Origin of the sequence: Phytobacter palmae, from assembly GCF_039409775.1 — a bacterium.
GTDB classification, from domain to species: Bacteria; Pseudomonadota; Gammaproteobacteria; order Enterobacterales; family Enterobacteriaceae; genus Phytobacter; species Phytobacter palmae.
This window is the reverse complement of sequence record NZ_JBCIVJ010000023.1, coordinates 1-51882: the sequence shown is the minus strand read 5'-3', so window position 1 is coordinate 51882 and position 51882 is coordinate 1. Positions and strand designations below refer to the sequence as shown.

The following is a 51882-nucleotide window of genomic DNA, read 5'->3' as shown; positions in this document are numbered from 1 at the left end:
TGCTCCGTATTCAGATTGCATATATCTCGTTGAGTTCAGGGATGTTGGCAATATTGACATACCCTCTGTGGAAAAACGTAGCATGAGAGTAGCAACGTCACCTTTATGAATTAAGGCAAAAAGTCGCGTGGCGTCGAATCCAGTATGGAGCGAAAAGCCGCCGTAAATGCAGCCGGGCATGAGAAGCCAAGCTGATATGCGACCTGTTTGATTGAGATGCCATTTGCGAGAAGATCTAACGAAGCGCAAATCCTGGCTCTCTGCTTCCAGGTTCTGAAACTAAATCCAGTATCCTTAATAAACAATCGCGAAAATGTACGCTCAGACATGGTGGCGATAAAAGCCAGATCGCTCAGCGATGCTTCCCAGCGATGATTAACCAACAGTTCTCTGGCTGCACAGGCTAGTCGTTCATCATGCGGCATTGGAAGCTCCGCAGCTAAAGGGGGAGCCTCGCTGAGAATTTCCAGAAGCAACAGGGCCATTTTTCGTTGGCTCGGTCTGTTGTAGTCATTACTGAATAGCCCGGCGATCAGCTCTTTCACCAGTGCTGTAGCAGTAATCACATGCACCTGGTTACTCTTCGTAAAATTCGCACATTCAGCGATAAGGTTGCGGCTGAAATAGACGGCCCGCAGGTCTGTATGTGAAAGCAGGTTGTAACTATGGATCTGAAGAGGCGGTAGCCATAATGCGCGCTGAGGCGGTATGACCCAACGATTACTCTCTGTTTCAACCAGCATAACCCCTCTGGTGGCAAAGAGCAGTTGCCCCTCAAGGTGGTGATGAGGAGGGTCTGCCTCTCCGCGTTGATAGCTTATCGCGGTGCCTGACCAGCCTGTAGCTTCATCATGTCTTGGCGCTTTATCTATACTACCTGGCATTTCAGATTTAGCCCCTGCAATTATGATATCGAAACCGGAACCATCCGCAGTAAGGCCTTAATGGATGGGGGAGGTATTTCTGATGCAGATTATCACAGGTATTACAGGAACATAGCCTAATGCGAGTACACTTTATCGTACATGAAAGTTTTGAAGCGCCGGGCGCCTATGAAACATGGGCCAGAAGCCACGGCCATGATGTGACCTTTTCACGCGTATATGCAGGGGATGTGCTGCCGTCTGACGCTAAAGGCATCGATTTTCTGATCGTTATGGGTGGCCCGCAAGATCCCGCCACTACTCTGGAGGAGTGCCCGCACTTCGATTCCAAAGGCGAGCAGGCGCTCATTCATTGTGCTGTTAACACCGGTAAGGTCGTGATTGGCATCTGTCTCGGATCACAGCTGATCGGTGAAGCCCTGGGGGCGTCGTTCGCTCACAGCCCTGAAAAAGAGATTGGTAAATTCCCGATCACGCTGACAGAAGAGGGCAGCAAAGATGAGTTGTTTTCTCACTTTGCGAAGTCGCTTAAAGTCGGTCACTGGCATAACGATATGCCGGGTCTGACGGCGGATGCAAAAATCATCGCCTATAGCGAGGGATGCCCGCGCCAGATCGTTTCATACTCGGATCGTGTCATTGGTTTTCAGTGCCATATGGAACTGACACCGGAAATTGTGGAATTGCTGATTGAGCATTCAGAGAAAGATCTGAACCGCGCCGCGGACTATCGCTTCGTTAATACCCGAGAAGAGCTTCGTGCGCATGATTACAGCGAAATGAACCAGGCGCTATTTGGCTTTCTGGATAAACTGGAAGCACGTTACAAATCAGCGTAACCCCGGAATATAGCCCGGTGATGCGTTTATCCGGGCATTTTTCAAGGTTTGCTACGCGTAAATGGACGTACCCTGCAATCAGCACCAACTTTGCGTAGCCAGAATATCCACTCTCAAGGCTCACATCAGGATCATAAAAGCTCACCAGCGAGCCTGCTTGCTTATCAGCGTATGACGCTAACGTTTTCCAGTTTTACCGGGGTTTCAGGTTTATCACCCACTTGCATAGATACCGGGACAAAGATGTTAAATTCTTGCAGCCAGGCAAGTTTAGTACTGCTTTCCCGCTGTCCTTCGGTCGTATCATGACACTCAACTAACAGATACTTCCCGGTAAACTCTGGTGTAATGCTGCTTGCGTCACCTTCTTTCGTTACGTCGCAGCGTAACGTTGAAGCCGTAACTTTCTTGTCGGCATCAATACTGTCCCATTGCGCCTGATAGTGCTGGCCTTTCGCTAACGGGAAATGCAGATCCGTCTGCAATTTGTTAAGCACTGACGCCCCATGACTGATGGACATTGCGAACTTAAGTTGTAGCTGATTAGCCAGCGTTAAACGTTGTACGGTCCAGATACCATATTCCTCTAACTTGCGGATATAACCATCTGGTTGCACATCCAATTGTACTTTGACCTTCCCGAACGCGCTGGCTTCGGTATAACGAATCTGTTTAAAACGTGCCTGCGCCCAGGGTTTGATAATGGATTGTGCCTGCTGCTCAATTCCGGCAGGGAGGGGATATTTATTCAGCCATTGCGGATTGTTATTACTCAGATCGGGCATTGTTGGCCCCATCAGCGTTGATGCTTTTTTGTTAGCGGCAGGTACGAAATGTCCTTCGGCGGAGAATATTTTGCCGGCTGGTAATTGGCAGAGCTGCGCGAAACGTTGTGCCTTTTCAGGGCTAATAGTGAAGCTACTCTTGCGGCGAATAATATCAGCAGTGATGAGTGAGTCCGTAACGCGTCCATCGCTATCGAAGTTCATTGCAGCGACAGCGTCGCCCTGATGGGTTTTACAGTTGTAAATGTAATGTTCAATTTTTAATACCAGCGGCGCATCGTAAGGTGGTTCCCAAATGATATCTGCAAAGTCATATCCCATGCGTACCGATAAAATATCACCCTTGCGCTGAATGCTATTAACATCGACAAGTTCGGTAATGCCCGTTGCAGAGGTGGCTGATAATTTTTCCCATCGCGCCTCCTTTATCGGTAGCTCGCAAACCTTGCGGATATCCTCTGCCGTCATTTGCTTATCATCCTGTGCCGGCCCATAGCGGAGGTAGCTGTTGCCGTAAAAGCGGGCTTTGGTTAACCCCTCCTCGTTAAGTAAGTCCCTGTACAGAACTTGTGCCTGGCCCTGCCGGCAATCAACGGAACGCCATTGCTGCGCTGTTTTGCCGTTATTAAAGTTTAAGGACAACATGTAATTCACACGATCATGAATTCTGGTGACAGATAAGGGGTTCATACTCACATCTGTCACCGCAACGTTATCTGCAGCCTGAACGAAAGACATCGGCAAGAGAGTGAGAAAAAAAAGCGGGCGCATTAAAGAGGGTATTCTGTACATACATGTTCCTTCATATATCAATTAAGAAATAACACTATCGGCCTCAAGGCGTAAATTATTAGTCTGACTTAAATGTGTACCTGAGAAAACAAGCCAGCTCAGCGATGAAGATAAAACGCGTTACGCTTATCATCAGGCTGAACATCTGACACAGCTGCGGCGTTATGGGCTGGTTCTGGCGCGTAACCGAGAGGTTGTCGAAGAACTCGTTCAGTCTGTCTGTTTCCGTGTGCCTGAAAAAAGCGCGCAGTTCACCCTGGCAGCCGCATTGACAGTTGGTTATTCATCATCCTCCACGCCATCTGGATTTCAGAAATACGTGCCCGCCGTGTTTTTTATTCGTTTCCAGCTACACATTGATTAACACTGGCAAAAATTAACAGTGCCTGCTTCGGGCGCTTTACAGACGAACCCAGTGACCTGGCCGCCGCGCTCTGCTGTCCGGGCCAGAAATCGCCCCCCAGAGTGCTTCGTGCAAATGCGCCTGGTGCGGAGACATTGTTTAAACATCAGAAAAGGGTCCTGGGTCTGACAGTTTTTTTAAGCAAAATACCAGCCATCGATGTTAATTTTTGCTGTAAGGTAAAGGTTGTGTTGTCGTTGAGTCTCTCTTCTCAATCGTGATGTCAGGTCTTATGGAGTTTGTACTGTGAATGCGAAATTAATTGAGCCTTTGATGTCAGATTTATATTTGCTGGAGCCTTTGGATAAATCGCATGCGCCCGGTATGTATGCCGGCTTGTCTATTGAATCGGATTATAAATATATTCCATCCAACCCGCCGGCAAGCCTGGCTGAGTTGATAGCGCGTTATGAGAGAGTTTCACAGCGGCATTCGCCAGATAAACGCGAAATATGGCTAAATTGGGTCATTATAAATCGTAAATCGGGCGCATATCTGGGATACGTTCAGTCGACCATTATGACTGATGAGTGCTGGGCATATATTGCTTACCATGTGTTTGGGGCATATCAAAGAAAAGGGGTGGCAAAACAGTGTGTGCGCATGTTGATAGATTATTTATTTAATCATTATAACTTGTCTCATGTCGATGCATTGATCGACTCCCGGAATCTGGCCTCTGTCCGTTTAATGGAATGTTTGCAACTCAAAAAAATTAATGAGTTAAAAGATGCGGATTTTTTCAAAGGATCTACAAGCGATGAATTTCATTACAGAATTTTTAACAGTGAATGGGCGATGAAGACGTGTAGTTATGACTCTGAGTAACAGAATGAAGAGAATATATTGCCATGGGGTAGGGCGATAAATAAAGTGTGATTTTTACATCCTCATCCGTTCAGCTAATTTTTTTGAGACTCAGAAATTCCCTGTAGCTATTTTACTTTTAAACCAGGCTTTCCATTGCCTGTATTACTAAACCAGTACTTTCAGATAACAGAAATCGATACCGCTTCGACTGGCGCGACATAACATCACGCTGATAAAACAGGCATCCAGCAAGGACAGTAACCGGATGCCCGGACAGGCAGGGAACGTTACAGGCCCAGCTCAGATAAACCTGGATGGTCATCCGGACGGCGTCCCAGAGGCCAGTGGAACTTGCGCTCACTCTCTTTGATAGGCATGTCATTGATACAGGCGTAGCGATGATGCATCAGCCCGTCTTCACCAAATTCCCAGTTTTCGTTCCCGTAAGAACGGAACCAGTTACCGGAGTCATCGCGCCACTCATAAGCGTAGCGGACCGCAATGCGGTTACCGTCAAATGCCCAGAGTTCTTTGATGAGACGGTACTCCAGCTCTTTTTTCCACTTACGCGCGAGGAATTCCCTGGCTTCTTCACGATCATTGGCAAACTCTGCGCGGTTGCGCCATTTGGTATCCAGAGAGTAGGCAAGGGATACTTTTTCGGCATCGCGGCTGTTCCAGCCGTCCTCAGCAAGCCTTACTTTTTCAATTGCTGATTCGCGGGTGAACGGCGGAAGGGGCGGACGGACTTGTGAAGCGGACATGGTGGTGCCTCCGGAATAATTGGATATTTCAGTGAGTATTTCATCTTTAGAAAAGAGGTCTCTGCTATGAGACCTGTTTCAGTAACAGCTGAGCGACAGCTTTTGCATCATCGGCGGCGCTGTAATCACCCATTACGCGTGACATGGTGATGGCGCCTTCAATCAGTATCAGTAACTGCCGGGCCAGAGGTAACGACTGCGCTGTATTCAGTTGTCCGGTCAGTTCAAGCACGTAATCGAGTAGTTTCTGTTTGTGAAGCCTGGCGATTTGACGAATTGGATCCGCAGGATCTCCCACTTCGCCTGCCGTGTTGATAAACGCGCATCCGCGATAACCCTCCGATTCGAACCAGCCTTTAAGCACGGTGAACATGTTCAGGATGCGCTCCTGCGGCGTATCCGCCTTGTTACATTCCGTTCTGAACCATTCCATCCAGCGTACATCGCGCGCATTCAGCGCCGCCGCTGCCACTTCGTCCTTGTTCGTGAAATGGTGATAAATACTTTTCCGGGCCACGCCTGAGCTCTTCACCAGGAGATCCATACCGGTGGCATGAATACCGTTCTGGTAGATGAGTTCTTCAGCGGTCGCGAGAATTCTCTCCCGCGTGTTTGTCGTGTTTTTGTTCATAGGATGATGGTAGAACGATCGTTCTCCCTCGGTCAAGAGTTAGTTGATAATCTTTTTGCCTGGTGACGGAAGGCATGCGAAAAATGGTTTTAAATCAATAAGAAATTACAGTTCGGGCATAAAAATCAATACAAAGTGTACTTCACCGGAACGGAAAACCGATATCCGGCAGGGCAATCTGTACGCTCTGAGCGTGAAGGGGGAATGTAGCGCCTGGGGAGGAGATTAAAAAGCCCAGTAAAAATAAGGCTGTTTTTTGTTTCTGGTGTTAATGAATCAGTTGCGCAGGGCCGCTTTGTTTGAAGGGCGGCCCGATAACGCCAGACTTTCTTTAACTGCGCGTTCCATCTGGGGTCTGTTGAGAATGAGAGAGGTGCGCTCACCGGGCACAGTCAATCTGAATTCATCAGTGAGTGGCATAAGGGATATCAGATACCATTGCCCTTTTAATAAAAGCCAGTTCATTTTATACCTCGATCACTATACGGTGAGTTTGACCGACCCACAGATCCCGATGATTACTGCTTTTCCTGCTAACGCAAATTACAGGTGCGGTTAAACTCTGGCACTCTTCATAAGAGGCCAGAATCATTATGCATTCTTCCTGTTCCGGAAGGCTGCCACTTTCATCCGATTGCCGCAGGTTGCCATACTGCACCAGCGGCGGCGATGAGATTTGCTCAAATCGTGAAAGAGCAAAATACAGTTATGGGCTTCGCACTGACGCACATATTCGAATTTGTCATCAGTGACCAGCTTCACCAGGCTGTCGGCAACAGGCCAGAGAAGAGTGGCAGGGCTATTCATCGCTGAACGAACCTCAATACGGTATTGCTGTGTAGCGTTATCCCATTGCAGCCTTGTCTCAGGATGCCCTTTATCAAGGATCCTGTTAATCACCGTCAGATCCGATGCAACGGATTCCATAGCGGCATGCACAACAGCTCTGGCCGCGCCGCGCAGCTGGCGAGCCTCAACCAGCAACCCGGCAGGAGCTTGAGTGCCTTTCGGCACCAGACCCGCCGTTTCCAGCCAGTCTATGACGCTGAGATCGCTCCCAAAACAATCATGTCGTTCATCACCTGTTCCGTATTCGCTGTTGATGAAATCCAGCGCGAGGTTATCGGCCAGGAAGAGAGGTTGAGAAGAAAGCGGTTTGATTTCCATACATGTCCGTAACTCATAAAATCATTTTGACAGGTTACCAGATTCCCATGTAACCTTCAATTTCACACTTTAAAGGTTACATGAGGTTATCATGGCTGCTTCCACTTCCGGATCATCTGCGGCAGAGAGTGCATCTGCCCCGTCGACTAAGCAGGTTCATTACCGCTATAAACAGGCCGGCAACGTTAACGTTTTCTACCGTGAAGCCGGTGATGACACGGCGCCGGTATTACTTATGCTTCATGGTTTCGCAGGTTCATCGTTTATGTTTCGTGACCTTTTTAGCCAACTGGCCGATCGCTATCATCTGATCGCGCCAGATCTACCGGCCTTTGGTTTTACCGAGGCTCCGGGGCAGGGCGCCTGGGCATACACCTTTGACCAGCTTGCAGAGACAATCGATCGGTTTACAGAGGAGCTCGGCCTGCATCGCTATGCGCTTATGGTTCATGACTATGGCGCGCCAGTCGGGTGGCGACTGGCAGCCGCGCATCCGGAGCGGGTGACGGCGATCATTTCTCAGAATGGCAACGCCTATGAAGAGGGGCTGGGAGAGGCCTGGGCACCTGTGCAGCGATACTGGCGCGAACCCACGCCGGAAAACCGCAGTGCGTTGCAGGAATTCCCCACTCCTGCTTCTATCAAATGGCAGTATCTGGAAGGTGTTAGCGATCCGTCTCTGGTTTCGCCTGATGGTTATACTCTTGAAGGGATGCAGGTATCGAGGCCGGGCAATGCGGAGATCCAACTGGATCTGTTGCTGGATTACGCCTCGAATGTGAAAAAGTATCCCTCCTTCCAGCGCTATTTCCGCGAGTACCAGCCACCTTTGCTGGCCGTCTGGGGAAAAAATGACCCGTTTTTCCTCGCGGCGGGTGCTCAGGCATGGAAACGTGATCTGCCAGACGCAGAGATAAACTTTTATGACACTGGCCACTTCGCACTGGAAACGCATGCAAAAGAGATAGGTATGGCCATTCGTGATTTTCTGGACCGGCATCTCTGCCAGCCAGATTAGCGACGCGCCTGGCACAGTGGCCCGAACCGGGAATAGGTCTTGAGCTCTACCGGGCCAGTAAAGTGGCGCTGAATATGTTGGCTCGTTGTATATATATGGATATGAAGCCGGGGGAACATACTGTCCTGTCAATCCATCCGGGCTGGGCGGCGACAGCAATGGGTACACTCGATGGTGCAGTTGAAGCAGAGATTGATGTGAAAACCAGCGTCAATGGAATGGTTGATGTGATTGAACTGCATCGCAATGATAAAGAACATCTGTTCCTCGACTATGAGAATAACATCTGGCCGTGGTGAAAAGTCCAGAAACGCGCCAGTAATCTCACCGGTTATTATATTTGTTTTGAAATAACAGAAGAGGTTATCAGAAGAGTAATCAGCAGAGGAAAATATTGCTTAATGTAAGTTTCATCCTCGTGCGCGCCGGGCTTTTAAACCATGACAAGTAACGCTGGTAACGTAGCAATGTCTAAACGTCCGCTCCTGTTCGGAGCGGACATTCCTGATCTCTCCTTCGGGATATGCTGCCATCTTATTTCCTGGCCGTGTTAAGCCCAATTGTGTCACTTACTCAGCCAGGTATGGCCCTGCAGATATAATCGGCTGGTGGGTTTAATACTCTGCAATACAATAACACGTTTTTAACAGCCAGTAATTTATTGATTAGAAACAATAAAATTAATATTATCGCAGCCTGTTAATAAGGAAATTCTTAAAAAGAATTATAAATTGTAAAATTTATACATGGCTGAAAAAGGGCTTGATATGCTGTGCTTCTCCGGGAAAAGGTGGACAGGAAAACATCATGCTTTTAAACGAAAAAGCTGCACCTTATGAAAAAGAATATAGGGTTAAGCGGCATGGCAATAAGAGCATTAAAAGTATTTTTCTTAAAGATGATCATCGCTTTAAGAATTATATGGGGTTAAATTTTAGAAACGCTGACTTAACAGGTGAAGATCTTTCATTCAGTGATCTGAGGAATACCGATTTTTCATACGCATGCTTGCGAGGCGCAAACCTTAGCTATTGTGCTTTGAAAGGGGCAATCTTTGATTATGCCAATTGTTATGGCGTGAATTTTACTGAAAGCGATCCTGAAAATGCGAGTTTTTACAAAACGGTTTCAGAGTCAGATGCGTTATCTGATTCCGTGGTAAAACCCGATCTGCTGGTTTCAATCTATATGCCTACGTGGAACCGGGAGGAGTTAGCAAAGCGCGCCGTTGAATCAATATTAAAACAGGAATATACGAACTGGGAGTTAATTATTGTTGATGATTGCTCTCCAAATTACCTTAATCTTCAGGGATTTATTGAAGGGCTGGCGGACTCACGTATAAAATATATCAGAAATGATTATAATTCCGGTGCGTGTGCTGTCAGGAATCAGGCAATTAAGCTGGCTAATGGTTATTTCATTACTGGCATTGATGATGACGATGAGTGGTTGCCAAATCGGTTGACATCCTTCCTGAAGGAGCAACATAAACTTAATCAGCATGCGTTTTTATATGCCGATGATTATATTTGTGATTCATCAGGCTATCTTTCGCTGGAGAGTTTGAGGATTTATCCAAAACCAGATTATAGCCAGCAATTATTCAATAAAAAGAACATCGTCGGCAATCAAGTCTTCACTTTAACGTCGCGTTTGCAGGCTGTCCTTTTTGATACACAGCTTGCAGCAGCGCAAGATTATGATGCTTTTTATCGGCTTGCGGAACACTATGGTGGACCCTTTAAAATAAAAACTGCCACTCAGATTCTTTACGTAAACCATGGTGAAGTAAGAATCACCGCGTCCAGGAAAAAATTTTCTGGGTATTTCTCTTTTTATAAAAAACACAGCAGTAAGTTCGATAAGACAAGCAAGAAATACCAGCTTTTCACGCTTTATTATATTCGAAAGAAACCAATGTCCTTCCGGGTTTTCAGAAGCTTAATGTGCTTGCGTAATGTTAAGCGCTACATGATGCTGCATACCGTGTTCAAGGATAAGAAATTTTAAAAATTACAAGCTTAAATTGCCCGGTATATTTGGGGCGGGTAATGCTACGTAATTATCTCGCAGGAGTGATGCTGCGCAGCGTTACGCCCATATCCCGACACTTTGCATAGCTTAAGTCAGGCAAAGGGGAGAGTGAAAACGTCCGGGGCAACTCGTTGCCCACGCTTACGTGCCTGTTTCCCGGTTCATACTGATTTGCGCCATTCAGGATGAACCGGGAGCATCGTCACTCTCTCTGCTACAGCCACTTTGTCCGCGACGCCCGGTGATACTGAAACTCGCCGCTTTTAGCCGCTAATGACACCCACGGCTTGTCACATTCCTCTGCGTATGGCGCCGACAGCGTCAACGTCAAAAATTCTCATCTCTGCTTTACATTTCATTCATGATATTGATAATCATTATCAAAATATTTCTTATTGTTGTTATTTGTTTCTCTTACGGAATGATCCCCAAACGATGGGGAATAATTATTGAGGGTTGTTTGCATGAGATTTTCCCCTTTATACGGCGCGATGGCTCTGGTCTTCACGTCTGCGCTTTATGCGCAGGAGGCGACAAGTAGTGATGATGAACTGATTGTTAGCGCGACGCGTACGGAGGGGTCGCGTAATGATTCCCCTCAGGTCATTAAGGTCATAAGTGAAAAAGAAATTGCCCAACAACGGCAAATCACCTCAGACACTTCACAGATTCTCAGCAATTTGCTGCCGTCATTCTCGCCGCCACGGCAAAAGATGTCCGGCAGTGGAGAAACGCTTCGCGGGCGTACGCCGCTGGTAATGATTGACGGTATTCCACAGTCAAACCCGCTGCGTCCGACCGGACGCGAAATGCATACCATTGACTCGTCGATGATTGAGCGCATCGAGGTAATTAAAGGGGCAAACGCCAGCAACGGCGTCGGCGCAACAGGTGGCGTGATAAATATCATCACGAAACGGGCACAGCCTGGCACCGTAAACCAGCATTTCAGCGTGGAAACCACTACCCCTACGGCAGAGTTTGACCGGGACACGCTGGCGTATAAAACCAATTACAGCATCAATGGCAGCGAAGAGTATATCGACTATCTCTTTTCGCTGAGCTATGAAGACCAGGGGCTATTTAAGGATGCGGATAATCACGCCATTGGCGTTGATAATACGCAGGGCGACCTGATGGACTCCCGCGCGTGGGACATGCTGGCTAAGGTGGGGTACTGGCTGGATAACGATCAGCGCATCCAATTGAGTCTCAACCGCTACCGTCTGAAAAACAAAGATAACTACGTTAGCGTGAGGGGCGACCGCGACGCTGGCGTGCTTACCACTTCGGTTAAGGGCAACCCGCAAGGCAGTGCGCCCCATAATGATGTCTGGACTGTAGGTACAACCTACGATAATTACAATCTCGCGGGCATGAAGCTGACGGCACTTGCTTATTATCAGCGCTATGAAGCCTTGTTTGGCGCAACCAACTCATCCTCTTTCCAGGACCCTGCCATTGCGCCCATTGGCACCCTCTACGATCAGAGCCGGGCCTACACCGACAAATACGGCAGCAAAATTGCGCTGACGAAGGATGACATCTGGGATGACCGCATCAAAGCGACGCTGGGGTTTGATACCCTGTTTGATAGCTCGAAGCAGGACTTGTGGTCAACCGGGCGCACCTATGTGCCGGAAATTAATTACACCGACCTGTCTCCTTTCCTGCAACTGGAATTTGCCCCCGTCGAATCGGTGAAATTAAGCGGCGGCGTGCGCTATGAGTACGCGCGTCTGAACATCGACAGTTATCAGACGGTGTGGGCGAATGACCGGGTAAAAGTGGAGGGCGGAACACCCTCTTTCGACCAGACGCTTTATAACGCAGGTGTGGTGTGGACCCCCGTTGAGCCGCTCAGCCTGTTTGCCAGTTACAGCGAAGGCTTTACCGTGCCGGATGTCGGGCGCGTGCTGCGCGGCATCGATACGCCGGGGATTAAACTCAATGAATATAGTGGCCTGCAGCCCATCGTCACGAAAAACAGCGAGGTCGGGTTCCGGGTGCAACAAGCCCCGTTTGATTTTGAGGCCAGTTATTACAAATCCACCTCGAAACTGGGTAGTCGTGTGGAACTGGTCAATGATGCGTTTGTCGCCCGCCGCGAAAAAACAGAAATTGATGGCGTGGAGGTTAGCGCGGGTTACAGCCCCAATGCGGACCACAAACTGACCCTCGCCTGGTCGCACATGCGCGGTCGTTATGACAGCGATGACAACGGCAGCCTGGATGCAAAACTCGATGTCCTCAATATCTCCCCGGATCGCATCATCGCCAGCTGGTCGGCCAACTGGAATGCTCAACTGAGCACATTCCTGCAGGCTAACTGGGCCTTAAGTAAAGAATTTGACGACGCGGAGAAAGATTTTTCCGGCTATGCGCTGGTGGATGCTGCCGTGGCTTACAAACTGCCTTACGGCAAGTTGAACCTCGGGATCTCTAACCTGCTGAATAAGCAGTACGTCACTTACTATTCCCAGAGTGCGTCTGTCGACCCGGACCGTTATTTCGCGGGTCGCGGGCGCACGGCAACGCTCGGCTACAGTATTGATTTTTGACGCAGACCGCCCCTTTGCGGGGCGGTATCAATGATGATGAAAAACACATTCTCATTTTCTCTGACGCGTCGACGCCTACTCCAGTCACTGCTACTGGGAGTTGTCTCACCGGCGTTATATGCCCGCCAACCGGCCATCCCGCGCGCCGTGTCTCTTTTCCAGGGGGCGACCGACAGCCTGGCTGCGCTGGGTGTCACCCCTGCCGGCATTGTTGAGTCCTGGGCGGAGAAACCGGTTTACCGCTATCTGCGCCCACAGCTTTCCGGCGTACCACAGCTCGGGCTGGAAACGCAGCCTGCGCTGGAAAAAATCGTGTTACTCAAGCCGGATATTATTTTTGCATCCCGTTTCCGTCATCAGGATGTCGCGCCGCTGATGCGAAAAATTGCCCCTGTTGCGCTGCTGGATGATGTGTTTGAGTTCAGGAAAACGCTGACGGTAGTGGCAGAAAACCTGGCGATGAAAAGTGCCGCAGACCGTCTGCTTGAACGCTGGGATGCGCGAGTTGCCTCCCTGCGTAGCCTTATCCCGGCGCGATTTAATGCGACGAACGGGCCGCAGGTCTCGGTAATTGAGGTGCGTCCCGATCACATTCGCAGCTACGTTGCGCGAAGCTTTCCAGGCTCGGTGATGTCCGAACTGGGTTTTACCTGGAATGAACAGGCAATGCAGGCGCAAAGCGCATCGTTGCGTTTCTCAGGTATGGAGAATATTCCCTTGCTGGACGCCGATATCTTTTTCATTTTGCTGCGGGCAAACAGCCCGGCGATCGCCCGGCAGTACCAAACACTATCGGCACATCCGCTATGGCAGCAGATGCGTGCGGTGAAAGCGGGGCAGTTATGGCTCGTGGACAGCGTGCCCTGGAGTTTGTCCGGGGGCATTCTGGGGGCGAATCAAATCCTCAATGATGTGGAATACGCACTACTCAGGGGGCGGCCATGAGAGGAAAATTTCTGTTCTGTGGTCTGCTGCTGGCGGTGATGGCAGTGGTCAGTATGATGACGGGCACCCGCTTTTATACCGTCGCGCAGTTAACAAAAGCGCTGTACGATGCGGACCCGACCAGTGCGGTGGATACCATTATTCGTACTTCACGTTTACCGCGAACTCTGCTGGCGATGGGCGTGGGCGCTTTTCTGGCGGTGGCGGGCGGGTTGATGCAGGCACTGACCCATAACCCGCTAGCCTCACCGGGGCTGTTTGGCGTTAATGCGGGGGCGGCGTTAATGATTGTGCTGGTGGGCAGCTTTTTTGCCATTGGCTCCCCCTGGCTAACATTGTGGCTGGCATTCACCGGCGCGTGTGTCACCGGCACGCTGGTCTGGTTTAGCAGCCGGATCAGTAAAGGCCAGCTCAACCCATTGCGTCTGGTGCTGGCGGGCGTCGCCATTACCGCGCTGTGTAACGCCTTTACTCAGGCGATACTGGTCATCGATCAGGAAACGCTCGATACCATGCTGTTCTGGCTGGCGGGCAGCCTTGCGGGTAATGATCTTGCGCATCTGTACCCGGTGCTGCTTCCCGGTGTGTTGCTGGTGGTCGCTGCCTGCCTGTTTGCCAGGCAAATGAATGTGCTCAATGCCGGTGAAGAGATCGCGCGTGGGCTCGGGCTCAATATCGCCCTGGTGCGGTTGCTGGCAAGCGTCCTGGTGGTTGGGCTGGCGGGCTGCGCTGTGGCGCTGGCGGGCAATATTGGCTTTGTCGGGCTTATCGTCCCGCACATTGCGCGTCAGTTGTTTGGCAGTGACCTGCGCCAGTCGCTCCCGGCCAGTGCCTTGCTTGGCGCTCTGCTGTTACTGGTTGCCGACATTGCCGCCCGGGTGGTGATTTTGCCGCAGGAAGTCCCGGTTGGGGTGATGACGGCACTCATGGGCGCGCCGTTTTTTATTTTGCTGGCGCAGCGCAGGGGGAATCATGCCGGATAGCCAACTCCTGCGTCTGGGGCCATTTTCACGCCAGTTCTCCCCGCGTTTACTGCCGGTATTACTGGGGTGCTTACTCCTCACCTTGCTCGTTACCCTCGTGGCACTGAGTATCGGCGATGTGGCGATTTCGCTGCCGCAAACTTTTTGGCTCCTGTTCCGGCCCGACGCCCAACCTCAGAGTTTTATCCTGCATGAGTTACGTTTACCGCGCGTGGCGCTGGCGCTGCTGGCCGGAGGCGGGTTAGGAATGTCCGGGCTTATCATGCAAACACTGGTGCGAAACCCGCTGGCTTCGCCGGATACCCTGGGCGTAACGACCGGGGCGAGCGCCGGCGCGCTGATATGGCTCTCCTTTTTCAGTCTGCAATACGGCAGCGCATTGATGCCCTGGGCGGCGATGGCGGGAGCGGCCTGCGCTGTTGGGCTGATTTTCCTGCTTTCATGGCGTAAAGGACTTACGCCGCTGCGCCTGATCCTGACGGGTGTCGGTGTTTCGGCGCTGGCGGGGGCGCTCGTTACCTTAGTTCTGGTCCTGAGCCCTCTTACCACCACCTTTTCCGCCTGGGTGTGGCTAAGCGGCAGCGTATATGCCGCGACATGGGATAAAGTGCTGAAACTGCTGACGATTTATCTCTGCGTGCTCCCGTTGCTGCTTTTTTTGCTGCGCTACCTGAAAACATTGCAGCTGCATGATGAGCTGGCGAGCGGGCTTGGCGTGCGAGTTCATCCTCTGCGGGTGCTGCTGTTACTCGGCTGCGTAGTGCTCTCCGGTGGGGCGATTGCGCTGGTGGGGGCAATGGCTTTTGTCGGGCTGATAGCACCGCACATTGCCAGACTGGTGGTGCGTAACGGCTTTTTTAGTCAGGCATTTGTCACCGTTTGCGGTGGGGGCTGCATGGTGGTCACGGCTGATCTGTTGGCGCGAACTCTGTTTCGGCCCGCCGATCTTCCGGCCGGTATTTTTGTGGCGCTGGCCGGCGCACCCTTCTTTTTATGGCTGCTTATCCGGCAGCGAACGTAACTGATGAGGAAAACGTGTCTCTCACAACGCAAAAGCTGAGCATCAGCTACCAGCAGCAGCAGGTGATCGATTCGCTGGATTTAGCCCTGCCAGCGGCAAAAGTGACGGTGCTGATTGGCAGCAACGGCTGCGGTAAAAGCACGCTGCTAAAAGCTATGGCGCGATTGCTGACGCCGCAGTCAGGTACGGTCATTCTTGATGGCGCGGACATTCACGCCAGCCATACGGCGCAGATTGCCCGCAAACTGGCCATCCTGCCGCAAACACCCGTCGCACCGGAGGGCATCACCGTGCGACAACTGGTGAGCCTCGGGCGTTTTCCTTACCAGAACTGGTTGCGTCAGTGGTCACAGGAAGATGAACAGCAGGTGGAGGAGGCGTTACGCCTGACCGGAACCGCAGCCCTGCAGCATCGTCCGGTGGATGCGTTATCCGGCGGGCAGCGTCAGCGGGTGTGGATTGCCATGACGCTGGCGCAGGCGACGAACACCGTATTGCTGGACGAGCCTACAACCTACCTTGACCTGGCGCATCAGATAGAGATTCTGGAATTATTGCGCGGGCTGAATCAGTCACAGGGCAAAACCATTGTGATGGTTTTGCACGATCTGAACCTGGCCTGTCGGTATGCCGATCATCTGGTGGCCGTGCATAAAGGCCGGGTATATGCACAGGGGACGCCAGCGCAGATCATGACAGAAACCCTCGTGAGCGAGGTATTTAATCTGCGCTGCCGGATTATTGACGATCCCTTCTTCCATACGCCATTGTGCATCCCTTTTCCTGGAGAATCGCATGCTGACGATTGAGGAACATGCGTACCTGCAAGCCATGTTTCGCCTGCGCTCGCTCGGGCAGGCAGACAGGCGCAGCGTGACGGGCGAGGCAATGCGGGATGCGCAAACCTGCCGGGCGATACTCGAGCGTGTGATGCCGCTGATCGGCGCGCCGGACATGGCGGTTGCGGCGTCACTTTTCGCCAAAAGGGTGGCATTTCTCGCCTCCGGGAATGTGCTCTATGCGATGAGTGTATTTGATAAAGGCCTGCCGTTATCACTCAATAGCTGTCGGCTGGAATATGCGCATGACGACGGTTTATGGAGCTCGTCGCTGCCGGTCGAGGTGACTGCAACGGGTTACGCCCCAGGGGCGCGTGACGCGTGGCGTGAAGCTATTGTCACTACCTTATTCAGAAATTTCTTCGCACCGCTGTGGCAAAGTCTCTCGCAGGTGAGCGGTCTGCCACAGCATATTCTCTGGGAAAACACGGCGGTACGGGTCTATTCCTTATATCAGGGACGGATGGAAGGGCTTACCCTGGAGCAGGATAAACGCCAACGGGAGGATTTTGCCTGGCTGCTGGACGGGGCAGATTCGTCGCTGTTTGGTCTGCCATGGAACCCGCTCAAACGCTTTCGCCGCCCGCTACAAAGGAGCGCGGCGGGAAACATGGTGCGCTTTCGCCGCACCTGCTGTTTTTATTATAAAACGGTGCAGCCAGTGGAGTATTGCCACAATTGCCCGCTGTGCAAGGCAACCTGATTACGGGGCCGGACATGGTACTGGCTTCCGGTGGGAGACAATGAGTCGCAGGAAAGCACCATCGCGGGTGAGACTTTTAAGCTTCAAGAACGGTACGTAGTTCGCTTAAAGGTACAGCTTTTGTGAAATACCACCCCTGTGCACAGCACTCCGGTATGTTTTCTTTCAGAAAGTGATACTGCATGTCAGTCTCCACCCCTTCAAAGACCACAATTTTTGGCATGTTTTTAAACATCTCTATCAGCCCGGGAAGAATGTGATTATTGATGGATTCCGTCCCTATTGAGTCAGTGATTGATTTATCAATTTTGATTTCGCCCACATCAAGCAATGAAAGCCAGTTCAGGTTGGAATAACCGGTACCAAAGTCATCCAGAGCGAACATGATCCCGGTGCCTTTAAACAGATCCATGGAGCGCTTAATATCTTCTGTGCCGGAACTTTGCCTTTCTGTAATTTCAAGAATAATCGATTCGCCGGGTACGTTTTCCTGTTTTAACGTGCTCAGCAATTTTTCACGAAACGCCTCAGAACAGATGTCTGCGCAACTGACGTTAATGCTGAGGGTGATATCACTGCTCAGCAGTACTGGCGCACACTCTCTGATGGCATGCTCAACCACATACAAGCTAATCTTATTTATTAAGCCATTTTTTTCCGCAAGCGGAATAAATATATCCGGGCCGATATGTCCAATTTGTGGGTCCGTCCAGCGTAACAGCACCTCAATGCCGGTTATTTTTCGATCTTTGATTTTATATATGGGTTGATAGACAAAATGTAATTCGCGATTTTCAAGCGCGTTTTTCAGTCGGGCAAGCAGAGATTGATTATGCGCAACATTATTAACGAAAAGGGCGCCAATCAACAGGCCAATAATAATGGATGCGCTAAACAGAGAGATCAAAAAATAAAGGTTGTTTTTGAAAAATAAAGGGAGTGATGTCCCGACAATAACGCAAATGTTATTCACACTATTGCAGGCATGTTCAGTAATTCGAACTTGATGCCTCAAAAGGCGGTGGCCGGGCAGACTCCTGGCATACCGATGTCACTTTTGTGGACGCCTTCCCGAAAATATCCATTCTGCGTGGTGTCACTATTCCTGAATATGGCGGTGATACCGTCTGGGCGAATACCGCATTAGCCTATGAATTATTACCAGAATCCTTAAAACAATTTGTCGGCACGCTGCGCGCTATTCACAGTAATAATTACGACTATGGCGCAGAACGTATTGTCACCGAAGAACATCGCCTCAATCACCATAAAAATGTCTTCGTCTCTTCTGTATGGGAAGCGGAACATCCGGTGGTGCATGTGCATCCGGTAACCGGCGAGCGCGCCTTATTACTTGGCCATTTTGTGAAAAAACTGGTCGGTTTTAACAGTCGTGAATCGGCGCAGATTTTTGAATTGCTGCAAAACCGTATTACCCGCCTGGAAAATACTGTGCGCTGGCAATGGCAGCAGGACGATGTGGTTATCTGGGATAACCGCAGCACCCAGCATTACGCCGTCAATGATTATGGCAACCAGCCACGCCTGGTTCGTCGCGTCACCATTGAAGGTGAACCCGCTGTTGCCATAGACGGTAGCCGAAGCCGCACTATTACTCGTCCGCAGGATGCCGTAAACGATACCCCAGACAGGGAAGTGAACTATGCAGCGTCGTGATTTACTCAAAGCCATGGCGGCGTTTGGGGTCTACAGCATGATCCCGGCTATCGCTCGCGGGGCAAATGTAGCGCGCAAATATGATGGTGTGACGCTCAATGTCTCCACTTTCAGTACCGCCTGGCCGCAGTTGATCCGCCAGTGGTTGCAGGAGTTTGAAGCCCTGACCGGGGCAAAAGTGCAGCTTGATACGCCAGCCTTCCCGGTCTACAACCAGCGTGCCGACCTGGAACTGTCGACGCGCGGGTCGGCCTATGATGTGGTCAACGTCACCTTTATTTATACCAGCCGCTGGATCAACGCGGGTTGGCTCACTCCGCTTGATGAGTTTATCGCTAATCCCAACCTCACTCCGGCAGACTGGGGATTGCAGGATTTTCTGCCAGCCACCCTGGCGGCAGAAACCGGGCGCGACGGCAAGCTGTATGGCATTCCTTATGTGGTGGAAGCGATGCTGGCGGGAGCCTCGCGTTACGACCTGATTCAACAGGCCGGGCTCTCATTTCCAAAAACCACCGATGACCTGGTGAAAGTTCTGCAGGCCGTGAACAAAAAAGAGCGCGTCGCCGGGTATGTTACCGACAACCATTACGGCTGGACCTTTATTCCGTATCTGCAGGCCTTTGGCGGCAACGTATTCCGCGCGCCGCCGGACGACCTGTTCCCGACGCTCGATACTCCGGAAGCGGTGCAGGCGGCTGACTATTTCGCCCGTCTTGTTCGCGAATTCGGCCCAAATGGCGGCATTACCTATACCGCCGACCAGTCCTTACAGGCGCTGAAACAGGGAAGAGTGAACTTCTCCGACGCCAGCCAGACCTACCTGGCGCAACTGGGCAACGCCGAAAGCTCGCGCACCCTGAAAACGGCCCATTTTGGTCCGATGGTCAGCGGGCCAAAAGGGTGGTTCCCCGGCATGGCGACCCATGCGCTGGGGATTCCGGTGGGCTCGAAAAACAAAGAGGCAGCGTGGGCGTTTATCCAGTGGGCGCTTTCGAAACAGAACACGGCCCGCACGCTGGCCGCCGGATACGGTTCGCCGACCCGTCGTAGTGATATCGACTCGCAGGTGTTTCGTTCTAAGCAGGTGATCAATGGTGTGGACCTGGCGCAGCTCTCCATTGATGCCATCGACCAGGCGGGCAAGGGCGGTTACATGAAATACCGTACCGTGGAGTTCTATCCGCAGGTTGACCAGCAACTGAACAAAGCCATCGCGCTGATTGCCTCCGGGCAGCTTTCGGCGAAAGAGGCGATGACCCAGGCGCAGGCCGGTACTCTCGCCGATCTAAAACGCGCCGGTGCGAAAATCTAAGTGAGGATAAGCATGGGGATAGCACAACCAATAAGCTGGCGGCAACGCCAGCGTTACGCCTGGCTACTGGGGTTATCGCCGTCGCTTGTGGTGCTGACGTTACTGACGCTGGTTCCTGCGGCGGCACTGCTGGTCACCAGCCTCACGCCGTTTAGCCTGACTAACCCGGAAGCGACCTTCAACTTTAGCCATCCACTGGTGAACTATCAGCAGCTGCTGCATGACGACCGCTTTCTCAACTCGCTGGTCACGCAACTTAAGCTGTCGGTGGTGAGCGTCTTCTTCCAGGTGCTGATCGGGCTGCTGCTGGCATTACTACTTAATGGCCCGTCGCGGCTGCTTAACGGAGTGCGCACCTTATTGCTCATTCCCATGGTACTGCCGCCGATTATCGTGGCGCTGATCTGGAAAATTATCTACACCCCGGATATCAGCCCCCTGCACCAGATTCTGGAGCGCATGAATCTGCCCCTTAACTCGCTTATCGCTAACCCGGACACCGCGCTGTGGGCGATTGTAGTGGCGGATGTCTGGCAGTGGTTTCCGTTCACCATGCTGATGGTGCTGGCGGCACTGCAAATGGTGCCCAACGAACCGCGCGAAGCGGCAAGCCTGGACGGTGCCTCGTCATTCAACATCTTTCGCTACATCGTGTTGCCGCACCTCAAACCGGTGCTGGCAGTGTGTATTCTGTTTCGCCTGATTGATAGCTTTAAAGCCTTTCCACTGATTTACATCCTCACGGACGGTGGGCCGGGCTCGGTGACGGAAGTTACCAACTACTACGGCTTTATTCAGGCTTTTAACTTTTCCTGGTGGGGACACGGCAGCGCTATTGCGGTGGTGATCCTGGTCGGGGTGTTTATTTTAAGCTGGCTCATTGGCCGCGCGGGGTGGAACGATGACAGTACAACAAACGGATGAACGTCGTCCGCTCGCGCTCACCGTCACGCGACGCAGAAAGTGGCATTTTAAAGGCCAGCGCACGCTGGCGGCGTTACTGCTGCTGGTGTTGTTCCTTGCGCCGTTCCTGTGGATGGTAGTGATGTCACTGCGCCCGTCAATGGACGCGTTCGAACTGACGTTGTTCTTCACGCCGACGCTGGAAGCCTATCGCCAGTTGATCGCCGGGAATTTTCTGCAACCCTTTGGCAACAGCCTGTTGGTCAGCGTGATTTCCACAATTTTCTCGCTGCTGTTAGGTGTGCCTGCCGCCTGGGTGCTGACGCGCTGGCGTTTTCGTGCCCGTCGCTATGTGGCGCTGTGGATCCTGGTAACGCGCATGGCGCCGCCCATCGCCTTTACCATTCCGTTCTTTCTCGCCTTTCGCTGGCTTGGGCTGCAGGACACGATAGTCGGGCTGGCGATTGTCTATCTCACCTTTAATCTGGCTATCGTTATCTGGCTGATGCAAACCTTCTTTGCCGCGATTCCGGTCACCCTGGAAGAGGCGGCGTGGATGGACGGCTGCTCGTTATGGGGCAGCTTCTGGCGGGTATCGCTACCCCTGGTAAAACCGGGCCTCGCGGCGACCGCCATTCTCTGTTTCATCTTTTCGTGGAACGACTTTTTCTACGCACTGATTTTAACCCGCACTCATGCCATTACCGCCCCGGTCGCGATAGTGAACTTCCTGCAATACGAAGGGTGGGAGTGGAGCAAAATCGCCGCCAGCGGCACGCTGGTCATGCTGCCCGTAGTCGCCTTTACCCTGCTGGTCCGGCGCTATCTGGTACAGGGCTTAACTGCGGGTGGACTTAAGGATTAATGATGGCAACCCTGACACTTAACAACATCGCAAAACATTTTAACGGGCAGACCATTATTCCCGGTCTGGATTTGACTATTCACCATGGCGAATTTATCGCGCTGGTGGGGCCATCCGGCTGCGGAAAATCGACACTGCTGCGTATGATTGCCGGGCTGGAGGGCATTGACGGCGGCAAGCTGACTCTGGATGGAGAGGTGATTAACGACCTCTCGCCGCAGGATCGCAACATGGCGATGGTCTTTCAGAACTATGCGCTCTATCCGCACATGACGGTGGCGGATAACCTCGGTTTCTCGCTCAAAATGCAGGGCGTGGCGAAGGCGAAGATTGACAGCCAGGTGCGACAGGCCGCCGATACGCTGGGGCTGACGCCGTTACTGGCGCGTAAACCCTCGCAGCTTTCCGGCGGCCAGCGCCAGCGCGTGGCTATGGGGCGCGCCATCCTGCGCCACCCGCGCCTGTTCCTGTTTGATGAGCCGCTCTCTAACCTCGACGCCAAACTGCGTGTTGAGTTGCGCACTGAAATCAAGGCGCTGCACCAGCGGCTTAATACCACCATGATTTACGTCACTCACGATCAGATTGAAGCCATGACCATGGCCGACCGCATCGTGGTGCTGCGCGACGGGCAGATTGAGCAGGTTGGTACGCCGCTTGAATTGTATGACCGCCCGGCCAATGCCTTTGTGGCGAGCTTTATCGGTTCGCCATCAATGAACCTGTTCAGCGGCCACGTGGAGCGGCCCGGCATCGTGATGACCGATGACGGTATCGCGCTGCCGGTGACCCAGACGCCAGGGCTGAACGTGGGGCAGCGGGTACTCTATGGCGTGCGTCCGCAACACTTTGTACTGACGCCGGGGGCGTCGATCAACGCCCGCGTTAACGTGGTGGAACCGACTGGCTCGGAAACACAGATCCTGCTCAATATCGGCCAGCAGAAAGTAACCACGCTGTTCCATCAGCGCGTGGCGGCGCAGCCGGGTGAAATAGTGAAAATCCTGCCGGATGCCCGACATGCGCACCTGTTTGATGCCACCAGCGGGCTGCGGCTGAATTAACGCGAAGGGAAAATCATGGGTCACAAAGTGATTGTTTTTGGCGTTGATGGATTAATGATGCCGCTTGTCAAAAAATTTGCCGCCGAAGGAGAGTTGCCTCATATCAGCCGGATGCTGAGCGAAGGCGCGGCCACTGAGCTGCTGCCCTATATTTCCGCCTGGGGCGATGTCAACTGGGCCGCGTTTCTCTCCGGCCAGGCACCGGGAACGTCGTGGCGAGGTCAGGCGTTACCGGCGGATTATGCCAGGACGCGGCCATTGCTGAAACGGCTTGAAGAGAGCGGACTACGCGCTGCACTGGTTCATTTCCCGGAAAGCGTGGCCTCACCCGCGCCGCATTTTACCCTGTCGCCATACTGGTCCGCCGCGGCGCCAAGCCCCTACACCTTTGCCGCTCCGGCGATCTTCACCACCGATCGCCAGCGTCTGGATGTGCCGCCGAAACCGCGCCAGCAAACGCTGGGCTGGCCGCCGTCTTCACCGCTCGCCTACCACGACAAAGGGCTGTGGCAACCGCTGGAGCGGGAAGTGAACGGTGAGTATCGCCTGACAATACGCTCACCCCACGGCGATAACGTGACGTTGTCACTTGATATCGATACCCTGACGCTGCGTTCAGCGCACGGGGGCGTCACTCTGGTGCAAGGAGCGTGGAGCGACTGGCTGGCGCTGGGCGAGGTGGCACAAGGAGGAAAAGCCCGTTTCTGGCTGGCACATGTGACGCCGTATATTGAACTGATCCAAAGCGAAGTGACCTTCCCGCAGCGCATTGCCCGGGACAGTGTACTCGCGCAGATGCTTTTCGAGGATCTTGGGCCGTTTTACAGCCAGTGGGCGGTGAAGGCATCGCCGGATGAAGCGCTTCTGGCGTCGACCTTCCAGGATGCGGAGCATCAGTCGCTATGGCTGGCGGACAGTGCGCTGCGCTTGACCCATCAGCACGGCTATTCTCTGTGGGCGGGGGTACATCACCTTATTGATGAGTCTCACCATCTCTGTCTGGGCCAGTACGATCCGGACTCGCCGTTTTACGACCCGCAGCAGGCCGCGCGTTACGAGGCGGTGATCCGCGAATGCTATAAAATCCTCGACCGCTCGCTGGGGCGCATCATCAACGGCATGGACAAAGAGACGACGCTGTTTCTGGCCTCGGATCACGGCGCGGTACCCAACCACTTTATGTGCGATATTCAGCGTTATCTGGCAAAACATGGACTGGTGGCGCTGGATAACCAGGGGCAGATAATCCGCAGCCAGAGCCTGGTGTATCTGAAAGACGAGCGCGGCGGGCTGGAGATTTATATCAATCTGCAGGGGCGTGAGCCGGATGGCACCGTGCCACTGGCAGATTATGCCTGCCTGCAGGCGCGACTGTTGCACCTGCTGCGTAACTGGCACATCGAGCACAACGGGAAGGTTCACCATGCCGTTGCCTGGGCGCTGCGCAAGGAAGACGCCGCCAGCGCCGGGTACTGGGGCGAGTATGCAGGTGATGTGCTTTTTACCTACGACAGCGGCTTTGTCTGGGGAACCAGCGCGAGCGGCGAGGATATCTGCCCGGTGGTGGCCCCGGGTGCCAATCACGGCCCGCAAAAACCCACGGCCAGGACAGCACATACCTCAAATTACGGCGTACTGCTGGCCTTCGGCGCAGGTATTCGCCGCGGCTATTATCACGACCACCATCACCACGGCCCGTATCGAATGGCGGACCCCGGCGCAACCATTGCCTGGTTGCTCGGCGTCAAACGCGATACCCTCGACGGTTCTGTAATGCAGGCGTTACTGGCGCCAGATGAGACTGATATATGACCGGGCATCGTTATACCCGTTACGGGAGTTTGCAAAACAAAGTGGTGGTGATAACCGGCGGGGCCAGCGGGATTGGCGCGGATCTGGTGGCGGCGTTTTGCCAGCAGGAGAGCCGGGTACATTTCCTTGATATTGATGTGACGGCGGGTACTGCGCTGGCGCAAGTGCGCGGCGCCCATTTTCACGCAGTCGACGTGCGAAACATTGCCGCGTTGCGTGAGGTGACAGGCAACATTGCCGCCCGGGAAGGCCGAATTGATGTGCTGATCAATAACGCCGCCCGGGACGACCGAACCGATACCCTGACCGTAGAACCAGAAGCCTGGCGTGAAAGCCTGGCGGTGAACCTCGATCATCAGTTTTTTGCCAGCCAGGCTGTGGCCGCGGTAATGCAAAAAGGCGAGGGCGGCAACATCATTCTGACCAGCTCCACCAGCTTTATGAAGGGCAGACCGGGGATGTCCGGTTACACCACCTCCAAGGCGGCGATTGTCGGGCTAAGTCAGACGCTGGCACGTGAGCTGGGGCCGTCGGGTATTCGCGTAAACTGCATCGTACCGGGGGCAATTTCCACTCCACGTCAGCAGGCGTTGTGGCGCACGCCGGAGTCCGAAAAGGAGATCCAGGCCATGCAGTCGCTGGATATCACCCTTGAGGGCCGGGATGTTGCCGCTATGGCGCTGTTTATCGCTTCCGATGACGCTCGTGGCTGTACGGGCGCACTCTTTTTTATTGATGCCGGTATCCGTCTGGTGTGACCCTGTCTTCACCCCCGCACGCTCGCCGCACGGACGTGCAGAGTGCGCCGGGGCGTCGTGATGATGGTGGTTACAACGCCGACGATATGCGCACCTTCCTCTTCATCAATGTACACAGTGCGATAGTTTTCGTTCTCCGCCACCAGGCGCGGCGGAGAGACGCGTAAACGGCGGACGGTAAAACCGCTCAGCAAACGTGCTACGACGATATCGCCATCCACCGGCTGCAGGCTGCTGTCTACCAATAGTAACGATCCGGGCAGGATCGCCGCGCCGCACATGGCATCGCTGGCGGTGCGCAGCACGTAAGTTGCTGACGGATGGCTTATCAGATGTGCCACAAGGTCGATCGCACCTTCGATGTAATCGGCCGCCGGGCTGGGAAAAGCGCTGGTTGTCATCGCATGTCGCTCCCATGTAATAACAGGCATAAGTCTGCCTGACCAATCTGTAGACGTCCTGGTAAAAGTGAGGCTTTCGCCGTTGATACATCCATGGTTACTGTTTTTATGAATTACTGTGTTTATATACAGTATCGTCAAAAAAGCACATCGATCAAGCTGTCCCGGCTCGATTTTTGTGAAGAGATTGATGGAACAAGGATTTTTGTAATGTGATGAAAAAATGCGCGCTCTGACTATTTCCGATCATCATCTGCGTGCAGGCAACCGTGAGAATAATAAGGGAAATAATGCTATTTCGGATATGGCGTATTATTTCCCGGCGGCAGACCTTTTTTACATTCAGGGGGCCAGCCACTACACTTAGCAGCAGTTTAACCATTGGATGGCGAAGATGACGGCTCTGAAAACTCATAATTTCTTTTTTATCGTTCTGTTGTTGCTGGTCAGCCTGGCGTTTTTTAGCCTGATCCAGCCGTACTATGCTGCTATTATCTGGGCCGTTATTCTGGCGCTTATTTTTTATCCGCTACGGGTAAAATTAACCGGTTGGTTGCGCGGGCGTGACGGTATTGCTTCGTTACTGACTGTGCTACTTATCTGCGTGTTAGTTTTTATTCCTCTGATGATTATTGTCACGTCACTGATTGCGGAAATTAATGCGCTCTATCAACGCTTGCAAAATAACGCCACGGACTTGCCGCAACTCTTTACTGACAGTATTAGTTATCTGCCTGGCTGGGCGCAGGGATATTTGCGTGAAAATGACTTTGACTCCGTAGGTGCCATCCGCGAAAAATTATCCGGCGTGGCGCTGAGCTCCGGGCGATATCTGGCTGGCAGCGCGGTAATCATCGGTAAAAATACGCTGAGTATTAGCGTCAGTTTCTGTCTGATGGTCTATTTGTTGTTCTTTTTACTGAAAGACGGATCCCGGCTGGTACGCAGAATATTTACGGCTATTCCGTTGACGGACAAAATCAAACGCCGCCTGTTTCATAAATTTGCCAGCGTCTCCAGGGCTACGGTAAAAGGGACACTGGTGGTGGCGATTGTGCAGGGCGCGTTAGGGGGCTTTGGCTTCTGGTTTTCGGGCATTAACGGCAGTCTGTTATGGGGTTCGCTGATGGCCTTTCTGTCGCTGATCCCGGCGGTCGGCACAGCGCTTATCTGGGTCCCGGCGGCTATTTTTCTCTTCTCCACCGGGGAAATTATTACCGGAACCATGATGTCGCTCTATTTTATCGTGGTGGTGGGGCTGGCTGATAATATCCTGCGGCCATTATTAGTCGGCAAAGATACCCGAATGCCTGACTATTTAATTTTGCTGACTACGCTCGGCGGGCTGCAATTCTTTGGCATTAATGGTTTTGTCCTCGGGCCAATGATTGCCGGGCTGTTTATTGCATCCTGGAATTTACTTGCCGAAGATCGTGCGCTGGCGATGAAATCGGAACAATAATCTGTCTCGCCGCCGCGCATATTTTATCCGGCGGCGGTGATGAGTTTTCTACACGTCTGGTCGCTCGCGGTAAAGAAGTGAAAAGAATTTGAGGAAAAACAGGCCCTGTGGTAGAAATAGGGCGTGTTTTACTACTGAGGACAATCGTTCCGCCTCGATGAGAAGCAATGTGCGGATATTGTAATTTTATGGATAATTTGTTCAGGACGTTCATCTCTGGCTTTTCCCGTCTTACTTCTTCTGCCTGCCTGCTTTCCGGCGAACAACACTGGCGTTCGGCGCTATAGTCCTTTTCTCTCTGCTCAGGCTCGCGTAAACCACGCGACTTTCATTTTTACACTCTGGGTTTTCCGTTATGGAAAGACCCTGCGGAATTATATTCTCAAGCAGGAGAAGGATGATGATTTACTGGGTATTATTAGCACTGGCCATTGTGGCTGAAATAACCGGCACATTATCAATGAAGTGGGCAAGTGTTACTAACGGGCACACCGGTTTTATTCTGATGCTGGTGATGATTGCACTGTCATATATTTTATTATCATTCGCGGTTAAAAAAATCGCTCTCGGCGTGGCTTACGCTCTGTGGGAGGGGATTGGTATTTTATTGATCACCTTGTTTAGCGTTGTGTTATTTGATGAAGCGCTCTCCCCGATGAAAATCGCCGGGCTGATGACGCTGGTCGCCGGGATTGTACTTATCAAATCGGGCACCCGCAAAGCGGTCAATACACCGCAGGAGCGTCGCAATGCAACAGTTTGAGTGGGTTCACGGCGCCTGGCTGGCGGTGGCTATTATTCTGGAGATCGTTGGCAATATTTTCCTTAAATTTTCAGCGGGGTTTCGCCATAAATTATATGGGATTGGCTCGCTGGTGGCGGTGCTTGGTGCCTTTGCTGCGCTGTCTCAGGCGGTAAAAGGTATAGATTTGTCAGTGGCTTACGCACTCTGGGGCGGGTTCGGTATTGCCGCGACTCTGGCGGCGGGCTGGATCCTCTTCGGCCAGCGCCTGAATAATAAAGGCTGGGTAGGGGTTATCTTACTGATTGTTGGTATGATACTAATAAAACTCGCCTGATGTGATCGCTGCCCGAATAAGGGGCAGCGAAATCCACCGACTGTATTACGCTTAGTTAACGGAAGTCCTCAACCGGCTGTTTTTCCTGTTAAGGATAGAGGGAGGCAGTGCATGTTGAACCCATTTAGCTGGCGGAATATCCCGAATGCCAAAACCCTGTTCGTCATGATATTCCTGGCGGGCATTGGGCTTATTATTTCCATTGTCGCGCTGCTCTATCTTTCATTGCATCTTATCAGTAGCAAAGCCAACGAAATTGATGAACATCGCACCGCTCTGTCTGTGCAGGGGGCGATCCAGACCTCGGTAAATCGTGTGCGTTCGCTGGTTATTGATAATGCCGTCTGGGATGATGCGGTGCGGGAGGCCTATCGCCCGGAGCTTGACACCCAGTGGCTCTACAAAACCTGGGGTGAGGGATTTAAGGTCAATAACCTCTATGACGGCACTTTTATTCTTGATGAAAACTTTCACGTCTTATGGGGAGCGTTTCACAGCACCAGGTTTACAGAACGTTCACTCGACTTTTTTGGTAAGGGTTTACAAAGTCTCATCCGTAATAATTCGGCTTCGCTGATTTCCAGTAATGAAATTGTTGCCGGGATCACCCGTACCCGCAGCGGCACTGCGTTTATCGGGATTGGCCTTATCCGCCCGATGGTGGGAAATTTAGAGATTAATGATAATACCCGGCGTTACCTGGTGATCACCCGCCACCTGAATACACAAATCCTTAAAGAGCTGGGCGATACATTCCAGATAGCTGATTTAGCGTTCTCCGAGCAGAGGCCGGATGAATTCGCCGTGCCGCTGGAAAGTTCGGCGGGGGAAGTGCTGGGCTGGTTAGACTGGTCACGGCGCTTGCCGGGCGCAGAGGCTGCCGAGGCGGCTTCTGCGAATATCCGTCAAATCGCCCTGCTGGCATCGGGATTAATCCTCCTGTTTATTCTTCTGAGTAGCGCCGGGTTGTATAAGCTGGCGAAAGGGGAAAATATTGCCCGTCAAATTGCCTTAACCGACTGGCTGAGTCACCTGCCTAATCGCCGCGCCCTGATTGAACATCTCGATAAACTCGCCGCGCAGGGTGATACCAGTATGATGAGCGTCGCTTTTGTCGATCTTGATGGGTTCAAGGATGTGAACGACATTTACGGGCATGACGTTGGCGACCGCCTGATCCGAACCATCGCCCGGACGCTACGGGAAAAAGTACCGGCGCAGGGAATGCTGGCGCGGATGGGGGGCGATGAGTTTGCCATGACCATTGGCGGCCCCTGGGCAGAGGAACAGACCGCAAGATTTGCCGGGCAAGTACTGGCGTATCTGAATAACCCCATTCAGGTGGGAGAGCGGACAATCCATATCGGAGCCAGTATTGGCATCGCCAGCGGCACGCTGGTGGAGTGCACCAGTACTGAGCTTTTCCGCCGTGCTGATATCGCCATGTACCATTCAAAAAGCCTCGGTAAAGGGCGTATTACGCACTACGACGCGGCGCTGAACAGCGTCCGCGAGCGGCAATTACTGATTGAAAATGATATCCGCAATGGTCTGGATCGCGATGAATTCGACGTCTGGTATCAGCCCATTGTGGATGCGCGTAGTCTGGCGATGATTGGGGTCGAAGCACTGGTTCGCTGGCCGCGCCGCCCGGCAGGGGAGCTTAAGCCCGATGATTTTATTGCGATTGCGGAAACCAGTGGCCTGATTTACGAACTGGGGCAATTTGTTCTGCGTCGCGCCTGTAACGATCTGCAGGCGCACAGCAATTTGAAATTGTCGGTGAATATCTCCCCGGCGCAATTTCGCGATCCCGATTTTGAGGACAAAGTGGCAAATGTGCTGAGAAGAACGCGCTTCCCGCCCGCACGTCTGCAACTGGAAGTGACCGAAACCTATGTACTGGAAAACCCGGAGCGTGCGCATATGGCCATTACCACCCTTAAAACGCTGGGTACGTCGGTCGCGCTGGACGATTTTGGCACCGGATATTCCAGTATCGGCTATTTGCGCCGCTTCAATTTTGAAACGATCAAAATTGATAAATCCCTGGCCGGACTGGTGGATGATGACGAACAAGCGTCGGCGCTGGTAAGTGGCACGATCCGTATCGCCAGTGCGCTGGGAATGATGGTGGTAGCCGAAGGCGTGGAAAACGAAAAGCAGATGAAGATGCTACGCCTGGCCGGTTGTGACCAGCTACAAGGCTACTGGTTTAGTGAACCCATGCCGCTGGACAACATCTTGCATTTGCGTCATCTGCGGCAGGGCTGATTTACTCTTTTGCCAGCGCTTCGAGTTTGTCACGAAAGCCGGTCACCGAAATGGCCCGGTTGTCGGCACGCCAGCGATCTTTGGCGGCCGGGGCAGAACTTTGTACCGCAATAAGCTGCCAGCCTTCGGCGGTTTTCAGCATCAACGGCGAGCCGCTGTCACCCGGTAACGTATCGCATTGGTGAGACAAAACGCTGTTTTGCGCCCAACCGGTAACAATGCAATTTTCATGACTGTACAGGGTCTCCAGATGATCGGCCGGATAACCTGACTGCGTCACTTTGCGCTCTGCCACTTTTAGCGCATCCGTCAGCGCCGCTTTATCACCCACAAACAGCGGTAACGGTGTAATGCCGGATGGCGGGTTGCGCAGCATAACCAGCCCAAAATCCCACGGGGCAGCGGATGACGGTACGATCCAGCCATCGCCATCGGGTTTCAGCCGCTTACCCAGCGACGGGTCGACACGGCCTTCGATATCGTGGATTTCATAGCGCCAGGTTCCTTTCTGCGAAACAAAACGCAGCGCTACCGCTTTATCCGGTTTGCCGTTGGGCGGTGTCAACAGACAATGCCCGGCGGTTAAGGCCAGGTGAGGAGAAATAAGCGTCGCGGTACATAAATTACCACTGGCCGTTTCCAGTTGACCAATCGCATCCCAGGGGGAGCGGGTCGGTGTGGTAACGCGAACGCGATCGTCATGACCAAAGAACAGCGTCTTGATCTGAGCCGCATCAATGGTGTCATCACCATCGTCGGCATGTCCGTAAGCAGAAAAGAGAAAAAACGATCCCAGCAATAGCACAACGGTTTTTCGCATATCACACTCTGGTGGGGTAATTATGATTATTTAATGTGAACCCAGGTTTATAAACTATAGACGGGGCGAGAAAAAAGTGGGAGCAAAATCAGCGTGCTACATCAGGAAAGAAAAAGCCGAAGGGCAATGAGCGCGCAGACAATCAGCATTAACAGGATGAACTCGAAACGATAACGTCGCAGCATAGGCCCTCCAGAGAAAAACGGCGCTTCACCTCAGGGTTCAGCGCCGACGATTTACTCAGCCTGTACAGCAGGCGGGGTATTACACGGTAACTTATGCAGCCGGTTGAGCAGCTGGTTTAGTTGCAGTGTGTTTTACGTGTTTTTTATGGTGTTTTTTAGCAGCCTGAGCTTTCTGCTCTACAGCCGGTTTAGCTGCTACTTTTTTGTGGTGTTTTTTCTTAGCAGCCTGAGCTTTCTGCTCTACAGCTGGTTTAGCTGCTGCTTTTTTGTGATGTTTTTTCTTGGCGGCCTGAGCTTTCTGTGCAACGGTTTTTTTCTTGTGAACTTTTTTCACGTGAGTGGTTTTAGCCGGAGCAGCAGCAGGAGCCGCAGTCGTGGTGGTAGCAGCAGGAGCAGGCGCCGCAGTTGTGGCTGCAGTATCAGCAGCAAACGCAACAGAAGACAGACCCATAGCAGCGGCAACAACCAGAGCTAATACTTTTTTCATTCTGATATCCTCGAATTTGGTTTCATCGTTCAACCCCACTGCGGGGCCGTTGAAGAGACTATACCGACAGAGATGTTGTCTTTCCGTGAGTGATTGGTTTCGGCGTGTAACGGGATGTACAAACGAGCCGGGGAGCACAGCTTGAGCTATCTGACAGAATGGAAAGATGTTTTTTTTAGTGCGTTATGCTTATTCCGCCAGATGTTTAATGTGCTTCCGTAAGGTGGATATCATCGGTATTGCCGGAATGAAGCCAGAAAGGGGGGGCTGAAAGTCAGTGCGAACACCAGACGTGTCACCCCGGGCAGGATTTAAAGCAATTTATTCATGTTATAGCCGGTAACCTGATAGCCATTAGCTTCATAAACTTTTTTGGCATGCGCATTTTCGGCAGCGACGCGTAATTTGATTTGCCGGATACCCTGGTCCGTAAGCAGAGCCTCCAGACTTTGCATCGCGCGGCTACCAAGCCCCTGATTGCGAAATGCGGGCAGCAGGTAAAAATCATAAATAAATGCCGATTGATCCTCCGTATTCACCCGATACCACAAGTAGCCAATCTGTTGTTCGGCGCCGTTTTCCCTATGGACGATGCTTTTCAGGCTTTGACCTTGCGTTTTCTCACCGTCGGGCAAGCTGGCGGCGATTTCCCGTTTTGCCTGCGCTAACGCCTCATGCTGGGATAAATGATAATTAGCGGCAATTTCCACAGCATAGTCGGGAATAAAATAGGCCAGAAAGCCTGCAAAATCCGTTTCAGACATGGGATGAAGCGTAACCATATTTTGCCTTTCAGAGTGTGGAGGGGCACAGTTCAGCGCGCGGTGCGTGAACTGTGCCGGGATGATTACAAATAACGTGCCGTCAAATGCTGGCGGAAATAGCGGCTGTTCAACGCCTCGCCGGTGGCCTGTTCAATGAGCTGTGAGGTGGTAAAACGGCTGCCGTGCTGCCAGATATTCTGTCGCAGCCAGTCAAACAGGGCGGAGAAATCACCCTGCGCGATGGCACCGTCGAGCCCTGGCAGGGCGGTACGTGCGGCCTGGAACAACTGAGCAGCATACATCGCGCCCAGGGTGTACGACGGAAAGTAGCCAAATCCGCCATCCGTCCAGTGGATATCCTGCATACAGCCGTTACGGTAGTTGCCTTCGGTGGATAAGCCCAGCCACGCCTGCATTTTTTCATTCCACAGGGCGGGGATATCGTCCACTTCTATCTCGTCGTTAATCAGTGCCCGCTCAATTTCATAGCGCAGGATCACATGGGCCGGATAACTGACTTCATCGGCATCGACGCGGATAAAGCCCGGTTTGACCCGCTGGTTCCAGGCGATAAAGTTACTCTCTTCAAACGCCGGTTGCGCGCCAAAATGCTGGATAATGGCGGGTAGCAGACGTTTCAGGAAGGCGTCGCTGCGGCCAAGTTGCATTTCAAAAAACAGGCTTTGCGATTCATGGATGGCGGTAGAACGCGCCAGCGCGACCGGTTGCCCCAGCCACTGACGCGGCAGGTTTTGCTCATAACGGGCGTGACCGGTTTCATGGACCACGCCAAAAAGCGCGCTGAGCAGCTCATTTTCATCATAACGCGTGGTGATGCGGACATCTTCCGGCACGCCGCCGCAGAATGGGTGCGCGCTCACGTCCAGCCGCCCGGCATTAAAATCGAAACCCAGTAGCGTCATCGCTTCCAGTCCCAGTTCGCGCTGCGTTGCGACGGGGAACGGGCCGACGGGCGCAATCAGCGTTTCACGCGATTGTTTGTCAACCACACGCTGTAGCAGATCCGGGAGCCAGGATTTCAGATCGGCGAACAGAACGTCCAGACGGGCGCTGGTCATGTCCGGTTCGAAAATATCCAGAAGGGCGTCATACGGCGAGCAGTCTTTCGCCCGTGCACGGATCCTGGCCTCTTCGCGGCTAAGCTTTACTACCTCTTTCAAATTGGCGCTAAAGCCGGTCCAGTCATTCGCCGGACGCTGAGTGCGCCAGGCATGTTCACACTTGCTGCCTGCCAGCGCTTTGGCTTCTACCAGCGACTCTGGTAGCAGCGCGGCCTGCTGATACTGGCGCGTCATCTCGCGCAGGTTTGCCTGCTCAACATCATTAAGATCCTCGGAAAGGGCATTTTGCAGCCATTCACCGACTTTTTTATCGGTCAGGATTTGGTGTTGTAACACGCCCAGTTCAGCCAGCGCTTCGCCACGGGCGGTGCTCCCCCCCGGCGGCATCATGGCGAACATGTCCCAGCCAGCGATGGCGGAGAGATGTTGAAACCGGCTCAGGCGAGTGAAAGTGCGGGTAAGGGATTGATAATTTTGATTGTTATCCATATTGCCTCTGCAAGCGAGTTCAGAACGATGTTAATGAGAGTACAGAGATTCAGAGAGTTAGCAACGGACAAAAAGTTATTCGGCGGTTTTATGGGAGGCAATCAACAACCCGACCATAGTGAAGACATCGCAGGTGATCTGCATCGAATCAACCATAAAGATTAACTGATGAATCCTTCTGGGGATAATCGTCCATACGGGGATATTTTGATCTGCCATGCACAAAATAAAAGCCCCGAAAATATTCCGGGGCCAGAGATTACCTCATACCACTTTAACGTAAGCGGTGATGGAGTATGCTGCCGACAAACAACGCCAGTAACAGCATTAACGCAATAAAGCCGCCTACACCGTTCCAGCCATAGTTATGCCAGAACACGCCACCGAGCGTACCGGCGATACTCGAACCCAGATAATAACTGAATAAATACAGCGAAGAAGCCTGCCCTTTAGCGCGGCGCGCGCGCGGGCCAATCCAGCTACTGGCGACAGAGTGGGAGGCAAAGAAACCGGCAGTAAAAAACAGCATGCCGATAAATATCGCCCACAGTGAAGAGAATAACGTTAATAAAAGCCCGGCAAGCATAATTGCAATTGAGGCGACCATGACTGGCCCACGGCCATATCTGGCGGTCATCGCCCCGGCGCGTGGCGAACTCCAGGTGCCGGTTAAATAGGCGACGGAAAGTAAGCCCACCACAGCCTGGCTTAAAAACCACGGCGACTGCATTAACCGATAGCCAATGTAATTAAACAGGGTCACGAACGAACCCATTAACAGGAATCCCTCAAGGAATAATAAGGGCAATCCTTTATCGCGCCAGTGCAGACGGAAATTAATGAATAAGGTGCGTGGCCGCAGAGAGCCGGGACGAAAATGGCGTGACTCCGGCAAGATACGCCAGAACATTAACGCGGATGCCAGTGCAAAACACCCAATCGCGGCCAGCGCGATACGCCAGTTAAAAAAATCAGTGAATACACCGCTAATAAGGCGTCCGCTCATGCCGCCAATGGAGTTGCCGCTAATATAGAGCCCCATGGAAAAGGCGACAAAGCTTGGGTGGATCTCTTCACTGAGGTAGGTCATGCCCACGGCGGCAACCCCACTCAGTGACAGCCCGATCAGGGCGCGCATAATCAGAATGCCGTGCCAGCTGGTCATCAGCGTTGAGAGCAGTGTGCAGCATGAGGCCAGCAATAAGGCCGTTACCATCACTTTCTTGCGGCCAATTGCATCTGATAGCGGACCGGTAAATAACAGACCGATAGCCAGCATGGCGGTAGAGATGGAGAGTGAAATACTGCTGTTTGCCGGGGAGACGCCGAATTCCTGCGACAGCACGGGCAAAATAGGCTGTACGCAATAGAGCAGGGCGAAGGTGGCCAGTCCGGCGGAGAAGAGCGCCAGCGTGACGCGCATAAATTGAGGGGTACCACGTTTAATAAATTGTGTCGGCAAAGAACGATTATTTTCATCAACACCACTTGCCGGAAGAGTGTCAACGGTAGTTGTACGGCTCACTTGAAATCCTTAAGTTTACATCCCGGTCAGGCGGGGATGTATTTAAGGGTATGAAACGGGCATTGTTCTGTCTAATATATTAATAATCTCAAATGATACGTTTAAAATATGAATATTGAGCTTCGTCATCTTCGTTATTTTATTGCTGTTGCCGAAGAGCTGCATTTTGGCCATGCGGCGGCGCGGTTAAATATTTCCCAGCCGCCGCTTAGTCAACAAATCCAAATCCTTGAGCAGCAAATTGGCGCGAAGCTACTGGCGCGGACCAACCGCAGCGTGTCGCTGACGCCCGCAGGCCGTCAGTTTCTGGCAGACAGTCGGCAGATATTAAGCCTGGTCGATGATGCCGTTAGCAGGGCGGCCCGGCTGCACCAGGGGGAAACCGGTGATTTGCGCATTGGCTTTACCTCATCGGCACCGTTTATTACCGCAGTATCAGATACCCTGTCGTCGTTTCGCCAGCGTTATCCGGATGTGCATATCCAGACCCGGGAAATTAATACACGTGAGCAGATTGCCCCGCTCAATGAGGGCAAACTTGACCTGGGACTGATGCGCAATACTTTGCTGCCTGACACGCTGGCCTGGCAGGTCATTTTGCGTGAGCCACTGCTGGCGATGATTCATCGCGATCATCCTTTGGCCGCGAAAGCTGGCGTATCACTTGCTGAGCTGGCGCGTGAGCCGTTTGTCTTTTTCGACCCGCATGTGGGGACCGGATTGTATGATGACATTCTCGGGTTATTGCGCCGTTATAATCTGACGCCGTCGATTACCCAGGAAGTGGGAGAGGCGATGACTATCATTGGTCTGGTGGCAGCGGGGCTCGGGGTGTCGATTTTGCCCGCCTCATTTCGGCGTGTGCAACTGAAAGAGATGCGTTGGGTACCGATCCTGGAAACAGATGCGGTATCGGAAATGTGGCTCGTATGGGCAAAGCATCATGAACAGGGAACAGCGGCACAGCGTTTCAGGCAGCAACTCATTTCTGCGGTGAATGCATAAAAAACGGGCAGTATACGCCTGCAAAACGTGCGGTAAATCACAAGCCTACGTAAAAATTTGACGGCGACTATTGAAGTGCTTCACCATATCCCAAAGTTTATTTCGGGCTCGAAAATAAAGGGAGTAAGAGGTGGTTGCTGATAGTCAGCCTGGGCATATTGATCAAATTAAGCAGACCAATGCAGGGGCTGTCTACCGCCTTATTGATCAGCTTGGCCCGGTGTCGCGCATCGATCTGTCACGTCTGGCGCAGCTTGCGCCGGCCAGTATTACCAAGATTGTGCGGGAAATGCTTGAAGCGCACCTGGTACAGGAGACCGAAATTCAGGAGCCAGGTAGCCGTGGGCGTCCTGCCGTTGGGCTGGTGGTAGAGACCGAAGCCTGGCATTATCTCTCTTTACGCATAAGCCGCGGGGAGATCTTTCTCTCCTTGCGCGACTTAAGCAGTAAGCTCGTGGTTGAAGATCGTCAGGAACTTCCGCTGACTGACGAAAAGCCGCTGCTGCAGCGCATTATTGTTCATATCGATCAGTTCTTTATTCGCCATCAGCAAAAGCTGGAGCGTCTAACCGCTATTGCTATCACCCTGCCTGGAATTATCGACACGGAAAATGGCATTGTGCACCGCATGCCGTTTTATGAAGACGTTAAAGATATGCCGCTGGGTGAAATGCTGGAACAGCACACCGGCGTGCCGGTCTATGTGCAGCATGACATCAGCGCCTGGACCATGGCTGAGGCGCTGTTTGGCGCGTCGCGCGGGGCGCGTGATGTTATCCAGGTGGTAATCGACCATAACGTCGGAGCCGGAGTGATCACCGATGGTCGTCTGCTTCACGCAGGCAGTAGCAGCCTGGTGGAGATTGGCCATACGCAGGTCGACCCGTATGGTAAACGCTGTTACTGCGGTAATCACGGGTGTCTGGAAACCATTGCCAGCGTGGAGAGCGTGCTGGAGCTGGCACAGCTACGCATGAGTCAGTCCATGAGTTCGATGCTGCACCAGCAGCCGCTGACTGTTGAGTCATTATGTGAAGCGGCGCAGCAGGGCGATTTACTGGCGAAGGACATTATCAGCGGCGTGGGGGCGAATGTCGGTCGCATTCTCGCCATCATGGTGAATTTATTCAATCCGCAAAAAATTCTCATCGGTTCGCCGCTCAGCAAGGCGGCGGATATTCTCTTCCCGGCGATTGCAGACTGCATTCGCCAGCAGTCGCTGCCCGCCTATAGCAAACATATTGCCGTTGAAAGCACCCAGTTTACCAATCAGGGCACCATGGCCGGTGCGGCACTGGTAAAGGACGCGATGTATAACGGATCCTTGTTGATTCGTTTGTTGCAGGGGTAACATTTTTACACTGTTCTACTAAAAATTGCGCTATCTCAAGCTGAACACCGCAGCCCTGACGTAGACTTTCGCTACTGAATTATTTTCCTGATTTATATTTTCGTAGCATAACGGTGGAGTTAGCGATGCTTAAGCGTTTCTTTGTAACGGGTACTGATACGTCTGTCGGGAAGACAGTGGTGTCCCGCGCGCTGCTACAGGCGCTGGCCGCTGGCGGCAGTACCGTCGCGGGTTACAAGCCAGTCGCTAAAGGGAGTAAAGAGACACCGGAAGGCCTGCGCAATAAAGATGCGCTGGTGCTGCAAAGCGTCTCATCAATTGATTTACCGTATTCTGCTGTCAATCCCATTGCGTTTAGCGAAGATGAAAGTAGCGTGGCGCACAGTTCTGCAATTAACTATACCCTTTTGTCCAATGGCCTTGCGCACCTGTGCGCTCAGGTTGACCACGTGGTGGTGGAAGGAACCGGGGGCTGGCGGAGCCTGATGAATGATTTGCGTCCGCTTTCCGAATGGGTAGTGCAGGAGCAAATGGGTGTGTTGATGGTGGTAGGGATACAGGAAGGCTGCATCAACCATGCGCTGTTGACTGCACAGGCTATCGCCAGCGATGGTTTGCCGTTGATTGGCTGGGTGGCCAACCGCATTAATCCGGGGCTTGCGCATTACGCAGAAATCATCAATGTTCTCAGCCGCAAGCTGCCTGCTCCGTTGGTAGGCGAGTTGCCCTATTTGCCGCGAGCCGAACAGCGTGACCTGGCGCATTATATCAATTTGCAGATGGCGAAAGGGATGCTGGCCGCTGAGCGCGTGCTGGCATAAGTCAGCCAGGCCCCGGATAAGGCGCTAGCGCCTTATCCGGCTACGCGTCTGGCGGGCTTATGTAGCCCGGCTCAGCGTAGCTCCAGGCGGGTTCAGGTATCGCTGTGAATATTGAGCGCCCGGCGCGTTTTGCCGGAGCTTAAATAATCTGCAATATAATCTTGTGAAATCTCCCCGTTATAGCGCCCGGCTTCATCAACGATTGGCATCCAGCTGGTATTACTCTCATACAACTTCGACAGAACCACGCGCAGATTATCCTCGGCTTTCCCGGTGATACGGAACGGATGCAACAACCCGGCGCAGTCGCCCTGCGCGCCGCGCGCTTCCCGTCGCTTCACAAAGCCCAGTGGTTTACCGTCACCATCAACCACGGTAATCGCGCGAATATCGTTATCATCCATCATCGCGAACGCTTCTTGCGCCGCCGTCGACTCACGTACCGTCAGTGTGGGCTGTTGGTCGGTGACGTCGCCTGCGGAAACCAGCAGCAGGCGTTTCAAAGTACGGTCCTGGCCGACAAAAGAGCCGACGAACTCGTTAGCGGGTTTCGCCAGCAGCTCATCCGGGCTGGCGCACTGTACAATGCGTCCCTGGCGGAAGACCGCAATCCGGTCGCCCAGCTTTAACGCCTCATCAATGTCGTGGCTGACCAGCATGACGGTTTTTTTCAGCGTGCGCTGCATCTCCAGAAACTGATTCTGGATGACTTCGCGGTTAATAGGGTCGACCGCGCCGAACGGTTCATCCATCAGCAGAACCGGCGGATCTGCCGCCAGTGCGCGGATCACCCCGATACGCTGCTGCTGACCGCCGGACATTTCACGCGGGTAGCGGTGAAGGAATTTTTTCGCATCCAGCGCGACCATATCCATTAACTCTTCGGCACGGCTTTTACAGCGGGCTTTATCCCAGCCCAGCATACGCGGCACCACAGTAATATTCTCTTCAATGGTCATATTGGGAAACAGACCGATCTGCTGGATAACATAGCCAAGGTTGCGACGCAGGCTGACGATGTCCATTTCGCTGGTATCTTTGTCATTGACCAGGATTTTACCGCTGCTGGGCATAATCAGGCGGTTAATCATCTTAAGCGTGGTCGTTTTGCCGCAACCGGACGGGCCTAACAGTACGCACATTTCACCCTGCGGCACGTGCAGATTGATATTGTCGACGGCCTTAACGGTCTGGCCATTTTTCTGTGTAAATTGTTTGGTCAAATTTTCCAGTTTTATCATTATCGAATCCCCTTCGGTGTCAGAACCACCTGCAAGCGATGCAGTAACCAGTCGAGTACGATGGCCAGGAAACAGATCATCAGCGCCCCCGCAATCAGCATACGAATATCGCTGCCGCCGATACCATTGAGTAACAGCAGCCCAAGGCCGCCAGCGCCGATGACCGCTGCAATGGCCATAACGCCAATATTCATCACCACCGCAGTACGAATGCCGCCGAAAATGACCGGCAGCGCCACAGGAATTTCTACCCAGCGCAGACGTTGCCAGAAGGTCATGCCAATGCCGCGCCCGGCTTCGCGCAGGCCAGGAGGCAGGTTATCCAGCGCCGTATGGGTGTTGCGCACGATAGGCAGTAAAGAATAAAGGAACACGGCGGTGATGGCGGGCAGGGCGCCGATCCCCTGGCCGACCAGCGAGAACAGAGGGATCATCAGACCGAATAAGGCAATAGACGGGATAGTCAGCACAATCGTTGCCAGCCCGAGCACAGGCGTTGCCAGCCATTTATGCCTGACGATAAGGATCCCCAGCGGCACACCCATCACTATGGCCAGACCGACTGCAAGCAGCACCAGCCAGAGGTGTTGAAAGGTGAGCATTGCCAGATAGCCCCAGTTATCCATCATGTAGTGAATCGTATCCATAGGCGCTCCTTACAGCAGACCTTTCTCACGCAGGAAGTCGTGCGCCACCTGCTGTGGCGTCTGGTGGTCAATATCGACTTTTGCGTTGAGCGTCATGATGACATCGTTATTGAGCAGACCGGAGAGTGTATTAAGCGCCTCTTCCAGTCCAGGATTGGCTTCCAGCGTGTCTTTACGGACGACCGGCGTCACGGCATAGCTGGGGAAGAAACCTTTGTCGTCTTCCAGCACTTTCAGATCGAAGCCTTTTACCCGGCCATCGGTGGTGTAGACCAGGCCTGCATCGACGAAGCCGTCACGGACGGCGTTGTAGACCAGTCCGGGGTCCATCTGACGGATTTGCGGCCTGTCCAGCTCAAGGTTATAGGCCTGCTGGAGAGGTTTCATGCCGTCGCTACGCCCGGAAAATTCGAGATCCAGCCCCAGCATCCAGTTGTGTTCAGGATCGGTCTTACGAATCTGCTCAATTTTCGCCACCATCTCCGACATGGTGTTGATATGTTCAGTCTTGAGCCTGCAGACCTCGATATCACTGACTTCTACGTACCTCCATGCGCCTTCTGGGGCATGGATGGGGCATAAGCCGAAAGCTTCTGATTCAGCAAGGAAACCTGCTCTGCGCTGTTTTCTGCCATCCAGGCACCGTAGACGCTGTACACCATCTGGGCGCTACTGTGGCCCATCTGCGATGCGATGAATGTCGGGTTGGCACCTGCAGACAGAGACCAGCACGCATAGGTGTGGCGTGACTGGTAAGCTTTGCGGTATCTTATTCCGGCGCGTTTGGTTACCGTTTCCCAGATTGAACTTACCGAACGCACAGAGTAGTGGTGCCCGGCGTAGCTGTTTTTGCGTGTCACCTGAGGATTAAAGATGAAGGTGCAGGGGTGCATGGTTGAGCGCCCGTACTCCCGCAACTTCACTTCAATCTGATACTGCCGCCCAAGTCGGGTCATCTCCGCCTGGTTTTTCAGGGTGTCAATGGCCGGCTGAATAAGATGAATCACTCTGTCGGTGCCCGCATCGGTCTTCGGTAGGGTGAAGTCTCCCTGCGAAGTGTGATTCCTCCTGACTGTCATCGTTCCCGCCCTGAGGTCGATATCCTCCCATGCAAGCGCGACCAGTTCCCCATGACGTACCCCCGTGTAAACCGCCAGCGACCAGAGATTTTTGATTTGCTGGTGATGGCAGGCTTCCATCAAACGCAAAAACTCATCCCTGTTTAATGGGTCAGGTTCAGCTTTCGACTTTTTTAGTGGCGTGATCCCGTCGAATGGATTGACGGATGCGTAGCCATTATCGGCAGCGAACTGAAACATGCCCGACATGGTAGTCATGTAGTAATTGACCGTTGGTACTGCGCGGCCAGTAATAACCGGCTTTTTTCCTCGCCCGGGTGAGTGCTGCCCGGTAAGAAGATCCTTACGGATAAACAGCAGATCCTCTCTGGACACCGCCGATACCATCCGGGTACCACCGATACGCGGGACCATATTTCTTACCACCGACTGATAGCGGCTCAGTGCGTTAGCGCTAATCTCCATTTTTTTTAGTTCCAGCCATTTTTCAGCAAGGACTTTTACGGTGATTTCTTTTTTCTCCAGACCTAACAGTTTGAGGTTAGGGGAGTTCGGGAACTGCGCTGCGTAATTAAAACTACCCATGCGGATAGCGAAACAAACCGATGTGCGCAGATCCCCGGCCACCTTCCGGTTTTTGGCGTTATCAGGTACACCGAGATTTTCCCTGATGCGCCGGCCGTTAAAATTGAACCATATGCGGAGCGAACCGCCATGATTCTCAACGCCCGTTGGGTATGATGCTTTACTCATAAATCCCTCCCGACGTCCAGGAGCGCAACAAGCTTACCTTTTTCATGGAACCCGATCACCATATTGGTTGTTTTTGTGCGGCCACCCACGCATCGACAGCTTTCCTGTTGTACATGCATTCGCTGGTGGGCTTTGGTTCCCCGTCCGGTGAAACGTGCTTATATTCCCGTCCAAGAAGCCAGGAGTTTTTTCGCGCCCGAGCGATAGTGCCTGGCTTCAAGCCGGTGACCGCAATCAGTAGTTGCTCGGTAACCCATTCGTTCGGTTCCACCTGAATAATCGTCTGCATACCCACCTCAAACTGTTTTTGTGAAACCAGCCCTGATCACGTTTTTTGCAATGGCGGCCGGTTCTGCTTCATGCAGTTCATCGTCTTCGCCCAGCACCGCTTTCATCAGCTCATTTTGCAGAACACTGTCATAATCTCGCGGCCAGAAGTCTTTCGGCATACCAAGCGAGTTACAGTAAAAAAAGACGCTAATCGTTATCTTTGCGGCTTCTTCTGCAGTCCGTTCCGGCTGGCGATAGCCAGCCTCCCATATTGCATCTGTCATAGCCGAAGGATCGCCGTTAGCTGCCTTAATCAGTGTCAAGAGTTCGAATACATTTACTTTGCTCACTCTGACGTCTCCCCATCGGTTTTACTGACGTAACCTTCCCAGCCGCCGTAGCTGTTAACCATTTCGCCCAAACGGGAAAAGCAGGCATTTATCCAGCGGATACCGCGTGGTGTCAGAACCGGAACCGTTCCCCAGTCGACGAAGCTGGAATTACTCCGGTGCATATACCTGATAAGGTCCAGGATATTGATGTAATGTGCACGACGGCGTTCCATGTCCCATCCCTTATCAATGAGGTAAGAATCAATAAAACCCTGTAGCGCTGGCTGGTTAAGCGAAATATCACCGTACTGGTGGCGGTAAACAGGGCGACGGTGGAGGCTGACCAGGTGAAACAGATATGCATCGCATACCCATGTCAGCGCCTGCTGGTGAGCCAGCTGTAATGAGTTAGCGGGCTGCCAGAATGGTTTATTCACCACGACATACCTCCGGCTCGTTGCGCTGGTTCCAGTTCCGGATAGCACCTTCCTTGCAGTCCGGAAGCTGTGAGGCATTGCAGCAACCGCAGTTCACAAACCAGGTGCTTTCGCCATCAAATTCCCGCAATGTTTCAACGAGGCTTACGTGTGGGTTGCCGCAGAAAGGGCATGGCTTAAGCAGATCATCACGGTTTGTTGTTTCAGTGGCCAGCGGGCACAGGTAAGGAACAACTGACATGATGGTCAGATTTTCTTTGCTGATGTGGAGAGGTGCGGCTTTAGCCGTGGCCAACTCAATCGCTTGCTCAACTCCGGAGGCGTCGACCTCGTATTTAAGCGGGTAACGGTCGCCGTCCGGATAGTTGGCAATAAAAGTGACTTCATAGGTTGATCCAGTCATTATTTTGCCTCCGGTGTATAAAGCGCTTTGTCATGGCTGTATTCGCCATTCCAGGTTTTTTTCATCGGCAACTCACCTTTCATGTACAACTGGTAAAGCCGGTGGCAGCCTTTCTCCAGCAGCGTCGGAGTAAATTTCGTAAAAGCGTCCTTACCGTGCGGTGTTATTTGTGTCTGGTCTTCCGTCAGATACTTATCGCGGGCATAGGAGGCGACGCGCCAGCGTGGGTCTTTCTCCGGATCGCGTTGTTCGTTGAACACCCAGTCGCGCTCGAAGGCCCACCACATCATTTTGTTGATGTTGACGCCGTTCAGGGCTTTGCAGAATGCCGGAATGGTCATGCCTTTGGTGAAGTGCTTCTCCAGGCTTTCAACGGTGGCATTGAGGGTTTTGTTTTCCAGCGCTGCCGCTTCCGCACGTTCTTCCGCCTCAATCACCATTAACGCTAATTCTTTACGGCTGATAGCGACCTGGGTAGACGGAGCAGGGATAGCGTCACGCTGGGTAAAGTAAAACTCCACGAGATATTCGTGATATCCCCATGCCTGATCGGTATCAACGATTTTCGACATGCGGGCCGCGCCGCGCTCAGTCCAGAGAATCAACTGGCTTGTATGTTTACTAACCAGGTGGCTCTTAGGTACTAGGTTCTTAAATTCCTTCAATTCTGAACCAGTTAAGAGAAAGTAGTGCTTGCCTTCTTCAAAACGATCCAGATTACGTGACAGGTTTTTGCGAATATTAACCTCATCCGTACCGTACCCCGCCGCCATCTGCTCAGTGGTCACCACACGCTGACCGCGATACTCAATGTGTTGCAGGTCACGTGCTGCGACAGTCGCTAATTCAGTTTTCATTGACATTGCCGCCTCTCCTTAATGCGCCATTGGTTTAACTGGCAGGTCTTTACCCGCACGAAGGCGACCTGCAACATCGGTGAATATTTCGTCCAGGAATTCGTTAAACCATGACTGCCCGTTCTCGCTCAGGCGCTGGTCATTGGCATGGTAGAACTGGTAAACAGCGATATAGCGTTCCGCTGGTTTGTACCGGATAAGGTCTTCTTCAACGTACTTAATCAAAACGTTCTCGATAAGCTCTCTCGTAAGACCCAGGGCCGTCCCGCCATCCCGGAATACATAGTCGCCTTCACGAAACCCAAAGCGTTTACCGCATTCAATGAGGTACAGAAGCGCTACGGAACCGCGCATGTGGGCGCAAACGGATTCAGCCCATTCCTGCTGTTCTGCGGCGGTCAGCGAGCTATTACCGTAACGATTTTCGTCCAGCATCCATGACGGAACGCTGCAGCCATCCCGTTCGCTCAGATCTTTCAGGCGGGCAACCAGGCGTTTAATTTTTGCTTTTTCGATATCGTTCATTTTCTGTCCTTCACTTTGGAGTAGCGTTCATGACTCATTACTTCCCAGCTTTGGCCGCCGTCGCGTGACAGCAGCCGCCAGCGTCGGTTAACCCTAAGGCTCAGATTTCCTGAGCGATGCATGCGGCAAGGGTGAACCCGTCTGTTTCTGTACTGGCGTAGAACGAAAACCGCCTGTTCATGCACCCACTCAGGAATGCGTATTGCTGTCAGTGCCATCAGATGACACCCCCGCCTACGTGTTTCTCTTTTACGTATTCGACGACTTCCATTAGCAGGTCATCGATAATTAACTTTCCTGACTCGGTCAGATATTCTGTTTCTTTATTTATTCCTATTGCATCCTGATAGGATGAATTGATTATTTTATTGCCCTCAATTGTTCCGAATTCGCCACGCGCCAGAGCTTCAAAGCGACGGAGTAGTAAATCCATATATTGCTCTGTGATTTCGACCGTCACGATTTTTTCAGCGGGGAGATTGATGATTAATAAATTCCCACCAGTTTTCTTTTTCATCCAGGCTAGCGCGGCATTCTTAATTCGGTTGCGGTATTTTTCGATAAGGACGTTTTTATTTTCCATCATTGCAAATCTCCTGCTCAAGACCTTGCATAAAGCAACTAACAGGCACTGATAGAGAATAAGCCAACTCAAATAAAGCTTTTGTCTCTGATGGTTCCAGTTCGTCCGAAGAAAAAGCAACAGCCTTGAGCAACGCGTATAGTTGAAAGCTTTCTAATTCCGCCTGCTGAACATCAATTTCTTTAGCCATGATTATCGCCCGTATGCTTTTTTTAAATGAAGAATTGCTAAGTGCCAGTATCCTGCGGAAGCTAATAAATTTGCGGTTATGAATGCATGTTTGTTTTTCATACATAACGCCTCACAGCAAGGGAAGCAACAACGCGACCGTAGACCTTCATGTCAGCTTGCTCGTCTTCGTCAAGCGTATATGTCTGGTATGCTTTATGGTCCGAAAGAATCATTAATTCATTATCAGGAAGTACAGCTATCCTTTTAATAAAAACGACCTCACGACCAAAAACTAAGCGGGTAAATACATATATGCCGTCTAGCTTAATTTTTCCGCCGCAATCAACAAACGCGACGACCTCACCAGGCTCAATCGTAGGCTGCATGGAGTCTCCATTCATTTGGCAGGTCATAACCATGTTGCCGTAGTCATGCACCGGACTGGAGCCAAAGAGCAATTCCGGTTTAATAATTGGTTGCTTAATCACAGAAAGTGAATTTTGCATTTTCTTTTCCTCATGTTGCAGGAATCCCCACCTAGTGAGGTGTAATTAACGTCTGGGAATATTTATTTGTAAGTTTTTTGTATCTTATCTGACAGTCCGGGAATAACACTTAAGATATGCAATTCCATCTCGTTTAACTTTTGAGGGTTATTTATATTGCAGAAGCGAATAAATTCATTTTCAATAGATACGTAAACGGTACTTTTGTAAGGATCAGCAAGATCAGTATGAAAACTAACTTTTAACTCTGGAAAAATATCTCTCAAATTTTCTTTTAGGTCGGCAAGCAGATAAGGGAAGCTTTTTAAAACAATCATGGCGACGGATTTAGAGATGGATTCCTTAGATGAAATTGCAGCAGTGAGGAATGCAATACCGCGATCACATTTATAAATACCGTAATACTCAACCTCATCTAAAATAACAGTCTCTAACAGATAACCACCGTCACTTTTGCAACGCTTGTGATTCATGAAGAGCCCTTTATTATCGATCACCGGAAACGTAACATATTCACCAGGGGCTACCCTGATTGAAACTTCTTCAAACTGTTCAATTGGTATAATACTCATTTCATTGGCTCCGCTGTTTGCCGATGAAATGAGAGTACACATTACGTTGTATTATGTAAACCACATTTGTTGTATTTTATTTGCCTATAACATTAATTGTTTGTTTTTAAACGATATTAAAATACCACGAATACTGTTTTTTGGGAATAAAAAACCCCGCCGCGGCGGGGTGGTTAATGTTTAACCTTACTACCTTTTGCGGCGGTAAATTCGATGTTCGACCATCGTGCCAATAATCGCCAATGGGATATCTTGCGAACGAAGGACTGGGTAATCAGGATTTAGGGGGATGAGCTCAAAGGTATTTACACCATGCAAGCCTATGCCCGTAGGTCTGTATTTTTTAAAAGTTGCTTCATGCTCACCATTCTTTGCAACCACAAACTCACCTGGGGCTGGCTCTATCTCTGGGTCTACAATAATCACATCCCCCTGCTTGAAATCAGGTTCCATCGAATCACCTTCAATCCTGAGGGCAAAAGTGAACTGAGACCAATCCATATCAGTCATTACATATTCAAAGCTACCATCAAATGCTTCAATAGGGTTTTTATGTGCCAAAGCGCCAGCCTGGACATAGCTTATCAATGGCACCCGCTTGGTGCTCACTTCCTCTAAGGTCTGAAAAGAGCCACCGTTGATGAGCCAGTTTGGATCTGTTTGAAGGGCCTTCGATAGTTCCAGTAGATTACGAGGGCGCTTTGTGCGTCCACTTTCAATGGAAACAATCCCCTGCTGTGTGGTGCCAACTTTTTCAGCAAGCTCCGTCTGGGTCATTCCTAAATCTAAACGCCGTTGTTTCACTCTGTCTGAAAGATTCATTTTGCATTACCCCATTCAATTGCTAACAGCTTACAACAATTATTGTATTTGACAAACAACAAATGGAGTATTTAAATACCATAAATGTTGTTTTTAACTATCGGAGTGATTAATGTCCATTTCTGCTCGATTAAAGCAATTACGGGTTGAAAAGGGTTTGACGCAGCACCAGCTGGGTTTGTTGTCGGGTGTCAAGCAGCAGACCATTCAACGCATTGAATCAGGATCATCAAGCCGCCCTCGAAACATTATTGAAATTGCAGAAGCTCTTGAATGTTCAGCAAAATGGCTTCTGTATGGCACCAATGACCAAAAGGCTAAGTCATGAGCATGGATCTGATGGTTAAGGCCATGAAGATTAAAGTTGGCAATCCACTACGCAAGCTCGTTCTGCTGAAACTGGCGGATAATGCGAGCGATTTGGGCGAGTGCTGGCCAAGTTTCAATCACATTGCAGAGCAGTGCGAAATCAGCCGCCGCTCAGTCATCAGCCATATTGACGCCCTGTGTGAAATGGGGCTGCTTAGCAAGGAATATCGCTCTGGCGTGAAGGGTAATTCCAGCAATCTTTATGTCATTAATTTTACTGGTGCAGGAGATTCACCAGGGAGTGCAAATAGTTCACTACCTGGTGCAGCAGTTTCACCACATGGTGCAGGAGATTCACCAGGGGGTGGTGCAGGAGATGCACCCAGAATCAGTCACTCTTTTGAACCAGTCAAAGAACCAGTCATAGAACCTAAATCTATTGGCGCATCGGCTGACGCCTCTGCACCGGCTTGTCCTGCAAAACAGGATTATTCACCTGAGTTTGAAACAGCGTGGCAGGTATACCCAAAACGCGCTGGTGGTAATTCCAAAGCCGCCGCCTTCAAGGCATGGAAAGCGCGCCTGAAAGACGGAGTTAAACCTGAAACCATGCTGGCAGGCGTGAAGCGATACGCAGCCTATGCCCGTACGACAGGTAGCACCGGGACTCAGTTCGTCAAGCAGGCCGCGACGTTCTTCGGCCCTGACCGACACTTTGACGAACCCTGGCAGGCACCATCCGCTCCCGGAGGTGGGCGACGAAACGTACTCCCGGTATCGGGTTTTAGTGAGCAGGATTATGGCGAGTCGGACTGCAACTGGTGATAACGGAGTGATTAACATGTTGGATCTTAATCAGCGCTCAGAGCGCGAGGCGCTGAAAGCGCAGCAGGAAAACCTCAACGAAGAACTGTCATTTGCTGTTGAGCATAAAAAACCCTGGCAGTTTGGTCACTGGCACAGTGGCGAAATCAGGACCATTGAATGCACTGCGAATGCCGGACATGGCGATTTCGGGCAGTTCACGCTGATCGGCAAAGACCTTCGTGGCAACGAAAACTTCAAGGTCTCACGTTGCCCCGCCTGTATTCGCGATGAGATCGCTCAGGTCGACGAGAAGCTGCGTTCGCTGCGCGTGTCTGACCTGCTGAGCGAAGCCGGGATTGCCCGCCGCTTTGAACATTGCGAATTCGCCACTTATCAGCCCGTAACCCCGGGCGCAGCCAAAAACCTTTCAGCCTGTCAGCGTTATGCCGAAAGCTGGCCAGACCGCCTTGCTGCAGGAACCGGACTGGTGATGCTGGGAAAATGCGGGACAGGCAAAAACCACCTCGCCGTTTCTCTGGCGAAAACCATCATTCGTAACCATCTTGCGCGGGTGGAAATCACCGACGTTATGCGCCTGACCCGTGCCGTAAAAAACACCTGGCGCAATAATTCCGACCACACCGAGGATGACGTACTGGACCACTTCATTTCACTGGATCTGCTGATTATCGACGAGGTGGGTGTGCAGTTTGGCAGCCTGGCCGAATCAGCCATCCTGCAGGAGGTTATCAATGCCCGCTACGAGAGTATTTTGCCTACCATCCTGATCAGTAACCTGACATTTGACCAACTGAAAGATGCGATTGGTGAGCGCATCGTCGATCGCGTCACTGACGGCGGGCGAAACCGCCAGGTGTTTAACTGGGAAAGCTATCGCGGCAATGGAGTGACCGAATGACGCCTGTGTGGAAAAACACCGATCTAGAAGGGGCGGTGATTGGCGCAATACTCCTGCGTGGTGCGGATCCCGAAGTGATGGATGTGATATCCCGACTGCCGGCAACCCGGAGTCAATGGCGAAAGGTATCGCCGAAATCAATGTCACAAAACAACGCAACGGTGCGCTCGGCACGGTATATCGCCGTTTCTTTAACGGACACTTCCTGCCAGTCGACCAGGATGAGGCCCGCCGCCGGTGCACACCACAACAAAAAACACAGCCTAAACGTTATAGCGGTCAGAAGTGGGAGAATGCGCAATGAAGATGGAATCAGGTCTCAAACATTTCAGCCCCCAGGGAATGCTCATCAATGATGATACGAAGAGCACCTCACCCGACCGACTTAACGGCACTGATATCATGTATGCGTTTGGAGCCACCAGCAGCCGCGCACGGTTCGGCCTGGCAGCATTCCTCGGAAAAGCTGGGGTCAGCAGGTCTGATGAGCAACTGGCGGTTCAGGCGCTGGCACGATACGCAATGGAGGTCGCGCCGAAGAACGTTCGTAAAGCTGCTGGTGGGCAATTCGGAAACTGTATGATGCTGCTCGCGCAATTTGCTTTCGCAGAATACTCACGCTCGGCGGCCAGCACAGCAACCTGCCTCCGTTGCAACGGCACAGGGAAAACCACCGTGACGCAGGTCACGCGTAAAGTATCCTACCCGTGGGGAAAAGCACCGTACTGGGCCAGTCGCTCCCGCGCTGTTCATCCGTCAGACTGGGAGCAATGGACAGAGGTAACGGAGATTGTCCCGGCCAAATGTGAGGCTTGCGACGGCAAGGGCCAGTTAAGCGCACGCTGCCGCTGTGGCGGAAAAGGCGAGGTGCTCGACCGCAAGGCGACAAAAGAAAAGGGCTCGCCGGTATTCAAGGTCTGTGAGCGTTGTAGTGGTAATGGTTTTACGGTCACGCCGTCCACAGTGGCTCACAAAGCAATCCTCAAATTCGTGCCTGACCTCCATGTCAGAACGTGGACAAGGAACTGGAAGCCATTCTATGAAGCGCTGGTGGATGTGTGCAACGCGGGCGAGAACAATGCAGCGCGAGAATTTGAACGTGTCACACGATAGCGAGCATATTTAGCATTTTCGAAACGTAGGGCTTGATTTTGTCCGAAGTTGTCTAGTATGCTTCTAATTATGGGTTCGTGCGTCTGAAACGAATAACCACCAAATTTAAGGCTCGCTTCGGCGGGCCTTTTTTCGTATTCAGGCCTCACTGACGGCGGCTCATTACCCAACCGTCAGGCGCTTGCGCAGAGGCCACCTTCTTTGGTCGCTGGACC

57 protein-coding genes and 5 pseudogenes are annotated in these 51882 nt (G+C 52.1%); 33 read left to right on the top strand and 29 right to left on the bottom strand.

What is annotated here, in order from left to right; genetic code table 11:
• Positions 1-110: 110 nt before the first annotated feature.
• On the bottom strand, positions 111-884 hold the full coding sequence (locus AAIG39_RS21580) for an AraC family transcriptional regulator (protein ID WP_343194694.1): 774 nt from the start codon (positions 882-884) through the stop codon (positions 111-113).
• A 119-nt stretch (positions 885-1003) separates the two neighbouring features.
• Between AAIG39_RS21580 and AAIG39_RS21575 the strand changes: the two genes are divergently transcribed.
• Positions 1004-1723: a type 1 glutamine amidotransferase gene (locus AAIG39_RS21575; RefSeq protein WP_343194693.1), complete on the top strand. Its 720-nt coding sequence runs from the start codon at positions 1004-1006 to the stop codon at positions 1721-1723.
• 164 nt (positions 1724-1887) lie between these two features.
• Here the strand turns inward: AAIG39_RS21575 and AAIG39_RS21570 are convergent, their stop codons facing one another.
• Entirely contained in the window at positions 1888-3321 is a 1434-nt protein-coding gene (locus AAIG39_RS21570) for a hypothetical protein (protein ID WP_343194692.1), read from the bottom strand.
• Between the two features lie 49 nt (positions 3322-3370).
• Here AAIG39_RS21570 and AAIG39_RS25765 point away from each other — a divergent pair.
• Both AAIG39_RS25765 and AAIG39_RS21560 read left to right on the top strand, forming a co-directional pair.
• A pseudogene (locus tag AAIG39_RS25765) lies at positions 3371-3442 on the top strand (tetratricopeptide repeat protein); the annotation flags it as partial.
• Positions 3443-3949: 507 nt separating this feature from the next.
• Entirely contained in the window at positions 3950-4531 is a 582-nt protein-coding gene (locus AAIG39_RS21560; protein ID WP_343194691.1) for a GNAT family N-acetyltransferase, read from the top strand.
• 269 nt (positions 4532-4800) lie between these two features.
• On the opposite strand, the gene AAIG39_RS21555 is transcribed toward AAIG39_RS21560, so the two are convergent.
• The 3 genes from AAIG39_RS21555 to AAIG39_RS21545 all read right to left on the bottom strand — a co-directional run bounded on the left by AAIG39_RS21555 (position 4801) and on the right by AAIG39_RS21545 (position 7075).
• A complete protein-coding gene (locus tag AAIG39_RS21555; RefSeq protein ID WP_343194690.1) occupies positions 4801-5277 on the bottom strand; it encodes a nuclear transport factor 2 family protein in 477 nt (158 codons plus the stop codon).
• 64 nt (positions 5278-5341) lie between these two features.
• Complete coding sequence (locus tag AAIG39_RS21550) at positions 5342-5908, bottom strand: TetR/AcrR family transcriptional regulator (RefSeq protein WP_343194689.1); 567 nt, start codon at positions 5906-5908, stop codon at positions 5342-5344.
• Positions 5909-6499: 591 nt separating this feature from the next.
• A complete protein-coding gene (locus tag AAIG39_RS21545; RefSeq protein WP_343194688.1) occupies positions 6500-7075 on the bottom strand; it encodes a CGNR zinc finger domain-containing protein in 576 nt (191 codons plus the stop codon).
• Positions 7076-7166: 91 nt separating this feature from the next.
• On the opposite strand from AAIG39_RS21545, the gene AAIG39_RS21540 reads away from it, so the two are divergent.
• The 10 genes and pseudogenes from AAIG39_RS21540 (at position 7167) to AAIG39_RS21495 (ending at position 17182) form a co-directional block, all read left to right on the top strand.
• Positions 7167-8093, top strand: a complete 927-nt coding sequence (locus tag AAIG39_RS21540) for an alpha/beta fold hydrolase (RefSeq protein ID WP_343194687.1) — start codon at positions 7167-7169, stop codon at positions 8091-8093.
• 158 nt (positions 8094-8251) lie between these two features.
• Positions 8252-8392 (top strand): hypothetical protein, encoded by a 141-nt coding sequence (locus tag AAIG39_RS21535; protein WP_343194686.1) that lies wholly within the window; start codon positions 8252-8254, stop codon positions 8390-8392.
• Positions 8393-8900: 508 nt separating this feature from the next.
• Positions 8901-9179, top strand: a pseudogene (locus AAIG39_RS21530) (pentapeptide repeat-containing protein); the annotation flags it as partial.
• A 69-nt stretch (positions 9180-9248) separates the two neighbouring features.
• Positions 9249-10106 carry a colanic acid biosynthesis glycosyltransferase WcaA gene (gene wcaA / locus AAIG39_RS21525; RefSeq protein ID WP_249573133.1) on the top strand — a complete coding sequence of 286 codons (858 nt, stop codon included), beginning with the start codon at positions 9249-9251 and terminating at the stop codon, positions 10104-10106.
• 488 nt (positions 10107-10594) lie between these two features.
• Positions 10595-12691 carry a TonB-dependent receptor gene (locus AAIG39_RS21520; RefSeq protein ID WP_425503341.1) on the top strand — a complete coding sequence of 699 codons (2097 nt, stop codon included), beginning with the start codon at positions 10595-10597 and terminating at the stop codon, positions 12689-12691.
• Between the two features lie 33 nt (positions 12692-12724).
• Positions 12725-13636 carry an ABC transporter substrate-binding protein gene (locus AAIG39_RS21515; protein ID WP_343194695.1) on the top strand — a complete coding sequence of 304 codons (912 nt, stop codon included), beginning with the start codon at positions 12725-12727 and terminating at the stop codon, positions 13634-13636.
• On the top strand, positions 13633-14619 hold the full coding sequence (locus AAIG39_RS21510) for a FecCD family ABC transporter permease (protein WP_343194685.1): 987 nt from the start codon (positions 13633-13635) through the stop codon (positions 14617-14619). The genes AAIG39_RS21515 and AAIG39_RS21510 overlap by 4 nt, the downstream gene beginning before the upstream one ends.
• Positions 14609-15640 (top strand): FecCD family ABC transporter permease, encoded by a 1032-nt coding sequence (locus tag AAIG39_RS21505; RefSeq protein ID WP_343194684.1) that lies wholly within the window; start codon positions 14609-14611, stop codon positions 15638-15640. The genes AAIG39_RS21510 and AAIG39_RS21505 overlap by 11 nt, the downstream gene beginning before the upstream one ends.
• Entirely contained in the window at positions 15613-16449 is an 837-nt protein-coding gene (locus AAIG39_RS21500) for an ABC transporter ATP-binding protein (protein WP_343194683.1), read from the top strand. Before AAIG39_RS21505 ends, AAIG39_RS21500 begins: the two co-directional genes overlap by 28 nt.
• Positions 16436-17182, top strand: a complete 747-nt coding sequence (locus AAIG39_RS21495) for an IucA/IucC family C-terminal-domain containing protein (RefSeq protein WP_343194682.1) — start codon at positions 16436-16438, stop codon at positions 17180-17182. Before AAIG39_RS21500 ends, AAIG39_RS21495 begins: the two co-directional genes overlap by 14 nt.
• A gap of 76 nt (positions 17183-17258) precedes the next feature.
• On the opposite strand, the gene AAIG39_RS21490 is transcribed toward AAIG39_RS21495, so the two are convergent.
• The gene (locus AAIG39_RS21490) at positions 17259-18155 is read right to left on the bottom strand and encodes an EAL domain-containing protein (RefSeq protein ID WP_343194681.1); all 897 of its coding nucleotides are present in this window, start codon (positions 18153-18155) and stop codon (positions 17259-17261) included.
• 71 nt (positions 18156-18226) lie between these two features.
• On the opposite strand from AAIG39_RS21490, the pseudogene AAIG39_RS21485 reads away from it, so the two are divergent.
• The 7 genes and pseudogenes from AAIG39_RS21485 to AAIG39_RS21455 form a co-directional block, all read left to right on the top strand.
• Positions 18227-18859: pseudogene (locus AAIG39_RS21485) on the top strand (TauD/TfdA dioxygenase family protein); the annotation flags it as partial.
• A complete protein-coding gene (locus AAIG39_RS21480) occupies positions 18846-20174 on the top strand; it encodes an ABC transporter substrate-binding protein (RefSeq protein ID WP_343194680.1) in 1329 nt (442 codons plus the stop codon). The pseudogene AAIG39_RS21485 and the gene AAIG39_RS21480, both read left to right, overlap by 14 nt.
• Positions 20175-20186: 12 nt before the next feature.
• On the top strand, positions 20187-21098 hold the full coding sequence (locus tag AAIG39_RS21475; RefSeq protein ID WP_343194679.1) for a carbohydrate ABC transporter permease: 912 nt from the start codon (positions 20187-20189) through the stop codon (positions 21096-21098).
• The gene (locus AAIG39_RS21470; protein ID WP_343194678.1) at positions 21076-21942 is read left to right on the top strand and encodes a carbohydrate ABC transporter permease; all 867 of its coding nucleotides are present in this window, start codon (positions 21076-21078) and stop codon (positions 21940-21942) included. Before AAIG39_RS21475 ends, AAIG39_RS21470 begins: the two co-directional genes overlap by 23 nt.
• A 2-nt stretch (positions 21943-21944) precedes the next feature.
• A complete protein-coding gene (locus AAIG39_RS21465) occupies positions 21945-23006 on the top strand; it encodes an ABC transporter ATP-binding protein (protein ID WP_343194677.1) in 1062 nt (353 codons plus the stop codon).
• 15 nt (positions 23007-23021) lie between these two features.
• Entirely contained in the window at positions 23022-24818 is a 1797-nt protein-coding gene (locus AAIG39_RS21460; protein WP_343194676.1) for an alkaline phosphatase family protein, read from the top strand.
• Entirely contained in the window at positions 24815-25576 is a 762-nt protein-coding gene (locus tag AAIG39_RS21455; RefSeq protein WP_249573129.1) for an SDR family NAD(P)-dependent oxidoreductase, read from the top strand. Before AAIG39_RS21460 ends, AAIG39_RS21455 begins: the two co-directional genes overlap by 4 nt.
• Before the next feature lie 8 nt (positions 25577-25584).
• Here AAIG39_RS21455 and umuD read toward each other — a convergent pair whose 3' ends face one another.
• Positions 25585-26007 (bottom strand): translesion error-prone DNA polymerase V autoproteolytic subunit, encoded by a 423-nt coding sequence (gene umuD, locus AAIG39_RS21450; protein WP_090088744.1) that lies wholly within the window; start codon positions 26005-26007, stop codon positions 25585-25587.
• A 364-nt stretch (positions 26008-26371) separates the two neighbouring features.
• Here umuD and AAIG39_RS21445 point away from each other — a divergent pair, with 364 nt between their 5' ends.
• From AAIG39_RS21445 to AAIG39_RS21430, 5 genes are all read left to right on the top strand, one after another.
• Positions 26372-27439: an AI-2E family transporter gene (locus AAIG39_RS21445; RefSeq protein ID WP_343194675.1), complete on the top strand. Its 1068-nt coding sequence runs from the start codon at positions 26372-26374 to the stop codon at positions 27437-27439.
• Positions 27440-27606: 167 nt separating this feature from the next.
• The gene (locus tag AAIG39_RS25760; protein ID WP_425503340.1) at positions 27607-27726 is read left to right on the top strand and encodes a protein YdgV; all 120 of its coding nucleotides are present in this window, start codon (positions 27607-27609) and stop codon (positions 27724-27726) included.
• A 113-nt stretch (positions 27727-27839) separates the two neighbouring features.
• Positions 27840-28202, top strand: coding sequence for a multidrug/spermidine efflux SMR transporter subunit MdtJ (gene mdtJ, locus AAIG39_RS21440; RefSeq protein WP_249573134.1), 363 nt, complete (start codon positions 27840-27842; stop codon positions 28200-28202).
• On the top strand, positions 28189-28518 hold the full coding sequence (gene mdtI / locus AAIG39_RS21435) for a multidrug/spermidine efflux SMR transporter subunit MdtI (RefSeq protein WP_249573131.1): 330 nt from the start codon (positions 28189-28191) through the stop codon (positions 28516-28518). The genes mdtJ and mdtI overlap by 14 nt, the downstream gene beginning before the upstream one ends.
• Before the next feature lie 111 nt (positions 28519-28629).
• Positions 28630-30792, top strand: coding sequence for a bifunctional diguanylate cyclase/phosphodiesterase (locus AAIG39_RS21430; RefSeq protein WP_343194674.1), 2163 nt, complete (start codon positions 28630-28632; stop codon positions 30790-30792).
• 1 nt (position 30793) lies between these two features.
• Here AAIG39_RS21430 and AAIG39_RS21425 read toward each other — a convergent pair whose 3' ends face one another.
• The 6 genes from AAIG39_RS21425 to AAIG39_RS21405 form a co-directional block, all read right to left on the bottom strand.
• Positions 30794-31612 (bottom strand): trypsin-like serine peptidase, encoded by an 819-nt coding sequence (locus AAIG39_RS21425; protein ID WP_090088752.1) that lies wholly within the window; start codon positions 31610-31612, stop codon positions 30794-30796.
• Positions 31613-31713: 101 nt separating this feature from the next.
• The gene (gene ydgU, locus AAIG39_RS25805; protein WP_090088754.1) at positions 31714-31797 is read right to left on the bottom strand and encodes a small membrane protein YdgU; all 84 of its coding nucleotides are present in this window, start codon (positions 31795-31797) and stop codon (positions 31714-31716) included.
• A gap of 91 nt (positions 31798-31888) precedes the next feature.
• Entirely contained in the window at positions 31889-32284 is a 396-nt protein-coding gene (gene asr / locus AAIG39_RS21420) for an acid resistance repetitive basic protein Asr (RefSeq protein ID WP_047370166.1), read from the bottom strand.
• Between the two features lie 311 nt (positions 32285-32595).
• On the bottom strand, positions 32596-33066 hold the full coding sequence (locus AAIG39_RS21415) for a GNAT family N-acetyltransferase (protein WP_283776204.1): 471 nt from the start codon (positions 33064-33066) through the stop codon (positions 32596-32598).
• A 65-nt stretch (positions 33067-33131) separates the two neighbouring features.
• Entirely contained in the window at positions 33132-34619 is a 1488-nt protein-coding gene (locus tag AAIG39_RS21410) for a carboxypeptidase M32 (protein ID WP_343194673.1), read from the bottom strand.
• Positions 34620-34893: 274 nt separating this feature from the next.
• Positions 34894-36144, bottom strand: a complete 1251-nt coding sequence (locus tag AAIG39_RS21405) for an MFS transporter (RefSeq protein WP_343194672.1) — start codon at positions 36142-36144, stop codon at positions 34894-34896.
• A 108-nt stretch (positions 36145-36252) separates the two neighbouring features.
• Between AAIG39_RS21405 and AAIG39_RS21400 the strand changes: the two genes are divergently transcribed.
• The 3 genes from AAIG39_RS21400 to bioD all read left to right on the top strand — a co-directional run bounded on the left by AAIG39_RS21400 (position 36253) and on the right by bioD (position 39321).
• Positions 36253-37149: a LysR family transcriptional regulator gene (locus AAIG39_RS21400; RefSeq protein ID WP_090088762.1), complete on the top strand. Its 897-nt coding sequence runs from the start codon at positions 36253-36255 to the stop codon at positions 37147-37149.
• A gap of 130 nt (positions 37150-37279) precedes the next feature.
• Complete coding sequence (gene mlc / locus AAIG39_RS21395) at positions 37280-38500, top strand: sugar metabolism global transcriptional regulator Mlc (RefSeq protein WP_090088763.1); 1221 nt, start codon at positions 37280-37282, stop codon at positions 38498-38500.
• 125 nt (positions 38501-38625) lie between these two features.
• Positions 38626-39321 carry a dethiobiotin synthase gene (bioD, locus tag AAIG39_RS21390; protein ID WP_249573197.1) on the top strand — a complete coding sequence of 232 codons (696 nt, stop codon included), beginning with the start codon at positions 38626-38628 and terminating at the stop codon, positions 39319-39321.
• A 92-nt stretch (positions 39322-39413) separates the two neighbouring features.
• Here bioD and osmV read toward each other — a convergent pair whose 3' ends face one another.
• From osmV to AAIG39_RS21315, 16 genes and pseudogenes are all read right to left on the bottom strand, one after another.
• Positions 39414-40562, bottom strand: a complete 1149-nt coding sequence (osmV, locus tag AAIG39_RS21385) for an osmoprotectant ABC transporter ATP-binding protein OsmV (protein ID WP_090088766.1) — start codon at positions 40560-40562, stop codon at positions 39414-39416.
• A complete protein-coding gene (gene osmW, locus AAIG39_RS21380; protein ID WP_090088768.1) occupies positions 40562-41209 on the bottom strand; it encodes an osmoprotectant ABC transporter permease OsmW in 648 nt (215 codons plus the stop codon). The genes osmV and osmW overlap by 1 nt, the downstream gene beginning before the upstream one ends.
• Before the next feature lie 9 nt (positions 41210-41218).
• Positions 41219-41713 (bottom strand): annotated as a pseudogene (gene osmX / locus AAIG39_RS21375) (osmoprotectant ABC transporter substrate-binding protein OsmX); the annotation flags it as partial.
• 35 nt (positions 41714-41748) lie between these two features.
• On the bottom strand, positions 41749-43041 hold the full coding sequence (locus tag AAIG39_RS21370; protein ID WP_343194671.1) for a tyrosine-type recombinase/integrase: 1293 nt from the start codon (positions 43039-43041) through the stop codon (positions 41749-41751).
• A gap of 55 nt (positions 43042-43096) precedes the next feature.
• Positions 43097-43330 carry an excisionase family protein gene (locus AAIG39_RS21365; protein WP_107224296.1) on the bottom strand — a complete coding sequence of 78 codons (234 nt, stop codon included), beginning with the start codon at positions 43328-43330 and terminating at the stop codon, positions 43097-43099.
• A 7-nt stretch (positions 43331-43337) separates the two neighbouring features.
• Positions 43338-43661 (bottom strand): hypothetical protein, encoded by a 324-nt coding sequence (locus tag AAIG39_RS21360; protein ID WP_343194670.1) that lies wholly within the window; start codon positions 43659-43661, stop codon positions 43338-43340.
• Entirely contained in the window at positions 43658-44083 is a 426-nt protein-coding gene (locus AAIG39_RS21355; RefSeq protein WP_249572941.1) for a hypothetical protein, read from the bottom strand. Before AAIG39_RS21355 ends, AAIG39_RS21360 begins: the two co-directional genes overlap by 4 nt.
• Positions 44073-44483, bottom strand: a complete 411-nt coding sequence (locus tag AAIG39_RS21350) for a Lar family restriction alleviation protein (protein ID WP_249572940.1) — start codon at positions 44481-44483, stop codon at positions 44073-44075. Before AAIG39_RS21350 ends, AAIG39_RS21355 begins: the two co-directional genes overlap by 11 nt.
• Positions 44483-45346 carry an ORF6N domain-containing protein gene (locus AAIG39_RS21345; protein ID WP_071196269.1) on the bottom strand — a complete coding sequence of 288 codons (864 nt, stop codon included), beginning with the start codon at positions 45344-45346 and terminating at the stop codon, positions 44483-44485. Before AAIG39_RS21345 ends, AAIG39_RS21350 begins: the two co-directional genes overlap by 1 nt.
• A gap of 12 nt (positions 45347-45358) precedes the next feature.
• A complete protein-coding gene (locus tag AAIG39_RS21340; RefSeq protein WP_071196270.1) occupies positions 45359-45865 on the bottom strand; it encodes a hypothetical protein in 507 nt (168 codons plus the stop codon).
• Positions 45862-46083, bottom strand: a complete 222-nt coding sequence (locus tag AAIG39_RS25755; RefSeq protein WP_103278833.1) for a ParE family toxin-like protein — start codon at positions 46081-46083, stop codon at positions 45862-45864. The genes AAIG39_RS21340 and AAIG39_RS25755 overlap by 4 nt, the downstream gene beginning before the upstream one ends.
• Complete coding sequence (locus tag AAIG39_RS21335; RefSeq protein WP_343194669.1) at positions 46083-46451, bottom strand: hypothetical protein; 369 nt, start codon at positions 46449-46451, stop codon at positions 46083-46085. Before AAIG39_RS21335 ends, AAIG39_RS25755 begins: the two co-directional genes overlap by 1 nt.
• Complete coding sequence (locus AAIG39_RS21330) at positions 46438-46638, bottom strand: hypothetical protein (RefSeq protein ID WP_146194778.1); 201 nt, start codon at positions 46636-46638, stop codon at positions 46438-46440. The genes AAIG39_RS21335 and AAIG39_RS21330 overlap by 14 nt, the downstream gene beginning before the upstream one ends.
• A 97-nt stretch (positions 46639-46735) precedes the next feature.
• Positions 46736-47125: a S24 family peptidase gene (locus AAIG39_RS21325; protein WP_343194668.1), complete on the bottom strand. Its 390-nt coding sequence runs from the start codon at positions 47123-47125 to the stop codon at positions 46736-46738.
• 62 nt (positions 47126-47187) lie between these two features.
• A complete protein-coding gene (locus tag AAIG39_RS21320; RefSeq protein WP_343194667.1) occupies positions 47188-47697 on the bottom strand; it encodes a hypothetical protein in 510 nt (169 codons plus the stop codon).
• 189 nt (positions 47698-47886) lie between these two features.
• Entirely contained in the window at positions 47887-48519 is a 633-nt protein-coding gene (locus AAIG39_RS21315; protein ID WP_103278836.1) for a LexA family protein, read from the bottom strand.
• Positions 48520-48631: 112 nt separating this feature from the next.
• Between AAIG39_RS21315 and AAIG39_RS21310 the strand changes: the two genes are divergently transcribed.
• From AAIG39_RS21310 to AAIG39_RS21290, 5 genes and pseudogenes are all read left to right on the top strand, one after another.
• Positions 48632-48847 carry a helix-turn-helix domain-containing protein gene (locus AAIG39_RS21310; RefSeq protein ID WP_103278837.1) on the top strand — a complete coding sequence of 72 codons (216 nt, stop codon included), beginning with the start codon at positions 48632-48634 and terminating at the stop codon, positions 48845-48847.
• Positions 48844-49653: a helix-turn-helix domain-containing protein gene (locus AAIG39_RS21305; RefSeq protein WP_343194666.1), complete on the top strand. Its 810-nt coding sequence runs from the start codon at positions 48844-48846 to the stop codon at positions 49651-49653. The genes AAIG39_RS21310 and AAIG39_RS21305 overlap by 4 nt, the downstream gene beginning before the upstream one ends.
• A 16-nt stretch (positions 49654-49669) precedes the next feature.
• Positions 49670-50554 (top strand): ATP-binding protein, encoded by an 885-nt coding sequence (locus AAIG39_RS21300; RefSeq protein WP_103278839.1) that lies wholly within the window; start codon positions 49670-49672, stop codon positions 50552-50554.
• A 103-nt stretch (positions 50555-50657) separates the two neighbouring features.
• Positions 50658-50858: pseudogene (locus tag AAIG39_RS21295) on the top strand (replicative DNA helicase); the annotation flags it as partial.
• Positions 50855-51667 carry an antitermination protein gene (locus AAIG39_RS21290; RefSeq protein WP_343194665.1) on the top strand — a complete coding sequence of 271 codons (813 nt, stop codon included), beginning with the start codon at positions 50855-50857 and terminating at the stop codon, positions 51665-51667. The pseudogene AAIG39_RS21295 and the gene AAIG39_RS21290, both read left to right, overlap by 4 nt.
• The last annotated feature ends 215 nt before the right edge of the window (positions 51668-51882 follow it).

What these genes read in the sequence shown, in the direction of transcription:
- AAIG39_RS21505 (WP_343194684.1), top strand. Translation starts at nt 14,609, where the DNA reads ATGCCGGATAGCCAACTCCTGCGTCTGGGGCCATTTTCACGCCAGTTC.
- ydgU (WP_090088754.1), bottom strand. Translation starts at nt 31,797, where the DNA reads ATGCTGCGACGTTATCGTTTCGAGTTCATCCTGTTAATGCTGATTGTC.
- AAIG39_RS21425 (WP_090088752.1), bottom strand. Translation starts at nt 31,612, where the DNA reads ATGCGAAAAACCGTTGTGCTATTGCTGGGATCGTTTTTTCTCTTTTCT.
- AAIG39_RS21350 (WP_249572940.1), bottom strand. Translation starts at nt 44,483, where the DNA reads ATGACTGGATCAACCTATGAAGTCACTTTTATTGCCAACTATCCGGAC.
- mdtI (WP_249573131.1), top strand. Translation starts at nt 28,189, where the DNA reads ATGCAACAGTTTGAGTGGGTTCACGGCGCCTGGCTGGCGGTGGCTATT.
- AAIG39_RS21535 (WP_343194686.1), top strand. Translation starts at nt 8,252, where the DNA reads ATGGGTACACTCGATGGTGCAGTTGAAGCAGAGATTGATGTGAAAACC.
- AAIG39_RS21455 (WP_249573129.1), top strand. Translation starts at nt 24,815, where the DNA reads ATGACCGGGCATCGTTATACCCGTTACGGGAGTTTGCAAAACAAAGTG.
- AAIG39_RS21480 (WP_343194680.1), top strand. Translation starts at nt 18,846, where the DNA reads ATGCAGCGTCGTGATTTACTCAAAGCCATGGCGGCGTTTGGGGTCTAC.
- AAIG39_RS21400 (WP_090088762.1), top strand. Translation starts at nt 36,253, where the DNA reads ATGAATATTGAGCTTCGTCATCTTCGTTATTTTATTGCTGTTGCCGAA.
- AAIG39_RS21410 (WP_343194673.1), bottom strand. Translation starts at nt 34,619, where the DNA reads ATGGATAACAATCAAAATTATCAATCCCTTACCCGCACTTTCACTCGC.
- osmW (WP_090088768.1), bottom strand. Translation starts at nt 41,209, where the DNA reads ATGGATACGATTCACTACATGATGGATAACTGGGGCTATCTGGCAATG.
- AAIG39_RS21445 (WP_343194675.1), top strand. Translation starts at nt 26,372, where the DNA reads ATGACGGCTCTGAAAACTCATAATTTCTTTTTTATCGTTCTGTTGTTG.
- asr (WP_047370166.1), bottom strand. Translation starts at nt 32,284, where the DNA reads ATGAAAAAAGTATTAGCTCTGGTTGTTGCCGCTGCTATGGGTCTGTCT.
- AAIG39_RS21370 (WP_343194671.1), bottom strand. Translation starts at nt 43,041, where the DNA reads ATGAGTAAAGCATCATACCCAACGGGCGTTGAGAATCATGGCGGTTCG.
- AAIG39_RS21495 (WP_343194682.1), top strand. Translation starts at nt 16,436, where the DNA reads ATGCTGACGATTGAGGAACATGCGTACCTGCAAGCCATGTTTCGCCTG.
- AAIG39_RS21320 (WP_343194667.1), bottom strand. Translation starts at nt 47,697, where the DNA reads ATGAGTATTATACCAATTGAACAGTTTGAAGAAGTTTCAATCAGGGTA.
- AAIG39_RS25760 (WP_425503340.1), top strand. Translation starts at nt 27,607, where the DNA reads ATGTGCGGATATTGTAATTTTATGGATAATTTGTTCAGGACGTTCATC.
- AAIG39_RS21310 (WP_103278837.1), top strand. Translation starts at nt 48,632, where the DNA reads ATGTCCATTTCTGCTCGATTAAAGCAATTACGGGTTGAAAAGGGTTTG.
- AAIG39_RS21415 (WP_283776204.1), bottom strand. Translation starts at nt 33,066, where the DNA reads ATGGTTACGCTTCATCCCATGTCTGAAACGGATTTTGCAGGCTTTCTG.
- AAIG39_RS21325 (WP_343194668.1), bottom strand. Translation starts at nt 47,125, where the DNA reads ATGCAAAATTCACTTTCTGTGATTAAGCAACCAATTATTAAACCGGAA.
- AAIG39_RS21545 (WP_343194688.1), bottom strand. Translation starts at nt 7,075, where the DNA reads ATGGAAATCAAACCGCTTTCTTCTCAACCTCTCTTCCTGGCCGATAAC.
- AAIG39_RS21300 (WP_103278839.1), top strand. Translation starts at nt 49,670, where the DNA reads ATGTTGGATCTTAATCAGCGCTCAGAGCGCGAGGCGCTGAAAGCGCAG.
- AAIG39_RS21335 (WP_343194669.1), bottom strand. Translation starts at nt 46,451, where the DNA reads ATGATGGAAAATAAAAACGTCCTTATCGAAAAATACCGCAACCGAATT.
- AAIG39_RS21555 (WP_343194690.1), bottom strand. Translation starts at nt 5,277, where the DNA reads ATGTCCGCTTCACAAGTCCGTCCGCCCCTTCCGCCGTTCACCCGCGAA.
- AAIG39_RS21515 (WP_343194695.1), top strand. Translation starts at nt 12,725, where the DNA reads ATGATGAAAAACACATTCTCATTTTCTCTGACGCGTCGACGCCTACTC.
- AAIG39_RS21470 (WP_343194678.1), top strand. Translation starts at nt 21,076, where the DNA reads ATGACAGTACAACAAACGGATGAACGTCGTCCGCTCGCGCTCACCGTC.
- AAIG39_RS21330 (WP_146194778.1), bottom strand. Translation starts at nt 46,638, where the DNA reads ATGGCTAAAGAAATTGATGTTCAGCAGGCGGAATTAGAAAGCTTTCAA.
- AAIG39_RS21430 (WP_343194674.1), top strand. Translation starts at nt 28,630, where the DNA reads ATGTTGAACCCATTTAGCTGGCGGAATATCCCGAATGCCAAAACCCTG.
- AAIG39_RS21315 (WP_103278836.1), bottom strand. Translation starts at nt 48,519, where the DNA reads ATGAATCTTTCAGACAGAGTGAAACAACGGCGTTTAGATTTAGGAATG.
- AAIG39_RS21465 (WP_343194677.1), top strand. Translation starts at nt 21,945, where the DNA reads ATGGCAACCCTGACACTTAACAACATCGCAAAACATTTTAACGGGCAG.
- AAIG39_RS21340 (WP_071196270.1), bottom strand. Translation starts at nt 45,865, where the DNA reads ATGAACGATATCGAAAAAGCAAAAATTAAACGCCTGGTTGCCCGCCTG.
- umuD (WP_090088744.1), bottom strand. Translation starts at nt 26,007, where the DNA reads ATGCCTGTTATTACATGGGAGCGACATGCGATGACAACCAGCGCTTTT.
- AAIG39_RS21475 (WP_343194679.1), top strand. Translation starts at nt 20,187, where the DNA reads ATGGGGATAGCACAACCAATAAGCTGGCGGCAACGCCAGCGTTACGCC.
- AAIG39_RS21540 (WP_343194687.1), top strand. Translation starts at nt 7,167, where the DNA reads ATGGCTGCTTCCACTTCCGGATCATCTGCGGCAGAGAGTGCATCTGCC.
- AAIG39_RS21460 (WP_343194676.1), top strand. Translation starts at nt 23,022, where the DNA reads ATGGGTCACAAAGTGATTGTTTTTGGCGTTGATGGATTAATGATGCCG.
- mdtJ (WP_249573134.1), top strand. Translation starts at nt 27,840, where the DNA reads ATGATTTACTGGGTATTATTAGCACTGGCCATTGTGGCTGAAATAACC.
- AAIG39_RS21365 (WP_107224296.1), bottom strand. Translation starts at nt 43,330, where the DNA reads ATGCAGACGATTATTCAGGTGGAACCGAACGAATGGGTTACCGAGCAA.
- AAIG39_RS21305 (WP_343194666.1), top strand. Translation starts at nt 48,844, where the DNA reads ATGAGCATGGATCTGATGGTTAAGGCCATGAAGATTAAAGTTGGCAAT.
- AAIG39_RS21550 (WP_343194689.1), bottom strand. Translation starts at nt 5,908, where the DNA reads ATGAACAAAAACACGACAAACACGCGGGAGAGAATTCTCGCGACCGCT.
- AAIG39_RS21575 (WP_343194693.1), top strand. Translation starts at nt 1,004, where the DNA reads ATGCGAGTACACTTTATCGTACATGAAAGTTTTGAAGCGCCGGGCGCC.
- AAIG39_RS21510 (WP_343194685.1), top strand. Translation starts at nt 13,633, where the DNA reads ATGAGAGGAAAATTTCTGTTCTGTGGTCTGCTGCTGGCGGTGATGGCA.
- bioD (WP_249573197.1), top strand. Translation starts at nt 38,626, where the DNA reads ATGCTTAAGCGTTTCTTTGTAACGGGTACTGATACGTCTGTCGGGAAG.
- AAIG39_RS25755 (WP_103278833.1), bottom strand. Translation starts at nt 46,083, where the DNA reads ATGGCACTGACAGCAATACGCATTCCTGAGTGGGTGCATGAACAGGCG.
- AAIG39_RS21290 (WP_343194665.1), top strand. Translation starts at nt 50,855, where the DNA reads ATGAAGATGGAATCAGGTCTCAAACATTTCAGCCCCCAGGGAATGCTC.
- AAIG39_RS21345 (WP_071196269.1), bottom strand. Translation starts at nt 45,346, where the DNA reads ATGTCAATGAAAACTGAATTAGCGACTGTCGCAGCACGTGACCTGCAA.
- AAIG39_RS21500 (WP_343194683.1), top strand. Translation starts at nt 15,613, where the DNA reads ATGGCTGCTTATCCGGCAGCGAACGTAACTGATGAGGAAAACGTGTCT.
- AAIG39_RS21520 (WP_425503341.1), top strand. Translation starts at nt 10,595, where the DNA reads ATGAGATTTTCCCCTTTATACGGCGCGATGGCTCTGGTCTTCACGTCT.
- AAIG39_RS21580 (WP_343194694.1), bottom strand. Translation starts at nt 884, where the DNA reads ATGCCAGGTAGTATAGATAAAGCGCCAAGACATGATGAAGCTACAGGC.
- osmV (WP_090088766.1), bottom strand. Translation starts at nt 40,562, where the DNA reads ATGATAAAACTGGAAAATTTGACCAAACAATTTACACAGAAAAATGGC.